49 protein-coding genes and 1 pseudogene (2 of these 50 running past the window's edge) are annotated in these 57671 nt (G+C 40.1%); 35 read left to right on the plus strand and 15 right to left on the minus strand.

Annotated features, from left to right (window positions below; genetic code table 11):
- Both VOI46_RS18475 and VOI46_RS18480 read right to left on the minus strand, forming a co-directional pair.
- A protein-coding gene (locus VOI46_RS18475; protein ID WP_324738353.1) for a cytochrome c/FTR1 family iron permease crosses the window boundary here: on the minus strand, positions 1-1058 show its 5' portion. 880 nt of this gene lie to the left of the window's left edge; 1058 of the gene's 1938 nt are visible here — the first part of the coding sequence; its start codon is at positions 1056-1058; its stop codon lies off the left edge, out of view.
- A gap of 133 nt (positions 1059-1191) precedes the next feature.
- The gene (locus VOI46_RS18480) at positions 1192-2475 is read right to left on the minus strand and encodes a sodium:proton antiporter (protein WP_004586375.1); all 1284 of its coding nucleotides are present in this window, start codon (positions 2473-2475) and stop codon (positions 1192-1194) included.
- Positions 2476-2978: 503 nt separating this feature from the next.
- Between VOI46_RS18480 and VOI46_RS18485 the strand changes: the two genes are divergently transcribed.
- From VOI46_RS18485 to VOI46_RS18505, 5 genes are all read left to right on the plus strand, one after another.
- Complete coding sequence (locus VOI46_RS18485; RefSeq protein WP_004586374.1) at positions 2979-5159, plus strand: pre-peptidase C-terminal domain-containing protein; 2181 nt, start codon at positions 2979-2981, stop codon at positions 5157-5159.
- Between the two features lie 73 nt (positions 5160-5232).
- On the plus strand, positions 5233-7086 hold the full coding sequence (locus tag VOI46_RS18490) for a M28 family metallopeptidase (protein WP_004586373.1): 1854 nt from the start codon (positions 5233-5235) through the stop codon (positions 7084-7086).
- 98 nt (positions 7087-7184) lie between these two features.
- The gene (locus VOI46_RS18495; RefSeq protein ID WP_004586372.1) at positions 7185-9101 is read left to right on the plus strand and encodes an ATP-dependent DNA helicase; all 1917 of its coding nucleotides are present in this window, start codon (positions 7185-7187) and stop codon (positions 9099-9101) included.
- Between the two features lie 9 nt (positions 9102-9110).
- Complete coding sequence (gene tsaB, locus VOI46_RS18500) at positions 9111-9815, plus strand: tRNA (adenosine(37)-N6)-threonylcarbamoyltransferase complex dimerization subunit type 1 TsaB (RefSeq protein WP_282337407.1); 705 nt, start codon at positions 9111-9113, stop codon at positions 9813-9815.
- 68 nt (positions 9816-9883) lie between these two features.
- Entirely contained in the window at positions 9884-10213 is a 330-nt protein-coding gene (locus VOI46_RS18505) for a hypothetical protein (protein WP_004586370.1), read from the plus strand.
- A 64-nt stretch (positions 10214-10277) separates the two neighbouring features.
- Here the strand turns inward: VOI46_RS18505 and VOI46_RS18510 are convergent, their stop codons facing one another.
- Complete coding sequence (locus VOI46_RS18510) at positions 10278-11567, minus strand: alkaline phosphatase (protein ID WP_039972153.1); 1290 nt, start codon at positions 11565-11567, stop codon at positions 10278-10280.
- A gap of 580 nt (positions 11568-12147) precedes the next feature.
- Between VOI46_RS18510 and VOI46_RS18515 the strand changes: the two genes are divergently transcribed.
- The 3 genes from VOI46_RS18515 to rnd all read left to right on the plus strand — a co-directional run bounded on the left by VOI46_RS18515 (position 12148) and on the right by rnd (position 15949).
- Positions 12148-12999, plus strand: coding sequence for an alpha/beta fold hydrolase (locus VOI46_RS18515; RefSeq protein ID WP_004586368.1), 852 nt, complete (start codon positions 12148-12150; stop codon positions 12997-12999).
- Positions 13000-13114: 115 nt separating this feature from the next.
- A complete protein-coding gene (gene fadD, locus VOI46_RS18520; RefSeq protein ID WP_004586367.1) occupies positions 13115-14767 on the plus strand; it encodes a long-chain-fatty-acid--CoA ligase FadD in 1653 nt (550 codons plus the stop codon).
- Between the two features lie 51 nt (positions 14768-14818).
- Positions 14819-15949 carry a ribonuclease D gene (gene rnd, locus VOI46_RS18525; protein WP_004586366.1) on the plus strand — a complete coding sequence of 377 codons (1131 nt, stop codon included), beginning with the start codon at positions 14819-14821 and terminating at the stop codon, positions 15947-15949.
- A gap of 190 nt (positions 15950-16139) precedes the next feature.
- Here the strand turns inward: rnd and VOI46_RS18530 are convergent, their stop codons facing one another.
- Positions 16140-17825, minus strand: a complete 1686-nt coding sequence (locus VOI46_RS18530) for a pseudouridine synthase (RefSeq protein WP_039972152.1) — start codon at positions 17823-17825, stop codon at positions 16140-16142.
- Positions 17826-17895: 70 nt separating this feature from the next.
- On the minus strand, positions 17896-18792 hold the full coding sequence (locus VOI46_RS18535; protein ID WP_282337408.1) for a LysR family transcriptional regulator: 897 nt from the start codon (positions 18790-18792) through the stop codon (positions 17896-17898).
- A gap of 278 nt (positions 18793-19070) precedes the next feature.
- Here VOI46_RS18535 and VOI46_RS18540 point away from each other — a divergent pair, with 278 nt between their 5' ends.
- Complete coding sequence (locus VOI46_RS18540) at positions 19071-19649, plus strand: outer membrane beta-barrel protein (protein WP_269745352.1); 579 nt, start codon at positions 19071-19073, stop codon at positions 19647-19649.
- Between the two features lie 85 nt (positions 19650-19734).
- Here the strand turns inward: VOI46_RS18540 and minE are convergent, their stop codons facing one another.
- The 3 genes from minE to minC are packed head-to-tail and all read right to left on the minus strand — an operon-like array spanning position 19735 to position 21522.
- Positions 19735-19998 (minus strand): cell division topological specificity factor MinE, encoded by a 264-nt coding sequence (minE, locus tag VOI46_RS18545; protein ID WP_004586362.1) that lies wholly within the window; start codon positions 19996-19998, stop codon positions 19735-19737.
- 1 nt (position 19999) lies between these two features.
- Positions 20000-20809 carry a septum site-determining protein MinD gene (minD, locus tag VOI46_RS18550; protein ID WP_004586361.1) on the minus strand — a complete coding sequence of 270 codons (810 nt, stop codon included), beginning with the start codon at positions 20807-20809 and terminating at the stop codon, positions 20000-20002.
- A 5-nt stretch (positions 20810-20814) separates the two neighbouring features.
- Complete coding sequence (gene minC / locus VOI46_RS18555; protein WP_004586360.1) at positions 20815-21522, minus strand: septum site-determining protein MinC; 708 nt, start codon at positions 21520-21522, stop codon at positions 20815-20817.
- 155 nt (positions 21523-21677) lie between these two features.
- Between minC and VOI46_RS18560 the strand changes: the two genes are divergently transcribed.
- Entirely contained in the window at positions 21678-21965 is a 288-nt protein-coding gene (locus VOI46_RS18560; RefSeq protein WP_004586359.1) for a YcgL domain-containing protein, read from the plus strand.
- Complete coding sequence (locus tag VOI46_RS18565) at positions 21958-22974, plus strand: lytic murein transglycosylase (RefSeq protein ID WP_282337409.1); 1017 nt, start codon at positions 21958-21960, stop codon at positions 22972-22974. The genes VOI46_RS18560 and VOI46_RS18565 overlap by 8 nt, the downstream gene beginning before the upstream one ends.
- Before the next feature lie 52 nt (positions 22975-23026).
- On the opposite strand, the gene VOI46_RS18570 is transcribed toward VOI46_RS18565, so the two are convergent.
- Positions 23027-23578, minus strand: coding sequence for a MarR family transcriptional regulator (locus tag VOI46_RS18570; RefSeq protein ID WP_004586357.1), 552 nt, complete (start codon positions 23576-23578; stop codon positions 23027-23029).
- A gap of 204 nt (positions 23579-23782) precedes the next feature.
- Here VOI46_RS18570 and adhP point away from each other — a divergent pair, with 204 nt between their 5' ends.
- The gene (adhP, locus tag VOI46_RS18575; RefSeq protein WP_004586356.1) at positions 23783-24793 is read left to right on the plus strand and encodes an alcohol dehydrogenase AdhP; all 1011 of its coding nucleotides are present in this window, start codon (positions 23783-23785) and stop codon (positions 24791-24793) included.
- A gap of 68 nt (positions 24794-24861) precedes the next feature.
- On the opposite strand, the pseudogene VOI46_RS18580 reads toward adhP, so the two are convergent.
- Positions 24862-27278: pseudogene (locus VOI46_RS18580) on the minus strand (TonB-dependent receptor).
- A 210-nt stretch (positions 27279-27488) separates the two neighbouring features.
- Positions 27489-28760 carry an amidohydrolase family protein gene (locus VOI46_RS18585; protein ID WP_282337410.1) on the minus strand — a complete coding sequence of 424 codons (1272 nt, stop codon included), beginning with the start codon at positions 28758-28760 and terminating at the stop codon, positions 27489-27491.
- Between the two features lie 152 nt (positions 28761-28912).
- Between VOI46_RS18585 and VOI46_RS18590 the strand changes: the two genes are divergently transcribed.
- From VOI46_RS18590 to asd, 17 genes are all read left to right on the plus strand, one after another.
- Complete coding sequence (locus VOI46_RS18590; protein ID WP_282337411.1) at positions 28913-30754, plus strand: DUF885 domain-containing protein; 1842 nt, start codon at positions 28913-28915, stop codon at positions 30752-30754.
- 95 nt (positions 30755-30849) lie between these two features.
- Positions 30850-31362 (plus strand): YcgN family cysteine cluster protein, encoded by a 513-nt coding sequence (locus VOI46_RS18595; protein ID WP_024031710.1) that lies wholly within the window; start codon positions 30850-30852, stop codon positions 31360-31362.
- The gene (locus tag VOI46_RS18600; RefSeq protein WP_154945688.1) at positions 31362-31874 is read left to right on the plus strand and encodes an RNA methyltransferase; all 513 of its coding nucleotides are present in this window, start codon (positions 31362-31364) and stop codon (positions 31872-31874) included. The genes VOI46_RS18595 and VOI46_RS18600 overlap by 1 nt, the downstream gene beginning before the upstream one ends.
- A 90-nt stretch (positions 31875-31964) precedes the next feature.
- Entirely contained in the window at positions 31965-32852 is an 888-nt protein-coding gene (locus VOI46_RS18605; protein WP_273603512.1) for a transporter substrate-binding domain-containing protein, read from the plus strand.
- A gap of 84 nt (positions 32853-32936) precedes the next feature.
- Positions 32937-34190 (plus strand): sugar MFS transporter, encoded by a 1254-nt coding sequence (locus VOI46_RS18610; RefSeq protein WP_324738363.1) that lies wholly within the window; start codon positions 32937-32939, stop codon positions 34188-34190.
- A gap of 245 nt (positions 34191-34435) precedes the next feature.
- Positions 34436-36325: a methyl-accepting chemotaxis protein gene (locus VOI46_RS18615; protein ID WP_324738364.1), complete on the plus strand. Its 1890-nt coding sequence runs from the start codon at positions 34436-34438 to the stop codon at positions 36323-36325.
- 59 nt (positions 36326-36384) lie between these two features.
- Positions 36385-37425, plus strand: coding sequence for a GGDEF domain-containing protein (locus VOI46_RS18620; protein ID WP_324738365.1), 1041 nt, complete (start codon positions 36385-36387; stop codon positions 37423-37425).
- A complete protein-coding gene (locus tag VOI46_RS18625) occupies positions 37422-38036 on the plus strand; it encodes a DsbA family protein (RefSeq protein ID WP_054981957.1) in 615 nt (204 codons plus the stop codon). Before VOI46_RS18620 ends, VOI46_RS18625 begins: the two co-directional genes overlap by 4 nt.
- Positions 38037-38268: 232 nt before the next feature.
- Entirely contained in the window at positions 38269-39021 is a 753-nt protein-coding gene (locus tag VOI46_RS18630; RefSeq protein WP_004586345.1) for a DUF3450 domain-containing protein, read from the plus strand.
- A gap of 10 nt (positions 39022-39031) precedes the next feature.
- Positions 39032-40399 (plus strand): MotA/TolQ/ExbB proton channel family protein, encoded by a 1368-nt coding sequence (locus VOI46_RS18635; RefSeq protein ID WP_064387264.1) that lies wholly within the window; start codon positions 39032-39034, stop codon positions 40397-40399.
- A gap of 3 nt (positions 40400-40402) precedes the next feature.
- A complete protein-coding gene (locus tag VOI46_RS18640) occupies positions 40403-40930 on the plus strand; it encodes a MotA/TolQ/ExbB proton channel family protein (RefSeq protein ID WP_031289407.1) in 528 nt (175 codons plus the stop codon).
- A gap of 51 nt (positions 40931-40981) precedes the next feature.
- Entirely contained in the window at positions 40982-41395 is a 414-nt protein-coding gene (locus tag VOI46_RS18645) for a biopolymer transporter ExbD (RefSeq protein WP_004586342.1), read from the plus strand.
- 12 nt (positions 41396-41407) lie between these two features.
- On the plus strand, positions 41408-42013 hold the full coding sequence (locus VOI46_RS18650) for an energy transducer TonB (RefSeq protein WP_029772986.1): 606 nt from the start codon (positions 41408-41410) through the stop codon (positions 42011-42013).
- A gap of 33 nt (positions 42014-42046) precedes the next feature.
- Positions 42047-43375 (plus strand): CDC27 family protein, encoded by a 1329-nt coding sequence (locus VOI46_RS18655; RefSeq protein WP_282337419.1) that lies wholly within the window; start codon positions 42047-42049, stop codon positions 43373-43375.
- Between the two features lie 297 nt (positions 43376-43672).
- Positions 43673-47761 (plus strand): hypothetical protein, encoded by a 4089-nt coding sequence (locus VOI46_RS18660; RefSeq protein WP_282337420.1) that lies wholly within the window; start codon positions 43673-43675, stop codon positions 47759-47761.
- A gap of 63 nt (positions 47762-47824) precedes the next feature.
- A complete protein-coding gene (locus tag VOI46_RS18665; protein ID WP_282337421.1) occupies positions 47825-50527 on the plus strand; it encodes a TonB-dependent receptor in 2703 nt (900 codons plus the stop codon).
- Between the two features lie 203 nt (positions 50528-50730).
- A complete protein-coding gene (gene asd / locus VOI46_RS18670; RefSeq protein WP_039972138.1) occupies positions 50731-51870 on the plus strand; it encodes an aspartate-semialdehyde dehydrogenase in 1140 nt (379 codons plus the stop codon).
- A gap of 56 nt (positions 51871-51926) precedes the next feature.
- Here the strand turns inward: asd and VOI46_RS18675 are convergent, their stop codons facing one another.
- Positions 51927-52070: a hypothetical protein gene (locus VOI46_RS18675; RefSeq protein WP_157211878.1), complete on the minus strand. Its 144-nt coding sequence runs from the start codon at positions 52068-52070 to the stop codon at positions 51927-51929.
- A 261-nt stretch (positions 52071-52331) separates the two neighbouring features.
- On the opposite strand from VOI46_RS18675, the gene VOI46_RS18680 reads away from it, so the two are divergent.
- Positions 52332-53447, plus strand: a complete 1116-nt coding sequence (locus tag VOI46_RS18680) for a DUF748 domain-containing protein (RefSeq protein WP_282337423.1) — start codon at positions 52332-52334, stop codon at positions 53445-53447.
- Positions 53448-53513: 66 nt separating this feature from the next.
- Here the strand turns inward: VOI46_RS18680 and VOI46_RS18685 are convergent, their stop codons facing one another.
- Entirely contained in the window at positions 53514-54341 is an 828-nt protein-coding gene (locus tag VOI46_RS18685; RefSeq protein ID WP_004586335.1) for an ion transporter, read from the minus strand.
- 89 nt (positions 54342-54430) lie between these two features.
- On the opposite strand from VOI46_RS18685, the gene VOI46_RS18690 reads away from it, so the two are divergent.
- The 5 genes from VOI46_RS18690 to VOI46_RS18710 all read left to right on the plus strand — a co-directional run bounded on the left by VOI46_RS18690 (position 54431) and on the right by VOI46_RS18710 (position 56330).
- Positions 54431-54643: a hypothetical protein gene (locus VOI46_RS18690; RefSeq protein WP_004586334.1), complete on the plus strand. Its 213-nt coding sequence runs from the start codon at positions 54431-54433 to the stop codon at positions 54641-54643.
- A gap of 3 nt (positions 54644-54646) precedes the next feature.
- A complete protein-coding gene (locus tag VOI46_RS18695; protein ID WP_004586333.1) occupies positions 54647-54928 on the plus strand; it encodes a hypothetical protein in 282 nt (93 codons plus the stop codon).
- A 59-nt stretch (positions 54929-54987) separates the two neighbouring features.
- Positions 54988-55179, plus strand: coding sequence for a YwbE family protein (locus VOI46_RS18700; RefSeq protein WP_004586332.1), 192 nt, complete (start codon positions 54988-54990; stop codon positions 55177-55179).
- On the plus strand, positions 55179-55694 hold the full coding sequence (locus VOI46_RS18705) for a DUF4240 domain-containing protein (RefSeq protein ID WP_004586331.1): 516 nt from the start codon (positions 55179-55181) through the stop codon (positions 55692-55694). Before VOI46_RS18700 ends, VOI46_RS18705 begins: the two co-directional genes overlap by 1 nt.
- A 180-nt stretch (positions 55695-55874) precedes the next feature.
- Positions 55875-56330 (plus strand): hypothetical protein, encoded by a 456-nt coding sequence (locus tag VOI46_RS18710; RefSeq protein WP_282337424.1) that lies wholly within the window; start codon positions 55875-55877, stop codon positions 56328-56330.
- Position 56331: 1 nt separating this feature from the next.
- Here the strand turns inward: VOI46_RS18710 and VOI46_RS18715 are convergent, their stop codons facing one another.
- Positions 56332-57591 (minus strand): Y-family DNA polymerase, encoded by a 1260-nt coding sequence (locus VOI46_RS18715; protein ID WP_004586328.1) that lies wholly within the window; start codon positions 57589-57591, stop codon positions 56332-56334.
- On the minus strand, positions 57579-57671 hold the final stretch of the coding sequence (locus tag VOI46_RS18720) for a S24 family peptidase (RefSeq protein ID WP_004586327.1). 321 nt of this gene lie beyond the right edge of the window; only the last 93 of its 414 coding nucleotides appear in the window; its start codon lies beyond the right edge, outside the window; it ends in the stop codon at positions 57579-57581. The genes VOI46_RS18715 and VOI46_RS18720 overlap by 13 nt, the downstream gene beginning before the upstream one ends.

Genomic DNA, 57671 nt, shown 5'->3' on the forward strand with positions numbered 1-57671 from the left:
GTGTTACGTAAGTTCATCAATTGTACTTCAATGCTTTTACGCAAGCTTTCATCGTATGCATTTAAGTTATTTTCTATCAGCTCAAAGCCATCTAAATAGGCACTGATAGCCAGTTCGCTGGCTTTTTCATATTCATCATTAGCATGTGCGTTTTGTGCAGCAATAAGTTGCGAGCGTGCAACGCTAAGTGGCTCAGCTTTGTTTTTAAATAAGTGTTCTGGATTACCGCGCAGCCACTTAATAAATTGAACTTGGGCAGGGGATTTATTTTGTGAGAGCTGCGCAGGATTAAGATTAATGATGTCTGAAGTGCTGATTGTCTGGTTAATGTGTTGCGGCTTAGTTATATCTTGAAAAGCTAAACTGCCTACATAAAAGGCGAGTGACCAACGTTGTTGCTCATTAAATTGGCTAAAAGCAACCATTGGCGTATCGTCTATGCCGTTGGATACAGCATCATATAATCCCATAATTGTGCGATTTGTGGCTCGCTCTTTATCCATAAAGTTGGTGGGCTGTGGTGTTAAACCTTTAGCAAGTGGACCATCACCTTGTCCATTTATGCCATGACACATAGAGCAGTTTTCTGAAAAAAGTGCCTTTGTTTGTTTTAGGGGTAATAAAGATGAAGGCAAAGAAAGCTGTGGCATAAATTCAAGCAAAGACTCCCTAAGCTTTGAGCTGGCAGCACGAACACTTTGTACGCTTTGTTTATTTATAATGGCGTTATGTAAGGCGCCAGCTTGTATTTTTATATGACTGTATTGATTATTAGCACTGCTTAACTGTGTGGCTAGCGTGCTTATTAAATTTGCAAACTCAGACATTTCTTGAAATTCGTCTTTACTGACTACCTCGCCTTTTTGCACCGCGCCAACGTAATCAACCCCTACGTACTCTGCAAGTTGTGATATTTGTTTAATCTTAGCTTGCACAGCAGGCGTTGAGGCAAAAGCAGAAAAACATAAAAAAGTGAGTAAGAACAAAGGAAAGAGAAAAACGTGGCGACGTGTAATGCCATAAAATAACGAAAAAACACTTGTATACTTACTGGACATAATTAGCCCTATAAAAAACATTTAAAATTAAAACTATTTTTATTACGCTTAAAATAAATAAAACCGTGCTAAAAATAATCCCCCATAAATAACTAACCCGCAGTGAATAGACTGCGGGTTTAATAAAGAAAACTTAGTGACTTTGCTCGGCAGATTTAATACTACTTTGAATGAGAGGAGAGATAGTTAAACCTTGCACAATAATAGAAAATATAACCACAACATAGGTCACAATAACGATTAAATCATGCAGATCACTGCCTGATATAAATACTTGATCACGAGGAATAGCTGCAGCCATAGCTAATGCTAAACCGCCACGTAAACCACCCCAAGTTAAAATTTTAACGCTGTGTTTGTCGTAGTTTTTAAAGCGCTTAAATATTACAAATGGTGCACCAACACTAATAAAACGTGCTAATAAAATAGCAGGGATCATAACAAGGCCTAAGCCAATTTCACCCATTGTTACTGGCATAGTGACAATCAGCATACCAATAATCAAAAACAACAAAGCGTTTAAAAAGCTGTCGGTGGCGTGCCAAAAGTCTTTAATATAGCGCGTGTTTTCAGGCCCTGTGCGCTCGGTTGCTTTTGCGCGAGTAATATTACCTAAAATAATACCACTGGTTACCATGGCAAGCGCACCTGATATTTCCCATACATTGGCAGCGGCAAAACCCGCAGTTGGAATGGTTAAGGTTATTAATAGGCGTATATTTACATCTTTACAGTTAATAATTAAAAAGTGACCCACAAGGGCCATTGCTAAGCCAAACACGATCCCGCCTATGGCATCAACAAAAAACAGCTCTGCAATGTCGGCTGGGTTGGCATCGGTGCCAAAAAATGCAACAGAAAACAGCGTAGTAAAAATTACCAAACCAATACCATCGTTAAATAAAGACTCGCCTTCTACCTGTACCGAAATACCTTCAGGGGCGCGTAATTGTTTAATAATTGCCAGTACAGCAATTGGATCGGTTGGGCTTATTAAGGCGCCAAAAAGTAAACAATAAATAAAAGGGACGGGCCAGCCAAGAGCGGCAAAAATATAAAAACTTAAATAGCCAATTAAAAAAGTAGAGACTACGGTAGAGAACAAAACTAAAGCGGTTATTTCCCATCGTTGTTTACGCAGTGCCAACAGGTTAATTTCTAAAGCACCTGCAAATAACAAAAATCCAAGCATGCCTTTTAAAAGCAATTCATTAAAATTAATACTGGCTACAATTTGCGTCATTTCTAATGCAGTTGTATCGCCTAATAACTTAACTGAAATAATTAATAACAACGATATAACAACCGAGCCCGTTGTTATAGCAATCGTTGTTTGCATTTTAAGAACATACTGGTTTGCATAAGCAATAAAAATTGCGATAGCAGAGAGAAAACAAATGAGATACCAAGCATTCATTGGCTAACCTTAGATTTATTTTAGAGAAAAAAAAAGAGCGAATTAAACGAGCCGTATATTACTCTTGTGACTAGGCTGTGTCACAGTATTTATGGGGCTTTTAGCACTTTTTTTATGTCTTTAGGAGACATATAGTTAATGCAAATTTACTGGTGTTATTGCTTGTAATGAAGAGATTAACATAAGGTTGCCTAGGCAACTTAGTGGCTGATTACTGCCGTTAATTGAATAAAGTAAACGCGGCTATTTTGCGGGTCTAATAGTGTAATTTAGTGTAAATATATGTATACAATTTGTATCTGTTTAAGGTTTTACTGATTTTGTGTGTTTTTTAACCTACTGTAATTTCTGTGGTTCTTACGTTTCCTAATACTTTACTTGTAAATTAAATGTTTAATTTTCATAACTCAAATTTGTAACATAAGCTTGATCCTTAATCGGGTACAAGTAGTTCCGGTTAATACAAATCCACTACAAACTAAATATTTTGACGGAGCGTAAACGTGAATTTATCAAAAATCACATTAGCAACTTTTGCTGCTTTAACCTTGGTTCAAGCAACAGATGCAGTAGCTGCGAACAAGAAATACCTAAATCAACAAACGGCTTTAAATAACATGATGCAATCAAATTCGGCATCCATTTTATCTACTAGCCCTAAAGACTTGATTGGGTTAAGTGTAAGGAACGAGTTAGTTGTATTAAAAGAGTTTATAAGTAATAACGGTGAAGTAACTCGCCGATATCAGCAAACATATCAAGGTTTACCAGTAATTGGTGACACTTTAAGCCTTACATTTAAAAATGGCATGCTTAAAAAAGCCCATGGTGCTGCGGTGTACGATATTGAAGGCGATATAAACGATGTAAGTGCTAAATTATCTGTAAAACAAGCCATGCTTCAAAGCCAAAATTTAGGCATAGCTGCAAAAACTATAGGCTTAAAAAAACACAATGAGAAATCAAGATTAGCGATTTGGGTTGATCAACAAAGTAAGGCGCATTTGGTGTACGAAGTATCGTATGTAACCTACGGCAAATCGCCATCACGCCCTTATCAAATAATCGATGCTAATACCGGTGAGGTTTTGCTCAGCTACGATAACTTACAACATGCTGATGCTACGGGACCAGGGGGGAATCTCAAAACAGGTAAATACATTTACGGTACTGACTTTAGCAACCTAGATGTGTCTCAATCTGGTAACACCTGTGTTATGGATAATGCCAATGTAAGAACTATAAATCTCAATGGCGGCACAAGTGGCTCTGCTGCCCATTCATTTACTTGCCCAGAGAATACAGTAAAAGAGATAAATGGGGCTTATTCGCCGCTTAACGATGCTCATTATTTTGGTAACGTTATTTTTAATATGTATAACGACTGGGTGGGATCGCCACCGCTAGGTTTTCAGTTAAAAATGCGCGTACATTATTCAAGTAATTATGAAAATGCATTTTGGGATGGCAGCGCAATGACCTTTGGCGACGGGCAAAGCACTTTTTACCCACTCGTAAGCCTTGATGTATCGGCGCATGAGGTAAGCCATGGCTTTACCGAACAGAATTCTGGCTTAATTTACAGCGGTAAGTCGGGTGGCTTAAATGAAGCTTTTTCTGATATGGCTGGTGAAGCGGCTGAGTATTACATGAAAGGCACTAACGATTGGTTAGTCGGGCAAGATATTTTTAAAGGCAATGGCGCGCTTCGCTATATGAATAACCCAGCACAGGATGGACGCTCTATAGATAATCAAAGTAGTTATACCTCTGGCATGGATGTGCACTATAGCTCGGGTGTATTTAACAAAGCATTTTATAACCTTGCTACTACATCCGGCTGGGATACTAAAAAAGCATTTGTAGTTATGGCACGTGCGAATCAGCTTTATTGGAGTGCGAGTACAAATTGGGATTTAGCTGGTAACGGCGTTATGGACGCTGCGTGTGACTTAAATTACAACCCAAGCGATGTACAAGCTGCTTTGGCGGCAGTGGGAGTTAGTTCAAACCTAAGTGCAGGGAGCGATTGCTCGAGCACACCTGTGCCTACGGATGAGGTGTTAACAAATAAAGTAGCACGTATGGGGATCAGCGGCTCTGCAAAAGCGCAGATGTTTTTTACACTCGATGTACCAGCGGGGGCAACAGATCTTGAGTTTAATACCGCTGGTGGCTCGGGCGATGCAGATTTATATGTAATGTTTGGAAGTAAACCCACACTGAATACGTATGACTGTAAAAGTACCACCTCTTCAAGCACCGAAAATTGCAGTATTTCGAACGTCCAAGCAGGCACCTACTATGTAATGGTAGAAGCATGGAATGCTATAGCTGATGTATCGCTTACTGGGAGTTTTAACAATTCAACAGGAGGTGTCACACCGATTAACAGAACCGAGTCTAATATTAGTGTTTCAACTAATAGCTGGGCTCGATTTACTCAAGACTTAGGAGCGGGCTATAGTAATTTAACCGTTACTATTTCTGGTGGAAGTGGCGATGCCGATCTTTATATAAATTATGGTTCGGCGTCGAGTACGTCAACTTATTTGTGTAGACCGTATAAAAATGGCAACAGTGAAACGTGTTCGTTTGATAACCCACAGTCAGGTACATGGTACCTAGATTTAAGAGGGTACAGTAATGCAAGCGGAGTAACACTGAGTGTGTCTGCTAATTAAACATTGATACCAGGGGCCTAGTGCCCCTTTTTAATTTTATGGATACCAGTATTGCCAATTATAAGGAATACCAATGAAACCTTTTAAACTACTAAGTGCGCTGAGCTTATTTACTACAATGGGCGTTGTAGCACAAAGTGAAACAAACAAAGTGTGGGTAAGCATAGATTCAACTGCAGCGGAACATTATGAGTATACCCAGCATGGGTTAGTGCAAAGATTGCCCTTTGCACAGCGCTCAACAAGTGCGCTTGAAAATATAGATTTGGTGAATATACCAGCTGATCAGGTAAATAATCTAAGCGAATTTATGCACCACAATTATAATCGGTGCGGTGGGTTTGTGGCACATGATTCATGGCAAGAGGCGAGCAGTTACGCAACACAATTAGCCACGGCGCATACTATACAAAATACATTAGCATTTAGTTATTCTATTGATAACGAACAAACAGTACAAAATTTAATGTCATCAATTAGCACCGTTAACCTCGATAGTACTGTTAACTCTTTAACCAGTTTTAATAATCGTTATTACACCTCACAAACAGGGATAGATGCTGCAAATTGGTTAAAAACACATTGGCAACAAATAGCGCAAAGTCGAAGTGATATTAGCATTGCAACATACCCGCATAATTGGGCGCAATCGTCGGTTATAGTGACAATTGAAGGCAATGAAAAAGCAGATGAAATTGTTATTATTGGTGGCCACCTTGATTCGATAAATCAGTCAAACCCCAGCAATGGACGTTCACCCGGTGCTGATGATAACGCCTCAGGCATTGCTGTGCTATCAGAGGCGCTGCGCGCTATTGTACAAACTAATTACAAACCACAGCGTACGATTCAAATTATGGCGTTTGCAGCGGAAGAAGTTGGCCTTAGAGGTTCAAGTGATATTGCAAGCAGCTACCAATCGCAGGGTAAAAATGTAGTGGGCATGGTGCAGTTTGATATGACAGGCAATAATGGCAGCCTTGAAGATATAGTCATGATGACTGATTATACTAACAATGCACAAAATCAGTTTTTAGCAGCGCTTTTAGATACCTACTTACCGCAATTAAATTATGGATTTGACCAGTGTGGTTATGGGTGTTCTGATCATGCGTCATGGTATCAGCAAGGGTTTGCAGCCTCTATGCCTTTTGAATCAAAAATGGGCGATATAAACCCGCTTATTCACACCCAAAGCGATAACCAGTTTGATGCTCAACATGCCAGTAAATTCGCCAAGCTGGCAGTAAGTTATGTTGCCGAAATGGCTAAAAATGCCGGCGATACCGCGCCCCCTACTAATAACCAATTAACCAATGGGCAAACACTCAGTGGGATCACAGGGGTTGCAAAAGAGCAGTTTATTTACACTTTAGCTGTGCCACAAAGTGCGAGCAATTTAAAATTTATTACGACTGGGGGCACAGGGGATGCAGACTTATACGTACGCTACAATCAAGCACCTACGCTGAACGATTATGATTGTAAAAGCACTACCTCAAGTAGTAATGAACGTTGCGATATTAATCCCTCTAGTGAAGGAGTTTACTATGTGATGGTACACGCATGGAATGCGATAGAAAATGTATCCATAACCGGAAGTTACAATGAAGGGGGGAGTATTGAGCCTATCAATCGGAGCATTACAAACATTAGTGTTTCTGCTGGGAGCTGGCAGCGCTTTAGCCAAAGTTTAAATACGCAGTACGCATCATTAGATATAACAATGTCCGGTGGCAGTGGCGATGCTGATTTATATGTAAACTTTGGCACTCCCTCTAGTGATTCTGAGTACTTGTGCAGACCATATAAAAATGGCAATAGCGAAACCTGTTCGTTTTCTGCGCCACAAACAGGTAATTGGTATATCGATTTAAAGGGGTATAGCAATGCCAGCAATGTCACGTTATCTATAAATGCACAATAACGTGTAAAGGGGTGTAAGCCCCTTTACAAAATTCTAATTTCAATTGGCTTGCCCTTATAGCCAGGCTTACGTAAAATCTCGCTATTATTTTTTGTAAAGTGACTGGTATTATCAAACAGCTGTTTAGTGCAACCGGGCCGTTAGCGTTATCTTTAGATGGATACACGCCTCGCCAACCTCAAATTGATATGGCCGTTGCCGTTAACGATGCATTAAAAAATAGCACGCAGTTAGTGGTTGAAGCGGGGACTGGTACAGGTAAAACGTTTGCCTATTTAGCGCCTGCCCTTAAATCTAAGGGTAAAACAATTATCTCAACAGGCTCTAAGGCCTTGCAAGAGCAGTTATACCACCGCGATTTACCTCAGCTAGTAAAAGCACTTAATGCATCTAAAAAAACCGCATTGTTAAAAGGGCGCGCTAATTATCTGTGTACTTATAGGCTAAACCAACATGTAGCCCATGTACCAACAGACGATCCTGATGTAATGCATCAACTTGCTATGGTTGCAAAATTTGCCAGTGAAACACACTCGGGTGATTTAGCCGATTGTATTGGTATTGAAGAAGACGCCAAGGTACTGCCCTATGTTAATTCGACAGCCGATAATTGTTTAGGCAAAGAGTGTCCAGACTTTCAATCATGTTATATACGCAAAGCGCGTTTAAATGCAGCCGAAGCGGATGTAGTGGTTATAAACCATCATTTATTTTTTGCTGATATGGCAGTAAAAGACTCCGGTTTTGCCGAACTTATGCCTACTGCCGACGCTTATATTTTTGACGAAGCACACCAGCTTAGCGAAATTGCCAGTGACTACTTTGGTGAAAGTATTAGCACTAAAAAGCTGGTGGATTTAATTAACGATTTACGCGCTATTTACCGTGCAGAAATTCCCGATATGCTGCAGCTTGGGAAAAGCCTTAATAAGCTTGAAACCAGTGTGGCTGATTTACGTTTACAGTTTGGTGTAGATGGAAGCCGAGGAGATTGGCGCGAAAAGCTCAGTGATAAATTAATTTGCGCAGCGCTGCATCGGGTAATTAGCGATTTAGACTTTGTTTATCAGGTATTAAAACTGTGTCTAGAGCGAAGTGATAAAATAGAGCACCCGTTTGAGCGCACTTTAGCGTTTAAAGGTCAGTTAGAGCGTGTTTTTGATACTGCACAAACGGGCTTTAGCTATTGGTACGAAACCACGCGGCGCTATTTAACGGTTAATATTACGCCCCTTAATGTCTCTGCTAAATTTGCTCAAATGATGAAAGACACCGGCGCAGGGTTTGTATTTACCTCAGCCACGTTATCGGTTGATAATAAGCTCGATCACTTTAATGCAAGCTTAGGTATTACTCCTGCGCAAAGTATGATGGTTGATAGCCCCTTTGATTATCCTAATCAGGCGCTTTTATGCTTACCACGATATTTGCCAGAATCGCATGCAGAGAATATGCCTCATGCAATTATAAAATTAACCCTAGAGCTGATTAAATCGGCTAAAGGGCGTTGCTTTGTGCTGTTTACAAGTTACCGAATGATGCATTTGGTGGCAGAGGGGTTAACCACACAAATGGACTACCCAGTTTATATGCAAGGGCAAATGTCTAAGCGTATAATACTGGAAAAATTTACGCGCCATGGTAATGCGGTATTGTTAGGTACTGGCTCGTTCTGGGAAGGGGTTGATGTACGTGGTAGCACGCTAAGCTGTGTTATTATTGACAAGTTACCTTTTGCAGCACCGGATGACCCATTACTGCAAGCCAAAATGCAAGATTGCCAAATGCAAGGCAAAGACCCGTTTGCTCATATACAGTTACCGCAAGCTGTTATTGCGCTCAAGCAGGGCGTGGGGCGTTTAATACGAGATAACAAAGATAAAGGCGTGCTGGTTATTTGCGACAACCGATTAGTAACGCGCCAATATGGCCAAGTATTTTTAAAAAGCTTACCGCCGATGCGCCGCACGCGAAGCTTAGAAGATGCAAACACATTTTTAAAACACATTAACTAGAGTACTAAAATGATTAAAAGTAATATTCTTGCCCTAGACGCCTCAACCGAAGCGTTATCTATAGTTTTACACTTTGAGGGGCAAACATTTCATCATTTTGAAGAATGCCCACAGCAACATAGTCAAAAAATACTCCCTTTAGTTGATGAGCTTCTTAATAAAGCACAGTGTAAATTAAAAGACTTAGACGTTATTGGCTTTGGCCAAGGGCCAGGTAGCTTTACCGGTGTACGCATTAGTGTTGCTATTGCACAAGGGTTAGCTTATTCAGCCAATTTACCATTAGTGGGTGTATCAACCTTGGCAATTATGGCCCAGCAAGTGTACGAGCAAACGCAGGCGCCAGTAGTGTATTCAGCTATAGATGCGCGTATGGGAGAAATTTATTTTGCCCAATACCAGGTAAATAACGCACGCATGGAGTTGGTAAATGAAGAGTGTGTTATAAAACCTGATTTATTAAGCAAAGAGCACATAAACAGTGAAGAGTTACACGCGATTGCCGTTGGCACGGGATTTAAAAGTTACCCTGATGTACTTAAAAACGTTAGCAATATAACCATAAATACAGCCATTACATTGCCAGATGCTCGCTATATGCTTAGCCATGTAGACACGGCCTTTTTAAAGGGCGAGGTTGTTAAAGCAAGTGATGCGCAACCTAAATATGTGCGCGATACAGTAACATGGAAAAAACTACCGGGTCGCGAATAAGCACAAGAGTTGCAAATTGGGTGTTTTTAAATCATAATTTTTAATATGTTTATTGTTGGAAGTTATCTATGACTTTGCCAATTGGCGCTGGTTTTTTTACTGGGGATATTCCTGCAAAGGTTACCTCTACAAAAATTATACCCTCTAAACCACAAGGTTTAGCGGATGATAGCGCCAGTCAAAAAACAAACACAGATTATGTAAAAAGTAGTAAAGTGGGTGTAGAGCTTGCTAATCAATACTTTAGTCAAAACACTAGTAACGCAAAGTACAGCCAAACTATTTATGACCAACCAAGCCCAACGGTGAGTAAAGCAATTTCAACATATACTGAATTTGCAAATTTAGAGCGTCGCGCCGAAGTACAAGATTTAATAGGCGTCGATATATACGCTTAGCCCCAGTAACAGTAAAAAATAAAAAGCCCGAACACTGGTTCGGGCTTTTTGCGTAAGCTTATGGCTACTGTTTAATAAAGCCAATTAGTTTATCGGCAATATCTGTATTATTTTGAGCACCGTTAAAGTGTTCACTGCCTTTACCGTAGGCAAATACTTGTACATCTACAGCGGTGTGTCCGCCTGTTGTCCAACCAGTAAAGCTGGCGTCACTAATAATACTTTTAATGGCTAAATTAAGCGCTGTTTCGCCCATTTTTTTCGCTTGTTCAAGTTTTACTTTATTAGCCGGTGTATATTCAATACCTGTGTTGGCGCGCCAAATAGGCTCTAGATCATCAGCAGCGAGTAATTGCTTTGTTAGCTCAACGGCTGTTGCTTTAACACCTTTAATAACTTCTGTATCCCACTTATATTGTCCGTGCGCACCGAGGGTTAACCCACCAGTTGAATGATCTGCAGTAACCACTAATAAAGTATCAGGGTTTTTATCAATATAGGCTTTTGCTTTTTTAATCGACTGTGCAAAGTCATCCATTTCGGCCATGGCACAGGCTACATCGTTAGCATGTCCACACCAATCAATTTGGCTGCCTTCAATCATGACAAAAAAGCCGTCTTCATTTTGGCCGTCGAGTAAATCAAATGCTTTAGCTGTTAGTTGCGTTAAGTGGTTTGAATTAGCATCAAGCGCAAATGGCAGGCCCATTGGGGCGTATAAGCCAAGTGACGGTACTTGTGTGATCTGACCAAGGCTTTTTATATCATCGCTATATTGATAACCAGCTGCTTTAAATTCATCAACGAGGTTACGGTCTTCTCTAATAAAATACTGCGTACCGCCGCCTAGCATTAAATCAACAGGGAGTTTACCGGCAATTTTGTTATCTATGTATTCATTAGCAATGGCATCGTAATTTCGACGTGATTCGTTATGTGTAGCAAAACTAGCTGGGGTGGCATGGTTAATTTGCGAGGTAGCTACTAATGCCGTTGTCATACCACGTTCTTTTGCTATTTCTAGCATGGTTTTAACGGGCTTTTTGTCTGTATCGACTGCAATAGCACCATTATAACTTTTGTGGCCGCTACTCAGTGCGGTTGCACCTGCAGCACTGTCGGTAACATAAGTGTGATCGTCAGGGTAAGTACGCGCCATGCCTGCTAAAATAGTATCAAATACGGTTGTTTCAATCTGCTTAGTGGTTGGATCATCTTTAAAATAACGATAAGCGGTTGTATAGGCAGGACCCATCCCGTCACCAATCATATAAATTACATTTTTAGGTGCATCGCTTGCATAAACACTGGTAGATGCACATAAAAGCGCTAATAAGCTAAGTTGGTTTTTCATTTTTATCCCTATGAATGTGCTGTTTAAATAGCACCACAATTGTATATGGTTACGGCGTGTTGAATTTGCAGCATAAATACCAAACATGCGCTGCCCAAAAATTCTTTCTAAGGCGATTAAATTTTTTGCTAGGTTTTTACTCAGCCCACAAGGTTCCAAACCTCGTAACAGGATTTAACCGCCCGTAGATTGAACAAGTTTCAATCCACAAAGTTCAATTCGCCCTCGTATAATAATGAAATGAAGTAAGAATAAAAAGCAAAGTATATAAACAGGTTTGGCTAATTGTCACTAAAACAATACAGCCATTTTTTTAGCTTATGTTAATTATAGTGTAATGAATATAGTGGTATACATTACCTACCTGAAGAGTATTTGAGCTCTGTTTGTAATTATTTATTGAATTAATGAAACTTAAAATATTTTAAGTTGTTGAAATTAAATACATAATTAAAATTCAAAAGTTAACCTTACAAATAAAGTGGTCTTTATAAATATAAAAAATATAAAAACTTTTGGTATTAGAGGTCTGACAACTAGTATGTTATAAATAATGTCGCACGTTAAAAAGAGGTGTCTGTTGCAGCCATTTGAAATAAAAACAAGAAATATAACATTGCGTGGCTTACAAAAAGGCACTGGCGATGAGCTGGTTATAGCCTTGCATGGGTGGCTAGATAACAGTAATAGTTTTACACCTATGCTAGATAAAGTTAACCCGCAGCATACTTGGTATTGTGTTGAGTTTGCTGGGCATGGGCTATCTGATTGGCGCGCACAGGACGCTCATTATTATTTTGTTGATTATATTGACGATGTGTACCAACTTATAAAGAGCTTAGGGGCAAAAAAGGTACATTTAGTCGGCCATTCAATGGGCGCAATGGTGGCTGGTTTATTTGCTAGTTGTTTTAGTGAGTATGTGCATTCAGTTACCTTTATTGAAGGGATTGGCTGTGTTACAACCCCCAGTGATGAAGTATGTGAGCAATTAAAAGGGGCGATACTGAACAGAGAGCGCGCCTACAATAAAAAAAAGCGCGTTTATAAATCGCAATCAGCGATTATCGATGCGCGTGCAAATACAACAGATTTAAATAACGAACTGATCACCTTATTGATGAGTCGTAATATTAAGCAAAGTGAACTAGGGTATGAGTTAACAACAGACCCTAAGCTTAAAAATCACTCAGGTTTTAGGTTTGATGAAGCGCAATGTATTGGTGCAATAAAACAATTAATTGCACCAAGCCAATTAATTTTAGGTAACCAAGGTTATTCGTTTGTAAAACAAAATTTGGCCAAGTATATTAGCTATTACAACAACTTGAAGGTAATTAATGTAGATGGCGGGCATCATTGCCATATGCAAAGCAGTGGGTTATGTTTTGAGCATATTCAAGCCTTTATGCTGCAAAATGGTGCATGTTAATTGTAAATTAGCGCCAAATGTGGGATTATTCCTGCATTAGAGTATTTGCTCAATTGTTAAAGTGCCTTACTTAGATTAAGGTTAATAAAAATATAATTATAAACAGGGGCTAAGAGTGGAAAAAATCTGGCTTAAGCGCTACCCAGAAGGTATGCCTGAAACAATCGATCCTGAGCATTACAACTCGTTACTCGAAGTGTTCGAAAAAAGTTTTACCGATTACAAAGATTTACCTGCATTTACGAATATGGGTAAAACATTATCGTATGATGAAATAGATACAGCGACACAACGTGTTGCCTCGTATATTCAAAATGATTTAGGTCTTAAAAAAGGCGACAAAGTTGCCGTAATGATGCCTAACTTGTTACAAACGCCTATCGCTATTTTAGGTATTTTACGTGCAGGGTGTGTGGTGGTTAACGTAAACCCACTTTACACAGTACGAGAGCTTGAGCATCAATTAAAAGACTCTGACGCGTCAGCTATTTTTATATTGGCTAACTTTGCAGACACGCTTGAAAAAGCACTTGCAAAAACGGATGTAAAACACATTGTTGTTACCCAAGTGGGCGACATGGTGGGTGGTATTAAAAAGCATATCGTTAATTTTGTGGTTAAATACATAAAAAAAATGGTACCCAGCTACAGCCTACCAAATACAATTAAGTTTTCAGATGTGTTAGCAGGTGACCCTGCAAAGTATACGCGTCCAGAAATGAGCTTATCTGATCTGGCCTTTTTACAATACACAGGTGGTACAACCGGCGTATCTAAAGGGGCGATGTTAAGTCATGGCAACATGGTTGGTAACCTTGAGCAAGTATCGGGCTGTCTAGATAAAGTATTAGACCGTGGTACTGAAGTTGTTGTTACTGCATTACCGCTTTATCATATATTTGCGTTAACGGCTAACTGCTTAACGTTTATGAAATACGGTGGCTTGAATGTATTAATTACAAACCCACGTGACATGCCAGCATTTGTTAAAGAGCTTAATCAGCATAAATTTACTGCTATTACCGGTGTAAATACCCTGTTTAACGGGCTACTTAATACACCAGGGTTTGCAGAGCTTGATTTTAGTCATTTAAAAATGTCATTAGGTGGCGGCATGGCGGTACAACGTCCTGTAGCCGAAAAATGGCAAAAAGTGACTAATTCTAAATTAATGGAAGGTTACGGTTTAACTGAGTGTGCACCGCTTGTAACTGTAAGCCCGTACGATTTAGAAGCTTATAATGGATCTATTGGTTTACCTGCTCCTAATACCGAAATTAAGCTAATGCTTGAAAACGGAGAAGAAGCGGCAAAAGGTGAACCCGGTGAGCTATGGGTTAAAGGCCCACAAGTTATGCTAGGTTACTATAACCGCCCAGATGCAACTGCAGAATGTTTGCAAGATGGTTGGTTTGCTACCGGCGATATTGCCACATACGACGACGAAGGTTTCTTCTATATTGTTGACCGCAAAAAAGACATGATCATTGTATCGGGCTTTAATGTGTTCCCAAATGAGATAGAAGAAGTGGTTGCCATGCACGACGGCGTACTAGAAGTCGCGGCTATTGGTATTCCGCACGATGTAAGTGGCGAACAAGTTAAAGTTTTTGTTGTTAAAAAAGACCCTTCTTTAACTGAAAAAGATATAATAAATCACTGTCGTGATAATTTAACTAATTATAAAGTGCCTAAACTCGTTGAGTTTAAGGATGAGTTACCTAAAACAAATGTAGGTAAAATTCTCAGAAGAGCCCTAAAAGACTAGTAAACTATAAAAAAGCCGGCATTAGCCGGCTTTTTTATTGTAGGAGATTAAGTGCAATACCAATTGATCGAAACACAAAATCAACTCAACACCTTTGTTGAGCAAATAAAAAACAAGCCTATTTTAGCCATAGACACAGAGTTTATGCGCCGCCGTACTTTGTACCCTGAAGTTGCACTTATTCAAGTATATGATGGTGAGCATCTCGCCCTTATAGATCCACTTGCCGAACTCTCGTTATTTGAATTTTGGCAAATATTACAAGATCCATCAGTACTGAAAGTGTTGCATTCACCCTCAGAAGATATTGAAGTATTTCAAAAACATGCAGGCTTTGTACCTGCTCCATTGTTTGATACACAATTTGCTCTTCAGCTTTTAGGCGAAGGCAACTGTATGGGCTTTGCGCTAATGGTAAAAGAGCTATTAGGCATAGAAATAGACAAAAGTGAATCGCGAACTAATTGGCTACAGCGCCCATTAACTAAAAAGCAGCTCGATTATGCAGCCGCTGATACGTTTCATTTACTGCCTTGTTTTGAACTAATAATTGAGCGTATAAATAAAGCTGAGTTATTTGATATTGTAATAAATGAGAGCGAGTTAATTGCAAATAAACGCGCCTTTCAAACCCCAGATGAGCTGCTTTACAAAGATATAAAAAACGCATGGCAACTAAAACCGCACGAGCTCGCGGTATTAAAAGAATTAGCTGTATGGCGTCGTAATAAAGCTATTCGTAAAAATTTAGCGCTTAACTTTGTGCTTAAAGAGCACAACATGACGGAAATTGCTAAACGTGGGCCTTCGAGCTTAAATACGCTAAGACAAATTCCGGGTGTGGAGTCGATGGAAGTAAACCGCTCTGGAGTCGAAATACTAAAGTGTATTGAAAAGGCCAAAGCACTTGCGGTTGATGAGCATCCGCCAGTGCTTAAACGTTTAATTGATTTTCCGGCTTATAAAAAAGTAGCTAAAGATATTAAGCAAAAAATTACGAAAGTGGCAAAAGAGCAGGGTATACCAGAGGATGTAATGGCCTCTAAAAAGCAAATTAATCAGCTTATTAGCTGGAATTGGAAACTCACCGATGAGCAAAAGGTAAATCATATTAAACCTGATTTACTTAATTCTTGGCGCTACAGTTTTGTTAAAGACGCACTTAAAGAGTGGGATAATTAAACCCACTTTTTAAGCTAACAGGCTATGTTATACCAATTCGCAATAATATTTAATCATTTTTAGGGGCTAAACGTGTCGCTATCTGCGTTAAAAAATTCTCATTTAGAACAACTAAATAGCGATTTTTTTGCCTTGCTATCAACACGTTTTTTCATCCTCAAAATAGATCACTTAATTATGCGAATTGGTATTAAAAATCGGGCGCTACGCTGAACGTTAAACGCTTATGTGTAATGGGGTGATCTAGCGCCAAATACTCGGCATGTAAGTGTAACCTGTTGGCTTTTTTACCGTAATGTGTGTCACCAATAATAGGCACATTAAGCCCTAAGTGATGAGCGCAGTGTACCCTTAATTGGTGAGTGCGGCCCGTTTTAGGGTAGAGCTGTAGGCGTGTAATATTGTTTTTACGTTCAAGCACCTGCCATGTAGTAAGTGCGGGTTTGCCGTTTTTATAACAAACAAGCTGGCGTGGCTTATCGTCAAAATCAAGTCGCAATGGCAGCTCTATCTTGCCACTGTCCTTGGGCACAATACCATCAACCAGCGCAATGTAACGTTTATCAATAGTGCGGGCAATAAATTGCTTTTGTAGTGCTTTGTGGGCTCGTTTATTGAGCGCCACCACTAATAAACCTGATGTAGACATATCTAGTCTGTGCACAATTAACGGGCCTGTAGCGTGCGGAAATTGCGTTTGAATACGTAAATACACAGAATCTTCAATATTGACACCTGGTACAGATAAAAACTCGCTGGGCTTGTTTACAATAACAATATCATCGTCTTGATAGACAATCGGCAGCGTTTTACCTTCAGCAGGGTTAACGAGTAGCGGGTTATCTTCTATGGTGAGGCCTTTTAACATGTGCGATAAAATAGGTTGGCACTTACTGTAGCAAGAAGGGTAGTAGTTTTTATGTTGGCGTATTGCCGATTTAGGTGCGGCCCCCCACCAAAATTCAGCCATAGCCACTGGCTTTAAGTTATTAAGATAAGCGTATTGTAATAGCTTGGGCGCAGCGCAATCTCCCGCACCTGATGGCGGAGTATGCTCTGGCAATGCTGCAAATATGGCATTGAGATCTTTAACTTCATGCTCTGCATTTAAAAACTGGTACTGCGCAAACACTCGCTTTTGTAGGTTTTTAGATAAAACTTTACGGCGCTTTTTTAACTGTTTTATTTCGTCGTGTAGGGCATTAAGCGCCTTCTGTTGCTGAGTTATTTTATCATGCCAGTGATCTTTTATACTTTGATAGTATTTTTTATCTTCTATGCTTTGTTTGGCCAGTTCATTCAAGCTTGCTTGTTGCTCAGGCGTTATTGCTTGGCTGTGCTCAATTACAAGTGCACTGCGCGCCTTTTTACGTGTTTTTCTATTGGCTTGCATTACGCTTTGTTGAGCGTGTAACTGTTGCACAAACGCGGCTTTATCGGCATTTAATGACGCTGTTAATTTATTCAATGTACTTGCATTTTCTAGGGCATGTATTTGCGCATTTATCTCGTTAATTATTTTACTTTCTTTTAAATAACCCACATCTTCAAGTGCCATTGTAGATACATTAGGCACGCATTTTATATCTGTATTTAAATTTTCGAGCTGGCCTGAATACGCCGCTAAAAAGCCAAGTTGTTGTTGCTGGTTTTTTACAACCAGTACACCAAACATTTTGCCATCATTCGTTGCTGTATTGCTGCTGTCATTTTCGTTATACGGTAAATGCGTTTCAAGTTGCTGCTGCAATTGTGTTGCGGCTAAAACAGATAACGGATGAGGCTGGTAGTAAAACGGAAACGTAAATTTATCTGGAAGCGGTATAGAATCTACAGAGCAATCAAATAAAGTAAAACAAGAAGCGTGATTTAACATAGCAAAGTAATAGCAGGCATAAAGCAAAGTAATGGGCCCATAATAACATATTCACTTAAGGGGTACTTGCTTAATCCTCTGCGGTTATTAAACCGCGCTTAGCTAAAAAGCGCACTAATAATAGTGTTAGGTTTTCTCTGCGTGCATTATTTGGCCATACAGCATAGTAACCAAGCGGCTTGAGTTGCCAGTTAGGTAAAATGTGAATGAACTCTTCTCGTGCTAATTGTTTTTTTACTAGGTTTTCGGGCAATATGCCTAGACCCAAGTTTTCAGATACAAAGTGACTTATTGCAAGCGCACTATTTACATTTACGCGCGACTTTTCACAAATACACACCCCTTCGCCATTTGGAGAGGTAAAATCTACAGTGCTGCCGCGCATACTAAAATGAACCCAATCCCATTGTTTTAAATCGTTTGGATGCGTAGGGGGTTGATGTTTACTCGCGTACTTACTTGAGGCAACTAAAAAGCGTTTACTCTCTCCAATTTTACGCGCCATGAGTGAGCTGTCTTCAAGCCAGCCAACTCGAATACTTAAATCGAGTCCTTCATCCATTATATTTATTACTTGGTCTGTGTAATTAAGAGACAAGTTCACTTTTGGGTAGGTTTGCACAAATTCTGCTATCGCGGCTGAAATTTCGGAGCTTGCTAAAAAGGCGGGCAGCGATATTTTTAAAGACCCTATAGGCTCATCACCCACAGAGTTAATTTCGTTCAAACCTGCCTCTGCGTGTTTTGTTATGTTTTCTACGTGGGCGTAAAATTTTTCACCTTCAGGGGTAAGCGACAATTTACGGGTTGTTCTATGTAATAAAGTGACGCCTAAAAACTGTTCTAAGTCAGAAACACTATGGCTAACACGTGAAGGTGCTATGCCAAGCTCCTTAGCTGCAATACGAAATGAACCGCCAGCAACCACTTTGGCAAAAATAGCCATGTGTCGTAAATAGTTAATCATTGTTCTGAAAGTCGGAATTGTATTGTGCCGTTATTGTATCTATTCGCTTGTGAATCGAAAAGTTATATTAGCTGCGAATTCAACATTAGCCTTACAGCCCAATAATTTGGTTGTTAAAAAAAACAGGAATAACAATGAACACATTACAAAAAACTATAGTTGCCGCAATTGCTTTAGCGTGTACCACACCTACTTTAGCTAGTGCAGAGGGGTTTTATTGAACTGCACATGTAGGCTATAGTTCGCAAGCAAATGACTCTCAAGCTATTGGTAACAATATTGCCGTAGATAGTGATTTTCCATCTGAATTTGATGCCGGTGAGGGCAGTGTAGGCAGTATTGGTTTAGGTTATCAGTTCAATCCTCAGTTTAGAGTAGAGGCGCGTATTAGCTATCATGATACCGATTATAGCGATACAAAAGTAGGTGTGGGTGCACGTGAAGGTGAGCAGTATGTATTAAAGGGGGATTTAAAAACCACCACTTATACAATTGAAGGCTTTTACGGTTTTGATAACAGCACCGCGTTTACGCCTTATATTAAAGCGGGTTTGGGGCTTGCCGATAACAGCTATTCTGCAAAATTAGGTGGTGCAGGCATTAGCGCTTTTGACGCATTCGATGGAAATGTTGATGGCTATTACGATGCGTATGCTGATAACGATTCAACTGAATTTACATGGAATATTGGTGCAGGGGTTAACTATCAAATAACTAAAACTATGTCGTTATACACTGAGTATCAATACATTGAATTTGGTGATGTGCAAACCGGACAAGATGCATTTACCGATGGCTTTAAAATTGACAGTGCAGCAAGCCATGAGTTTTTACTTGGTTTACGTGTAAACTTTTAAATTTAAAACACAACACAATGCACCACATACGTGTAGTGAGTGTGCAAAGCAAAAAGCGGCATTTAAAATGCCGCTTTTAGTTGTGCTACTTTTTTTCTTCGTCAGGTAATGTCACGTTGAGCTCAAGTACCGCTAAATCATCTTCGTTTTGATCAAACTGTACCTGCACTGCATCAGTGTTTACATTTACGTACTTACGGATCACATCTAAAATATCTTGTTTTAATTGTGGTAAGTAATCCGGTGTTCCGCGTTGCGAACGCTCGTGCGCGACAATGATCTGCAATCGCTCTTTTGCTAATGACGCGCTATTTTTCTTTTCTGAGCGGAAGTAGTCAAGTAAAGACACATTAACCTCCAAAAATCCGTTTAAATAAGCCTTTTTTCTCAACATCTAAGAAGCGAAAATCGACTGTTTCACCGAGTAAGCGATTGATTGCATCAGCGTATGCTTGCCCTGCATCTGAATCACCATCAAGTATTACTGGCTGGCCTGAATTAGACGCACTTAATACCGCTTGCGACTCAGGAATAACACCAAGTAAAGGAATCGATAGAATATCTTTAACATCTTCTACCGATAACATTTCACCTTTTTCAACTCGATCAGGGTTGTAGCGTGTTAATAATAGGTGCTCTTTAATATTTTCTAGGCCTTCTTCAGCACGTTTTGATTTGCTGTGTAAAATACCTAAAATTCTGTCTGAATCTCGCACCGAAGATACTTCAGGGTTTGTTGTTACAATTGCTTCATCAGCAAAGTACATCGCCATCATTGCACCGGCTTCAATACCTGCAGGTGAATCACACACAATGTAGTCAAAGTCTTCTTTTAGTTCGTTTAAAACGCGCTCTACGCCTTCACGGGTAAGGGCGTCTTTATCACGTGTTTGTGATGCGGGTAGTAAAAATAATTTTTCAACGCGTTTATCTTTAATAAGCGCTTGATTTAGGTTGGCTTCGCCGTTTATTACGTTTACAAAATCGTATACTACGCGGCGCTCACACCCCATAATTAAATCTAGATTACGTAAGCCAATATCAAAATCGATAATAACTGTTTTATAGCCTTTTAAAGCTAAACCGGTGCCTATTGCAGCACTTGATGTTGTTTTACCAACACCGCCTTTACCAGAGGTAACGACAATTACTTTTGCCATGAGATTTATCCTTTAACCAAAGCTGAAATTTCTAATGATTCGTTTTTTTGTTGTATTTGTACTGCATTGCCCCAGTGCTCACCTTGTAATGAGTCGCTGATCCAGTAATTGCCATCAATTGAAACCAATTCGGCTTCGAGCTTTTGGCAATAAATGCAGGCGTCTTTAATCCCTTTTGCACCTGCAATAGCACGCCCGCGTAAGGTGCCATAAATATGCACATTACCATCGGCTATTACTTCTGCACCATGGCTAACTGCACCAAGTACAATTAAGTCTCTGTCTTTTGCATAAACTTGCTGCCCTGAGCGTACCGTGCCATTAATTACTTGCGCAGGTAAGTACACGTTTTTTTCAACAATAGAGGTATTTGGCGCCTCTTGTTTAACGGGTGCACTTTTAGCATCTTGCGAGTAATTTAGTACAGAAAGGCCAGCGGCTTTAGCTTGCGTGTGTTGCTCATCTGAGCCATTACAAACACCTACAGCATTAAAGCTCATACGCTCAATGAGAGATTTTAAATGTACAAAATCAAGTGAGCTGTTTTTAATTTCTTCTAAATTAACAACAATAGGCGCTCCTTCAAAAAAACGAGGAGCTTGGGCTATTTTTACATACAACTGTTCTGCTAGAAGGGCGATATCAGTGCTATAAAGATGCAATACTGACAACGTGAAAAGGTTCCCTTTTAGCTCAAAAATTTGTTCCGACATACACGCTCAATTGATTTGTCTGATTAGAAATTAATTTTAGATAAACGTAGGCTGAATAAGGCCTTTAATGAAATTTCTAATCTAATTTTTCTAACTTATTATTACTCTCATGTTATAGTGTGCGGCAATGTTAAGCAAGATTAAATAGGGCCATTATGCTCACTGCGGTATATAAAAGTAAGAAAAAAGCGGATACCTTCTTATTTGTTGAAAAAAGAGATGATTTTAGTAAAGTGCCTGAACCTTTACTGGCTATGTTTGGTCAACCTATTTATGTAATGATTATCAATTTAGCAAAGCGTGATCATTTAGGCGGTGCCGACCTTGAAACAGTAAAAGCAGCGTTAGCTGACCCAGACAAGGGTTACTATTTGCAAATTCCACCGCCGGAAGAAAATTTACTTAGCCAATTACGAAAAGAAAACGGAGTTGATAGTGATTAAAAAGTTAGCCGTAATTTTATGCTCAGTGTGTTTAAGTGGCTCTGTAGTTGCTAAAACGCAGGCCGAATTTCAAACTTATTTAAGTGACTTAAAACAAGAGGCCATTGCAAAAGGGTACGATAGCAAGTTAATTGACGATGCATTTGCGACTGCCTCATACAAAGAAAAAGTAGTATCGGCTGATAAAAACCAGCCAGAGGTTAAAGAAACCCTCGAAACCTACTTACCAAAACGTGTACCGCAATGGAAAATTGATCGTGCACGTAAACTCTACGCAGAAAATAAAGATGTACTTGAACAAGTTGCAAAAGAGTTTGGCGTACAAGCACGCTTTATAGTGGCACTATGGGGCCTTGAAAGTAACTTTGGCACAATACAAGGTGGCCATAATGTTATTTCATCGCTAGTGACGCTTGCCTTTGATGGTCGTCGTGAAGCACTTTATAAGCGCCAGCTTTGGGCAGCATTAGATATTTTAAAGTCAGGCCATATTACGCTTGATAAATTTAAAGGCTCTTGGGCTGGAGCAATGGGGCAAACTCAGTTTATGCCTACCTCTTTTAACGCCTACGCTGTTGATTACAATAACGACGGCCGTAAAGATATTTGGACCACAAAAGAGGATGCATTTGCATCGATTGCCAATTATTTAAAACAAGAAGGTTGGAATGACTCACTAACTTGGGGTCGCCAGGTAAAATTACCTGAAAATTTTGACAGTAAATACGTGCTAAAACGTGGCACTAAAACACGTAAGCAATGGTTAGAATATTGGAACGACTCAGAGCGCTCGCTTGCAGACTGGCAGGCTCTGGGTGTTCGCAAAGCTGACGGCTCTGACTTACCTAATGTTGATGTACGCGCTGCACTGGTAATGCCTGATGACATTAATAGGCGTATGTACTTAGCGTACGATAACTACAAAGTGTTTATGCACTGGAACCGCTCATATTACTTTGCCACCAGCGTGGGCTATCTATCAGATAGAATTGGTTATCCAAAAATATAATTTATACGCTGTTGTGTAATAAAAAAGCCGCTATGCGGCTTTTTTTATTTGTTTAATCATGTTCTTTTTTAAATATTTTATCTTTTAAATCGATAACCTTGCCAATTCCTGAACCAAGCTTCATTAGCTTATTAAGCTGCTCTGGGCTTAAGCGTTGTAACTCTGAAGACCATTTAGTAACCGTTTCGAGTAGGTTGTGGATTTCGCCCATTTGCTTTTGTGCATAGCGCTCTTCTTCGTTGTTTGCTTCGTCTAAAAGGTTATCACGCAGCAAACTTAGGGTAGGGTCTATTTCACGCTTTTTACGCTCTTCAAATACGCGATTAGCCATATCCCAAATTTCACCCGCTGGGGCGTAATATTCTTTACGATCACCAGGGATATGATGCACTTTAATTAATTGCCATGACTGGAGCTCTTTAATTCCCATGCTTACATTGCCACGCGAGATACTTAGCGCATCGGCAATCTCATTTGCGGTCATGGGCTCTTTGGTGATGATCAGCAAACCGCACATTTGGCCAATCGTACGATTGAAACCCCAACGGCTGCCCATTTCACCACAGTGCATAACAAAGGCTAAGTTTTTTTCAGATAGACTCATAGCTTTTTAAGTTTCAGTAAATTCAGAAAGTAATGCTAGCATGCTGATTTTGGATAGCAAGATTTTAGCTACTTTATAAATCGATTATAAAGACTAAAGTATGATTTAGATTAATATTTGCACATCTATATTGGGATATGTTGTACACACAACAATACATAAATAAATCCTTTTTTTATTTTTTTCAATTACGATGGAATGACTATGAAAGCTGCAATAAATACTCAGTATAAAGGTAAATTACAAATAACAGACCTTCCTAAACCAGAGGTGGGTATTAATGATGTGTTAGTTAAAATAGCGGCTTGTGGTGTTTGCCACACCGATTTACACGCATGTCATGGCGACTGGCCTGAAAAACCCAAAATGCCGTTAGTACCCGGGCACGAAGGTGTGGGTATTATTGAAGAAGTCGGCAGTAACATAAAGCATTTATCAGTTGGTGATAGAGTAGGTGTACCATGGCTTTATAGTGCCTGCGGACATTGTGAATTTTGTTTAGAAGGTAAAGAAACCCTCTGTTTATCTCAACATAATACAGGCTACTCAATTGACGGTGGTTATGCAGAGTATTGTTTAGCTCATGGCGATTACGTTATAAAAATTCCTGATGGTTTAGGTTTTGCTGAGGCTGCACCATTATTTTGTGCAGGTGTTACTACGTATAAAGCATTAAAAGTTTCAGGCGCAAAACCGGGCAATTGGGTCGCTATTGTGGGTGTAGGTGGGCTTGGTCATTTAGCCGTGCAATACGCAAAAGCTATGGGCTTTAATGTTATAGCTGTTGATACGGGAGAGTCTAAATTGGCTCTAGCAAAAGAGTTGGGAGCCGATATAACACTTGATTTTAAACATGTTATACCGAGTGAAGCAATATTTGAGCAAGTAGGTGGTGCACACGCGGTTGTGTGTACCGCTGTATCTAAACCAGGTTTTGAACAAGCTTATAAAAGTGTACGCCGTGGTGGTAAGTGTGTATTAGTCGGTTTACCTCCAGAGGATATGCCGCTACCTATTTTTGATACCGTACTTAATGGCGTCTCGGTAGTCGGTTCCATTGTTGGTACACGTAAGGATTTACAAGAATGTTTAGAGTTTGCAGCTCAAGGTAAAGTAAAAGCCATTATTGAAGAAAAACGGTTAGAGGATATTAACGAAATTTTTGATGATATGCTTAAAGGTGAAATTAACGGCCGAATTGTTGTTACTATTTAATTAAATAGCTACAGCAAAAAAGCACGGTTTGGAAAAAACAAAACCGTGCTTTTTAAACATCTAAACTATTAAAGTGTGTAGCTAAAACTTAGTTTTGCATTACGCTCTTCGCCTGGCATACCACCTAAAAACATGGCTTTAGAGTAGTACTTTTTATTAAACAAATTGTTTAAATTAAGCTGCATGTGCCACTTATCAGTGGTGTACGAAACTGCTGCGTCGTACACCGTATAGCTTGGTACATAGCCATCAGGAATACTAAACGAGCTAGAGTTTGTGCTTCTGTTATCTACAAAAGTAATACCGCCACTTATGTTAACAGCCTCAGGTAGGTTAAACATATCGGCGTAGTAGGTAACCCACGTACTTGCCGTTACATACGGTACGCCTTTTTGGCGTGTATCGTAACTGCTGCTATTTGGGTTAGATTTATCGCGGGCATCTTGGTATACGCCGTTTACATTTACTTTCCATTGCTCGTTTAAGTGCGCATTTAAATCGAGTTCAACGCCTTTGGTTTGCTCTTCACCATCGTAGTAGCTCTCTACTACATCAGGTCCAGACACACCGGCTTCATACAGTGGGTTTGTGTATTCAAGGTTTGTACGCGCGCTTTCAAATACCACCAGTGATGCTAAAAGCTGATCATCAAATGCTTTAAATCTAAAGCCTAAATCGTTACTGATAGACTCAGAGTCTTCACGGTCAGCCTCCGTACCTGCTACTGAGCCTAATACACTGTAGGCAGTACGGCCTTTAGCGTGATTAATAAACACGGAAAAGTTTTCAGTAGGCTGATACGTTGCGCCTAAGTTATAAGTTAAGCCACTGTCTGATGTGTTTGCTTCAGGCGTTGGCTCAGCGCGGCTTGAGCTATAACGCTCATCTACACCATAGTGCTCATATGTTTGCTTAATGCGATTATAAGCAACACCAACTCGAGTTGTAAGCTGCTCAGTAATATAGCCTACGTGCTGAATACCTAAGCCCCACGCTTGTACTTTTTTATTGTAGTCACTGGTTTTTAGCGGGTCGTAGTCATCAAAACTACCTGTTGGCCAATTTGGCGAGCGCATATCATAAATATATGGCAGCGTGCCTTGATAAAGTACATTTCCTTCGCTGTCGTAAATAACTTTGTCTGCATCGTAAATAGAATACTGTTTAAAGCGAATGTCTCTGTCTTCGTAGTTTGCATTAACCAGTAATTCGTTATCCACGTCGCCTAACATAAAGTCATAGCGTAAATCTAAGAAATACTGCCATGACTTTTCATCAGCTTCTACTTGGCGGTATTCTTGGCGTCGCGCTGCAAACGGGTAAAGCACACCGTCTTCAACTAACGGGGCACGCGGGTCGTTATTTATAATGCCATCGCGTGTTGAATACACATAATTAAACGCACCAGTTTGACGAGCAAAGCTTGATGTGTAGTTACGGTACTGTAACTGCTGATTTAAAAATAAATCATCTGTAATAAAGTAATTATGGGTTAGCTTAAAGCGAAGCTCTTCACCTTCATTATCATCCGCCATAGGAGAGATAATACCGTTAGTACCAAAATCGTACGGGGTAAGGCCATCGGTTGATGAAAGCGAATCTGCCAATTGTGTTTGTTGATCCGCAGTTAATTGAACACCATTACCAGATGGGTCATTTACTAAATCTGCGCCAGTTACTTCACCTGCAGTTAAACCATTGGCGGTTTCTGCATTATAAATTCGAATAGGGTGGCCAATAGAATCGACTGCAATTGAGTCTTTAATATAGGCAGCAGAGAGCATGATATCTTGCTTGTCACTTAGTATGTATTTAAGCAGGTATAAATTTCGTCGCGGTCTTCTTTTAAATCACGAAAGCCATCGCTTGAGGCCGTTTTAGCCATTACGCGATACGCTAGGTCATCGGTAATCGCATTGGTGCTATCAAAGGCAAGTGAATAACTATCCCATTGGCCAAGTTCGGCAGATATTTTATGTTTTTCTTCAAACTCAGGCTTTTTTTCAATCAGATTTATAACACCACCAGCACTGCCTATACCATATAAACCGGTAGCAGGGCCTTTAAGTACTTCAACCGACTCAACATTAGTGAGTGAACGAGTTGGGTTAAATGTATTACCTAAGCCTGCACCGCCATACATACCATCGTAAGTGTAATTAGCATCAAGACCACGAATGACTAAATTGTCGCCTATACCGTAGTTATTACCAGCTTGAGTTAAACCACTTACATTACGTACAAGCTCTTGTAGGCTGTCTACACCTTGTGACTCTATAAGTTCACGGTCAATAATAACAACCGGTGCCGGTGTTTCCATTAACGACATGTCTGATTTAGTTGCAAGGCCTGAGCTCATTACAACTTGGTTTTGCTTTTCGTAAACGCTGATGCGCTCAATGTCTTTTTCAGCCGTTGTTGCAGCAACCGCTAATGATGCGTTTAAACACGCAAGTGTAACAAGAGAGTATTTGAATTTTTTAATATTGATAATTATTCGCATTCCACAAAGTGTGCGAATAGTAATAGTTATTATTCGTTAAGTGAATAAAAAATTCTAAAAAAGTGAAATTAATTGCGTGGTAGGTGAGTTATTGTTCTGAAAAGTAAATTTAAGGTTAAATTAATGCGGTAAATAAAAAAGCATGAAAGTGTAAGCTTTCATGCTTTTGTAAAATAATACATTAATTAATGACTATTTTTTATAAACAACGCCTGCTTTCATAACAAAAGGAATGCGCTCAAGCACAGAGATATTTTTAAGTGGATTACCTTTTACGGCAATAATGTCGGCTGCAAACCCTGATTTTAGCTGACCCAGTTTATTATCCATTTTTAATAGCTTTGCACTGTTAATGGTGGCAGCCTGTATTGCTTGTAGTTCGCTCATGCCAAATTTAACCATACGGCTAAATTGTTTGGCGTTATCGCCATGAGGGTAAATAGCAGCATCGGTACCAAATACCATATTTACACCGGCTTTTACTGCGCGGTTAAAGCTGTCGCGCTGCTTTTTAGACACTTGACGTTCTTTATTGAGGTTTTCTTCATCTACCCCATTTTGCTCACCATAGCTCAGTGTGTATTCTGTATTATAAATGTCCATTGATAACCACGTGCCATGTTTTTTAGCAAGTGCGATGGCTTCATCATCTAAAAAGCTGGCATGTTCAATACTATCTACGCCGGCTTTTATAGCTGTTTTAATACCACTTGTGCCATGTGCGTGAGCGGCTACAGGTAAATCACGCATGTGGGCTTCATCTACAATTGCTTTCATTTCTTCAAATGAATACTGCTGTACACCCACTTTTGTACCTTTAGAAAAAACGCCCCCCGTGGCGCAAAACTTAATGGCATTAGCGCCATACTTTATGTTTTCTCGTACTTTTACACGTGCAGCCCATGGACCATCGGCTACCCCTGTTGAAGTGTATTTTAGCTCTGGTGGTAAACGGTTATTATCGCAATGTCCGCCTGTGATCCCAAGCGAAGGGCCAGCTGCCCAAATACGCGGGCCTACAATATCTCCGGCGTTAATACCATCACGCACTGCAATCACGCTATAGCCCTCGGCTCCTACATTTCTGAGGGTAGTAAAACCAGCAAGCAATGTTTTTTTAGCAAAGTGCGCGGCTTTAATGGCCATGCGCGGTACCGACTGACTTAAACGCTCACTTCGAGATACCGTAGGGTCGCTGGTCAAATGTACATGCATATCCATAAGGCCCGGCATTAAAGTGAGCTCGGGTAAATCAATATGCTGATCGTTTTTGGTCATGCTCGGCTTTTTGTTTTGTGCGACGTTAGTGATCACCCCATTATCAATGGTGATCAGCGGCGATTGAATAACCTCGCCTGTGTGTACATCTACCATGGCTTTAGCAGATATATAAGTAAGGGCTTGCGCGTTAAAGCTTCCTAAACACATAAGTGCAACGGAGGCGCTGAGTAGCTTTTTATTCATTGTTTTTTCTTCTGGTGGCGTTTTAATTAATTGAAATGTAACAACCTAATATAAAAGTGTAAATATAATAGGTTAATCGCCACTTATCGTAATTTCTTTATTAACGCAGGTTAAATGCGCATAATCGACTGACGATACTAAAAAGGATTACCATGAAATCAATTAAATTAGCCTTAGTTGCCAGTGGCGTTATGTTTGCTTTAAGTGGCTGTATGAACACACAAACCAGTAATAACACTGGCAATAGTGCACAGCTAAACACGTCAAGCGCACCTGCAGCTATTGTTTCAGAGCTCTCTTATGAGCAGCAATTAGATGTACTTGTAGCACAGTACTACAACGAGTTACTCAGCTTTAAACCTATTAATGCAACTTATAGTGGTCGCAGTGAATTTAATGATAAGTTTACCCCCGCTATTACCCAAAAAAATAGGGCAAAAAAAGCCGCGTTTTACAAAAAGTATCAACAACGTTTAACACTTATTGATAAGTCGCAGTTAACAGGGCAAGCGTTACTCAGCTATGAAATATTACAAAGAGACCTAGCACTTAATTTAGAGGGAATGCAATTTCCAAGCTATATGCTGCCTATTAACCAAATGGCGGGAGCGCATAATACCTTTGCAGGTTTTGGCTCGGGGCAAAGTGCGCAGCCATTTAATACCGCAGAAGATTACAATAATTTTATAAAACGAAGCGAAGGCTTTATTTCCTGGCTCAGCAGTGTAGAGCGCGCGATGGCGAAGGGGATCAAAGCGGGCATTACCTTACCAAAACCATTAGCTAAAAAGCTTCAGCCACAATTTGCCGCGCATGTAGTTAAAAATGCTGAGGATTCGTTATTTTGGGGGCCAATTAAAAACTTACCAGCCTCATTTACCGCACAGCAAAAGCAGCAAATAACGGCGCAATATAAAGCACTTATTATGCAGCAATTAGTGCCTGCATATAAAAGTATGAGCGACTTTTTAGCCAATCAATACATTCCTCAAAGCCGAGAAACGGTAGGCTATAGCGACTTGCCTAATGGTAAAGCTTGGTATGAATATCAAATTAAAAAAAATACCACGTTGAGCCTTTCTGCAGATGAAATACATGAGATTGGTTTAAGTGAAGTTTCGCGTATTTTAAGTCAGATGAAAAAAGTAAAACACGAGGTAGGTTTTAACGGCACCTTAGATGAATTTTTTCAGCACTTACGTGATTCGGACCAATTTTATTACGATACGCCAGAGGCATTAATTGCAGCGTATGAAGATATAAAACAAAAAATAGATGCGCGCGTCCCTTTACTGTTCGATGTTGCGCCTAAAGCCCCTTATGTTGTAAAAGCGGTTGAACCTTACCGAGCCCAATCTGCAGCGGGTGCATCTTATGCAGCGCCGGCACCTGATGGCTCTCGCCCAGGTATTTTTTACATCAATACTTATAACCTAAAAGCGCAGCCAAAATTTTTATTAGAAACACTCTCTATACACGAAGCCGCGCCAGGCCATCACTTTCAAATTGCTTTACAGCAAGAAATAGATGGCCTACCAGATTTTAGAAAATTTGGTGGCTACACGGTATTTGCAGAGGGCTGGGCGTTGTACGCAGAAAGCTTAGGAAAAGAGCTGGGCTTATTTACAAACCCTTATATGTGGTACGGGCGTTTGGCCGATGAGCAACTTAGAGCAATGCGCTTAGTGCTTGATACAGGCTTTCATGCAAAAGGCTGGACTCGACAGCAAGGTATCGATTACATGCTGGCAAATTCGTCAATGGCTAAAAGCGATGTGATAGCAGAAGTTGAGCGTTATATTGCATGGCCTGGCCAAGCACTGTCGTACAAATTGGGGCAATTTAAAATTCAACAATTACGTGACTACTCTAAAAAAGAGTTAGCTGATAAGTTTGATATTAAAGCGTTTCATACGCAAATATTGATTGATGGTGCCTTGCCTATGCCTATTTTAGAGGAAAAAATTAAACGTTGGGTTGCTGCCAGTAAATAGCAAAATGCACAAAGCCCGTACAAATAAAGGCACGGGCTTTGCGCACGCTGTAGCAATACGTTAGAATGCGCGCTCTTTAGGGGCGCGAGTAAATTATGTTTGATCAAGAGTTAGCAAATACACAGTTTTGGCTTAAAAAAAGCTTAGCCGATATGAACCAAAACGAATGGGAAGCGATTTGTGATGGTTGCGGAAAATGCTGTTTAAATACCTTTATTGACAGTGAAGATGAAGACGAATTTACCGCCACCGATCAACTACGTGAAGGCGAAGAGCTTATTTTCACCAACATTGTTTGCCAATACCTTGATAACAATACCTGTGGTTGTAGCGAATACGAAAACCGCCAAACGCTTGTCCCTTCTTGCGTTAAACTGACCAAAGCCAACCTTAAAGATATCTTTTTTATGCCGCAAAGCTGTAGTTATCGCCGTCTCCACGAGGGGCGAGGTTTAGCCTCTTGGCATCCGCTATTAAATCAGGGTGACAAAACCCAAATGCATGCGCTTGGTATTTCTGTTAAAGATAAAACCGTAAAAGACTGTGACGTAAAGCTCGATGACTTTGATTTATACATTGCTGAGTGGCCAACAAAGGATTGCGATTAATGAGCGAGTTTAAGGCTGTAATAGGTTTAATTAACCCAAAAAGCCCGACAAATGTTGGCGGCGTTTTACGTGCCGCGGGTTGCTATGACGCTAAACAAGTATTTTTTACCGGTAGTCGCTACTTAAATGCTAAAAAGTTTCATACCGATACTAAAAATGTTGTTGAACGTATTGCACTTACTGGCACTGATAACTTACTCAGTGTAAAACCTGAAGGCGCAAAGGTTGTGGTTATTGAGCTGATTGAAGGCGCCACGGCGTTACCTGATTTTAAACACCCTGAAAACGCATTTTATGTATTTGGGCCAGAAGACGGCTCAGTACCAAAAGAGATTTTAAAATGGTGCGATGAAGTGGTTTACGTGCCTACAATTGGTTGTATGAACCTTGCGGCCACCTGCAATGTGGTACTTTACGACCGTTTAGCCAAACTTGGTGGGGTAGAGAGCAGCGACTCAACTATTATTAATTCTCGCGATACCAATAATAAAATGAAGTGGGTAAAAGCTTAAGCACCCACTGCTGTAATTTTAATTAAAATTTCTTTTACTTTATGTACTAAGTTCTACACTTTACGAACATATTGTAAATGAAATTTAATTATGCGTTTATTTTTAATCCTCATACTCTTTTCATCTTATTGTTTTGCTGAGGTTCCTGTGACCTACATGCAAGATGATACTCGTCACACTGTAATAGGTGAGCGCTATAAATCGGGTTACCTATTTAGCACGCCAAACAGCAATCAAACAATTCATGTGGTTACATTAGACTGGCCGCCTTACATAGGTAATAAGCTGTGTAACAAAGGCTGGGTATATCAATTTAGTACGGCGATTCTACATAGCGCTGGTTATAGTGCTTATATAGAGTTTGTTCCTTGGGCGAGAGCTGTTCGTTCTGTGGAGCTAGGTAAAGCCGATGTGTTAATGCCAGAGTATTATATTGAAGACACCGCGCCATCTGATTACATAGAAGGTAAAACACGCCGTAAGCTTTTAGGGCTTTCTAATTCGTTTGAAGGCGGTAACATAGGTTTTTTAAAACGCAAAGGCGAGCCCGACAGGTTTAATGGCAATTTAAAGTCGCTTAAAGGCTCGCGTATTGGTGTTGTAAGAGGGTATCAAAATACCCCTGAGTTTGATGCCATGATGGATAACAACGAATTTATCATCATTAATGCCGTTGATGATTTACAGCTGGTAAAGTTACTTGCGGCAAAGCGTGTAGATTTAATTATAGGCGACCCCGCTGTGTTACTTTACTCGGTAAAATATGCAGCTTTACCCGATAGCGAAAAACAGACCCTACTTAGTGCTATTGAACCAGAAAGCAAGGCAATTCAATATAACCCTTTATATTTTGCGATTAGTAAAAAAACACCAAACTGGCTCACTGTATTAGAAGATATTAATACTGCTTTATATAAATTTAAAAATAGCGGCGAAACCCAAAGGATGAAACAGGCTTTATTAAATGAATGTGATTAATTGTAACGTTCCAATTATTTTGTACTTATAATGTGTCGCAAACGTGTAAAATCATTTTCAACTTGTTAATGGAGTGAAAATGACGTGAGTGAAATAAATACCAATCAATCATTTGCGGTCAAAGAGCAACAAAATAAAAATTACCTGTTACCGCTGACTGCAATGACCACACTGTTTTTTTTATGGGGTTTTATTACCGTTTTAAACGACGTACTAATCCCTCGTCTGAAAGGCGTTTTTGACCTAACTTACTTTGAAGCAATGCTCGTACAGTTTTGCTTTTTTGGCGCCTATTTTATTGTCTCTATTCCAGCTGGAATTTTGGTTAAACAATTAGGTTATAAAAAAGGCATACTAACCGGCCTAGTAGTTGCCTCAATTGGCTGTATGTTGTTCTACCCTGCGGTAGTGGTGCATGAATACTGGTTGTTTTTAGGTGCTTTATTTGTACTGGCTGCTGGTGTAACTGTTTTGCAGGTTTCTGCGAACCCGTATGTTGCTGCTTTAGGGCCAGAAAAAACCGCCTCATCTAGGCTAAATTTAGCGCAAGCACTTAATGCCTTAGGGACAACAGTAGGCCCGTATGTTGGAGGTATCCTGTTTTTTGGTACCGCAGGTACATTAGCGGCAAGCGCTGCTTCTGCTGAATCTGTAAAAGTACCTTATTTAATGTTAGCAGCGGCCTTACTTATTATTGCTATCGTATTTGCCTTTATTAAACTTCCTGAAATAGAAGGCCATAAAGAAGAAAATAACCCGGTTAATGAAACTCGTTCACTAACACAGGCACCTCATTTAACAATGGGCGTATTTGCTATATTTTGTTATGTCGGTGGTGAAGTGGCTATAGGTAGTTTTTTAGTTAACTTTTTTGGCGAAGCACATATAGCTGGGCTGGAAGAGCACGCTGCTGCTGCACTGATCAGCTACTATTGGGGCGGAGCAATGGTTGGGCGCTTTATTGGCTCTGCTGCGCTACAAAAAATAGCGCCATCTAAAGCATTGGCATTTAATGCCTGCATGGTAATTGCCTTATTACTTGTGACTATATTTACGCAAGGCAATGTAGCCCTGTACACAGTACTGGCCATTGGTTTATTTAACTCAATTATGTTCCCGACTATATTTTCTGTAGCGATAGAGCGCTTAGGCTCATTAACTAGTAAAGGTTCTGGTTGGTTGTGTTTGGCAATAGTAGGGGGTGCCTTAGTGCCGTTATTACAAGGTTACATTGCTGATGTTGTTAATATTCAGCAAAGCTTTTTTGTTCCGCTAATATGTTATGTATTTATTGCTTGGTATGGCTTAAACGTGGTTCGTTTAGCTAAAAAGTGGTAAATACTCCCCGATGAAAGAGCGACTGAATACGTATTCAGTCGCTTTTTTATTACCATTTTATAGGAACGTTCCAAACAATGGTTTGTTTTTTAAAAAAATAGAGTCGTTACAACTATATACCGAACAGAGCTGGTTCTTTATTCTTATTTTAAGTACATAACCTGCTTATCTACCTCATTAACGACGACATACCTTTAAATTTTTGCTAAAAATATAATTAATAACAAAAAATAAAAAGGGCAGTCATGCTTAACTCACTTAAATTCACCTCAAAAGTGACTATTGCAGCATCTATGGTACTGGTTATTGTACTGGGTTTATTTGCTATAAATAATTACATCGCCATGCGAAACCAAACGCAACAGCAGCTCGATTTAGTCCTTAAGCAAAATTCAGAATCTACCTCACAAAACATTGCAAGCTGGCTTAACGCCAAACTCACCATAGTAAAATCGATTGCGCAAACTCACAAAAATAGTGATCCAAAACAGTTAACCCTTGCCCAGCTTAATACTGCTAAATACGCTGGTGGCTTTAAAAATACGTATATAGGTAAACCAAGTGGTTTATTTATACTTAACGATCAAAGCATTGTATTGCCCTCTGATTTTGATGCCACCTCGCGCCCTTGGTATAAGTTAGTTGAAAATAAAAGCTATACCGCATTTACCACCCCGTATATTGATGTAACCACCAACGAGCTGACTATATCTGCCGTTGTGCCCATTCAAAGCAATGGCCGCTTTAGTGGTGTAGCGGGTGCAGATATAGACATGCACGCAGTGACTGAAATAATTAACGATATTGATTTTTTAGGGTTAGGGTATGCTTTTTTAGTAGATAAAAATGGCCAAGTGCTGAGCCATCCTAATAGCGAACTTAATTTAAAAAACACCGCCGAATTATTTGGCCAACCTACCGTGCTTAATAGCGAATTTACACAATATGATATGGCGGGTGAGCCGCAGTTGATATCGTTTACTAAAATACGTGGCATAGACAATGTTGACTGGTATTTAGGTGTCGTTATTAATAAAAACCAAGCCTATGCAGAGGTGTCTCGTTTTGGTATTAACGCGCTTATTTATATGTTAGTGGGAATTGTGGCCATTATTGTGTTTATGCAATTTTTACTGCGTTACTTAATGCAACCTATGGCGCGCCTAAATGATGCACTAGAAGATATTGCAAAAGGCGAAGGCGATTTAACCAAACGTTTAAAGGTTGAAAACAATGATGAATTTGGCCAAATTAGTCACTCGTTTAACATTTTTATTGAAAAAATTCAGCACTCTATTGAACACGTTAAATTAACGACTGAACAACTCGATAGCGTAATAGCCAGCGTGGTGTCGCAAACACATTCTTCATTAGCCATGCACCATGACCAAACAAAACGTACTGATAGTGTGGCCATGGCGGTTAATAATTTTTCGCAATCGGCTATGGCTATTGCTAATAACGCCAGTGACGCTTCTGTAATAGCTAAAAATGCAGATGAGCATTCAACACAAAACCAGCAAACCTTATTGCACAGCGTTAATAGTATTCATCAGTTATCAGCCAATATGGAACAAGCGCAACACACTATTAATAGCCTTAACGCGCATACAATTAGTATTGGGCAAGTGCTTGAGGTGATAAAAGGTGTGAGCGAGCAAACCAACTTACTTGCATTAAATGCGGCAATTGAAGCTGCAAGAGCAGGCGAAGCTGGGCGCGGTTTTGCTGTTGTTGCTGATGAGGTACGCCAGTTAGCTCATCGTACTCAGCAATCTACCCAAGAGATTGAAGATACCGTAGGGCAACTACAAAGAGGCTCAAACCAAGCGGTAGAGCTGATGAAAACAAGCATTCAAGACAGTGAAAAAAGCGTAGAGCACGCTGAAGGTGTGAGCGTGTTAATGGGCCAAATAATAGAGTCAATAAAACAAATTAGCAGTGCTAATCATAGTGTTGCCAATGCCACTGTTGAGCAAAACGACCTTGTTAAAGTGCTCGACGCAGACATTACAAGCATGAGTGAGTTATCGGTACAAAGCCAAGAAAATTTAAAAAACACCCTCAATGAATGTACTAAACTTAAACAACAATTTAGTGATTTAGAGCAAATGGTTCAAAAGTTTAGAGTTTAAAATATGCCAAAAAATCGGTTACAGGACAAAGTTGGTTAAGCCTTATTAACATAGATAAGGTGTATAGCTCGGATAAACAGCGCCAAGCATTTTCACTATTCACCATGATAGCCATTGCTATTATTGTTATCTCTATGTTGGTGGTGTTTAACTACACGGTGTATTCGCCTATTCTTACCACGTCGTTAATAGCGGTAAATATTACGCTTATTAGCGGCACTTTTTATTTTATAAAAACAGCCAAGCTGGAAATGGTTGCACTTATAAGTATGTGTATAGTGTTTATTATGTGTGTGGCCCTTACGTATACAGGCGGAAAAGAAAATACCGCGCTTTATTGGCTAATGTTTTACCCTGTAGTGTGTTTTGCCTCTTTAGGTGTAAAGCATGGCTGCAGGCTTGGCTTAGGCTTATTATTGTGCTGCAGTGTTATTTTATACGGGCCTGATTTTGGCCAAGTTAACTATGGCGGTATTGAAAAGTCTCGTTTTTTAGCCTCTTTTACACTGGTGTTTATTTTTTCGTTTATAGGTGAATATTTCAGGCATAAAAGTCACCTTGCAATTGCTGATATAACCCTTGCGCAAACGCAAGATGCCTATACAGATCAGTTAACGGGTGGCGCGAACAGGCGTTTCATCACCGCTCACTTTTTAAAATTAGCTGCTAAAACGCCCGAAAACTACCTGCCGTTTTCTATTTTATTACTTGATTTAGATTATTTTAAACGACTAAACGATACCTATGGTCATGACTTTGGCGATACAGTGTTGATAGAATTTACCAAATTACTTGATTCACAATTTCCAAACTCCGCAGTTAAAGCCCGTTATGGAGGCGAAGAGTTTGTGGTGATTTTACCTAAAGAAACAGCCCCAGTGGCTACAAAATTAGCCGATGATTTTAGACAATGTGTCGCAAAACAAGCTATTTTAACCAGCGATAATAAACGGGTATTTATTACCTGTAGTATTGGGGTGGCACAGGTTGATAATGTGGATCATTACAGCCGTGCACTGAAACAAGCAGATGAATACCTGTACCTAGCTAAAGAGCAAGGGCGTAACAAAGTTGTATCAAATCACACAGGAACACTATGACTCAAACTAAACTTATATATGTACACGACCCTATGTGCAGTTGGTGCTGGGGATATAAACCGACGTGGTTAAAACTAAAAGCCGCATTAGCTTCGCAGCTGACTATAGAATACAAAGTAGGGGGGCTTGCTCCAGATAGCCAAGAACCCATGCCAGAAAATATGCGCGCTATGCTCCAAAGCACGTGGCATAAAATTAGTGCGATGTTGGGCACACAGTTTAATTTTGATTTTTGGCAGGTTTGTCAGCCAAGGCGCTCTACTTACCCAGCCTGCAGAGCGGCGATTATTGCCAGAGCGCATAATAAAGAGCCACAAATGATAGAGGCAATTCAACATGCATATTATCTACATGCCCAAAACCCATCTGATGAAAGTACTCTAATTACCTTAGCTGAAAAAATAGGGCTAGATAAACAACAGTTTAGCGAGGAACTTTGCTCAGAGGCTTTGAATCAAAAATTACACGAGGAGTTAGCATTTAGTGCAAGTTTGCCAATACAAGGCTTTCCTTCGTTAGTATTAATAACTGATAATAAAGCCATTGCAATTAAAATAAATTACACCGATCACCAGCAAACACTAAACACAATTAACGCTTTATTAGCTTAACAACTAGCCAAAATGCGTGTATTTGCTGCTTTAATACACGCTTTGCATATAAACACTCCGATATAAGACGCAAATGTTACAGCTGTAACAAAATAGACTTTTTTGCGCAACATGCCTGTCATTATTCATCTATACAATTTCATTCATTGAAAATCTTTAGCCTAAAACAAGTCAGTTTAGGCTAAAACAACAAACTAGCAAATCCGCTAATTAACGAGTAAAGGTGTATGCGATGAAAGGCGTTAAACCATTGATCTTAGCTGGTATTGTAGCAGCAAGTGCTGCAGTACATGCCAATGATTTAGAAAAGGTTATCGATAAAAGCAGTGAAATAAATAAATCAGCTGCGCAATCACAAACAAAAATAGACAAGATTGCTGATTCAATGCAAGGACGTCTTCAACAGTTTAAAACCCTTAATAAAGAAATTGATGGTTTAACTGTTTATAACGCGCAATTAACTAAACAGTTAAATAACCAAATTGAAGAAATGGAGTCACTTAACCTTTCAATGGATCAGGTCTCTATTATTGAGCGTCAGATCACACCACTAATGCTGCGCATGATTGAAGGGCTTGAGCAATTTGTAGCACTTGATGTGCCATTTTTGCAAGAAGAGCGCACTAAGCGTATTAGCTCTCTAAACGCCATGATGGACCGTGCAGATATTAACTCAAGCGAAAAATTCCGCCGCGTATTAGAAGCATACCAAGTAGAAGTTGATTACGGACGCACTATTGAAGCCTACACCTCACTGCTAACGGTAGACGGTAAAGAGCGTGAAGTAGACTTTTTACGCATTGGCCGCTTAGAGCTTATTTATTTAACACGTGATGGTAAGCAAGCTGGTAGCTGGGATGAAGAAACAAAATCGTTTGTTACTTTACCAGACTCAACAATTAGCCAAATCAACAAAGGTTTACGTATCGCACGTAAGCAACTTGCCCCAGATATGTTAACTCTGCCAGTACACGCAGCAGAATAAGAGGTTGAAGATGAAACTGTTTACTCAAATGACAAAAATGGCCCTTTTTGCTGCAAGCCTAAGCTTTGCAGGCGCAAGTGTGGCAGCTGAGCCTATGGACTTAGACTCACTATTAAAAACACTTGAAGAAGGCAAATCGGCTCAAAGCGCGCAAAACAAGCAACGCGAACAAGAATTTATGGCGCGCCAAAACGAACAAGTGCAAATGCTTAACAACACACAAGCAAAACGTAATCAAATGCTTGCTGAGTCTGAGCGCTTAGAAACACAGTTTGAAGAAAACGAAATTAAACTTGCTAACTTAACAGATACACTGTCTAAACGAATGGGTTCTCTAAAAGAGCTATTTGGTGTGCTTCAGCAAGTTGCAGGTGATTCTAGCAATAAGTTTGCTACCTCTGTGGTATCAGCTGAAATTGCGGGTCGTAGCACATTTATGGATGAGCTAGCACAAAAAATGGGCTCTACTTCAAAGCTTGCCTCTATCGAAGATATTGAAAAAGTATGGTTTGAGCTACAACGCGAAATGACAGAGCAAGGTAAAGTAAGCCGCTTTACTACCGATGTAATTGTACAAGGTGGTGAAAAAGCACAGCAAGAAGTGGTACGTGTAGGTGCTTTTAACTTAATCTCTAACGGTAAATACCTAGAATTTAACCCAGTAACAAATACCTTAAGCGAGTTAAATCGCCAGCCTGTAGCACGTTTTACTGCAACTGCTGAGGAGTTACAAAATGCAAAAAATGGTGTTGTGCAGTTTGCACTTGACCCAACGGGTGGCTCAATTTTAGGTTTATTAGTGCAAGCACCAGATACCGAAGAGCGTGTACACCAAGGTGGCACAGTGGGTTACGTTATTTTAGGTGTAGGTGTTATTGCTTTACTTATCTCACTTGAACGTTTTTTCTCATTACTGATTATGGGCGGTAAAATTCGTCGTCAACTTAAAGATGATGTAGCACGCGATGACAACCCACTTGGCCGCGTAATGAAAGTTAAAGATCAATTCCCTGATGTTGCCCACGACACATTAGAGCTTAAATTAAGCGAAGCTATTTTACGTGAAATGCCAAAAGTAACGCGTAATTTAACGCTTATTAAAATCATCTCGGTGGTGGCGCCACTGCTAGGTTTACTAGGTACAGTAACCGGTATGATCAACACCTTCCAAGCAATCACATTATTTGGTACAGGTGACCCTAAACTAATGGCTGGTGGTATTTCGCAAGCATTGGTAACAACGGTGCTAGGCTTAGTTGTGGCAATTCCTACGGTATTTTTATACACCCTACTTAATACACGCGCTAAAAACATTTTGCTTACTATTCAAGAGCAAAGCGCAGGTATTATCGCACAGCGAAGCGAGAAGGGAGCATAAACCATGGTGCTATTGATTGACTCAATCAATGCTATCCGTGATTTTCTCGACACTGGTGGCCAAGTCCTCTTGGTCATCGGGGTGTTAATCTTCGCGATGTGGTTATTGATACTCGAGCGATTTATTTATTTTTTCAAAGGTTTTCGTAGTTACAAACAAAACGTAAAAGCGCAGTGGAAAAGCCGTGCAGAGCGCAATAGCTGGAATGCTGAGCAAATACGCCAGGCGATGATTTCACGTGCTTCAATGCGTTTAGACACTAACTTAGCACTGATAAATGTAATGGTTGCATTGTGTCCGCTACTTGGCCTGTTAGGCACAGTAACGGGAATGATTGAAGTATTTGATGTAATGGCAATTACCGGTACGGGTAGTGCGCGCTCTATGGCATCAGGTGTTTCTAAAGCAACTATTCCAACCATGGCAGGTATGGTTGGCGCACTTTCGGGTGTATTTGCCTCTACGTTTTTACAGCGCAGAGCCAAGCGCGAAGTTGAACTACTTGAAGACAGCATGGTTTTAGACCATTAAGTAACATTTTGATAAGCGGCTTATAGAGTCGCTCATCCTAGGAGAATAAAAATGAGAGCCCCGTTAGGAAACCTATTACAAGAAGACGAAGCTGAAGAAATTAACATGACCCCAATGTTAGACGTTGTATTTATCATGCTTATTTTCTTCATCGTTACCGCCTCGTTTGTTAAAGAAGCCGGTATTGATGTAAACCGCCCAGAAGCCGCAACAGCGGTTAAAAAAGAACGCGCTAATATTTTAGTGGCTATTTCTGATACAGGCGAGATTTGGATTAATAAACGTCAAATCGATGTACGTGCAGTGCAAGCCAATATCGAACGCTTAAAAGCAGAAAACCCACAAGGGAGCGTGGTTATTCAAGCTGATAAAAAAGCCACCACTGATATGTTAATCAAAGTAATGGATGCGTCGCGTGCTGCAGGTGCGTTTGATGTTTCGATTGCTGCACAAGATGCGTCTTAAGGGTTAGCCATGTTGCGATATTTAGTAGCATTAATAGTAGCGGGTGTAGTGACCTTTATGCTGTTTTTAGGCATGCAGGCACTGATCACCGGTGGTGAAGGTGCCATGTCGGAGCCAGTAAAAGGAAACGTTTTAGACTTTGTACGTTTGAAAAAAGAAGAAACGGTACAAAAGAAAGAGCGTAAACCGCAAAAGCCACCTACACCAAAAGAGCCACCACCGCCTATGGAGTCGCCGCAAATGCAAAATAATGATGCAAACGCGGCCAGTAATAATTTTGATTTTGGTGCGGATGTAGGCAGCGACGTTGACCTAGCGGGTGGCTTAGCGCTTGAAACAAGTGATGGTGAATACTTACCTATTGTAAAAGTAGCTCCAGTGTATCCGCGTCGTGCTTTGTCGCGTGGTATTGAAGGCTATGTAATTGTTGAATTTACAGTAACTAAGCAAGGTACTGTACGTGACCCGCAAGTAGTAAAAGCGGTCCCTGAGTCACTGTTTGATAGAGCAGCGATGGATGCCGCACTTAAATTTAAATATAAACCGCGCGTAGTAAATGGTGAAGCCGTTGAAGTAGCGGGTGTTCAAAACAAAATATCTTTCCAAATTAATGGTTAACTTATCTTAATTGGATGAAATAGCGAGGCGATTATGAAATTACTACCTACAGCTAAAAATTTAAAACTGGCATTATTTTGCACTGCCGCGATCGGTGCAAGTATTGTTGTGCCAAGTACGCTAAGCTTTGTGCCGGGGCTAAACGTAGCAACTGCCCATGCAGAGCAAGAACAAAAAACAAAGCGTGTACCTGCACTGCGCGAAAAGGTTTATAGCCAGCTTGCTCGTGCGCAAAAGCTCGCTGACGATGGCGATGTTAAGGGTGGACTTGAAGCACTTAATAGCATTCAAGAGCGAGCTTCAAGTATGAACTCGTACGAAATTGCAATGATGCATAATTTTTACGGCTTTATTTATTACAACGAAAACGACTTACCAAAAGCGATTGCCTCGTTTGAAAAAGTGGTAGCAGAAGAAGCCATTCCTGAATCACTTCGTTTAAGTACTACATTTAGCTTGGCGCAATTGGCAATGGCCAACGGCGAGTATAAAAAAGTTATCGCGTTTTTAGATAAATGGGATGCAATAAATACTAAACCTAAAACAGAAGGTTACTATTTATTAAGAGCACAAACGTATTATCAGTTAAAGGATTACCAAAAAGGACTTGAGTATATTACTCAAGTTATTTCACTAAGTGACAGTGAGGGTAAAACCCCTAAAGAAAACTGGCTGGTGTTACAACGTGCAATGTATTACTCACTTAATCAAACAGATAAAGTGGTTGATGTACTTGAGCGTATGGTAAAGCTATACAATAAGCCTGAATATTGGGTTCAGCTCTCTGGAATGTATGGCGAAACGGGCAAAGAAAAACAACAGTTAGCAGTGATTGAATCAGCTTATCAACAAGGTTTTTTAACTTCTAAGTCTGATTTACGCCAGCTTGCTCAAGTTTATTTATACAATGGCTTGGCGTTTAAAGCTGCAGTCGTTATGAGTGAAGCTATTGATAAAGGTATTGCTGAAAAAACAGCAAAAAACTACGCTTTTGTAGCCGAGGCAATGATTCAAGCTAAAGAAGATGAAAAATCTATTACCTACTTTGTAAAAGCGGCTGATTTATCAGAGCACGGTAAATACGAACAACGTTTAGCTGAGGTTTACGTTAACACAGAGCAATATGAAGAAGCTGCCGATGCTGCGCGTAAAGCACTTGATAAAGGTGGCCTTGATTTTGAATCAAATGCATTTGTTGCCTTAGGTATGGCTCAGTACAACATGCAAAATTTTGATGCGTCAATTTTAGCTTTTGAGCAGGCAGAAAAACATAAAAAATCTCAGCGTTTAGCGCAGCAGTGGATCAAATATGTAAAGCGTGAAAAAGTGCATGCAGAAACACTCAAAACAGCTTTATTATAAATTTTGAAGCGCTTTACTAATTTAAAAAGTAACGCGCTTAAAACTATTTCATAATCGCAACACCAAAACCGCCTTAGGGCGGTTTTTTTCGTCGCTTTAAGTAGCCAATTATTTGATTTTTAATAAGTTATCATTGTCATCTTATGGTTATCAAACTGTAACTACTTTGTCATAAGTCTCCCGTATTGTTACCGCAGCTAAACTCAAGTGACCTTAAAGCATTGTTTAAGTGTTTTAAGGTGACTTGAGTTTATTTAAGCACCTAAAAAATAATTAAATACTTTAATGGAGTGAACAATGAAATTATCTGACTTATTCAAAGTAAGTTTGATTGCAACTGCAGTATCTTTAGCAGGTTGTGGTGGAGACTTAGTAGTATCTGAAGGCGACACGACTATCAATGAAGGTGATACAGTAACTAACGTTGTTGAAGGCGGTGACGATACAAGTGATGAAACGTCATCACGTGATGATTCACAAAATGCGACTACTGGCTTTCCTACTAATATCGATAATGCACTTACTCAAGGTTTAGCAACTGATGTTTCTAGTGAGTTTTCATCTATTACAGATAAGCCAGTTTATCGCTTAGCTGCAGATACCGTGTTCACTACTGATGTATCGTTAACAAACGATGCACACTGGATATTAAATGGACGAACTGCCGTTGGTAATGATCGCGCAGATAACGCCAAACTTTATATTCAACAAGGTACAACGATTATTGGCGAAACAGGAGATGACTTCCTAGTTGTTCGTCGCGGTTCACAAATTGAATCGGTAGGGACTGTAAGTCAGCCCATTACAATGACCTCAATTCAAGATGTTACAGCTCAAGAAACAACGATTGGCCAGTGGGGCGGTTTAGTACTATTAGGTAACGCGCCAGCAAATTCTTGCGGCGACCAAGAAGGTGAAGCGACAGCTGATGAACTTGCTAATTGTGGTGTGTCGGCTGAAGGTGACGCAGGCCAATTTGGTGGCGATATCAGTGATGATAATTCAGGTACTTTAAAGTATGTACTTGTTAAGCAAGCCGGTAAAACGTTAGGTAATGGTGATGAGTTAAATGGTATTACGTTTGCCGGTGTTGGCTCTGCAACTACAGTTGATTATATTCAAGTACATGAAAATCTTGATGATGGCATCGAGTTTTTTGGTGGCACCGTTAATGTAAGCAATGTTGTACTTACCAATATTGGTGACGATTCGCTAGATTGGTCTTTTGGTTGGACGGGCTCAGCTACAAACGTTTATATTCAGCAAGCGGCTAATGTTGGTGACAACGCTATCGAAGCTGATAACTCTGAATTTGATTCAAGTGCAACACCATTAACTTTACCTACTATTTCAAACGTTACAATTGTGGGTGCTGAGGGAAATAACGGCATTCGTTTACGTGCGGGTACTGCGGGCGCTCTTAAAAATGTATTTGTAACGGGCCCAGCTACTTATGAAAACTGTTTACGTGTAGGTTCAGATTCAGTACCACGTGCTGAGGATGGCACGCTTACGATTACAAACTCTATCGTTGCTTGTCAAACTGCAGCGAATAATTTTGGCAGCGAAGTTATTAACGGTGGCGATGTACAATCTTGGTTTGAAGGCCAAGACGCTAACCAAACACTTACTCCAGCTGATTTAATGCTAGATGACAACGGTTATACACCTCTTGCAGGCTCGCCGCTTATCGCAAATGGCCAAGTTGGTGCTTTTGATGGGTCAACTAACTGGATGGAAGGTTGGACCGTTGGTATTAATGGTGGCTTCCCTACTGATATTGATAATGCGCTTGCACAAGGCTTAGCATCAGATGTTTCTAGCGAATTTCCAGCAATTACAGATAAACCAGTATATCGCTTAGCTGAAGATACAACGTTCACAGCAGATGTAACGTTTACTAACGATGCACATTGGATTTTAAATGGTCGTACTGCAGTTGGTAATGACCGCGCAGATGCAACTACATTATATGTTCAAGCGGGTACAACGCTAATTGGTGAATCAGGCGATGACTTTTTAGTTGTACGTCGTGGTTCACAAATTAATGCCAATGGTAATGCAACTGCACCTATTACAATGACATCTATTGAAGATGTAACAGGCGCTGAAACAACAATTGGGCAGTGGGGCGGTTTGGTACTTTTAGGTAATGCGCCTGCTAACTCGTGTGGCGATCAAACTGGTGAAACAACTGCAGAAGAATTAGCTAACTGTGGTGTATCAGCTGAAGGTGACGCGGGTCAGTTTGGTGGTGATATCAGTGATGATAACTCAGGTGTTCTTCGTTATATTGTTGTTAAGCATGCAGGTAAAACACTGGGTAATGGTGATGAACTAAACGGTATCTCATTTGCAGGTGTTGGTTCACAAACAAAAGTAGAATATATCCAAGTTCACCAAAACCTCGATGATGGCGTTGAGTTTTTTGGTGGTACTGTAAATGTACGTAACATAGTACTTACTGACATTGGTGACGATGCATTTGATTGGTCGTTTGGTTGGACAGGTCGTGCACAAAATATTTATATTCAACAAAGTGCTGTTGGTGGCGATAACGCTATTGAAGCTGATAACTCAGAGTTTGATTCAAATGCTACACCTTTAACTAAACCATTTATCTCTAACATTACAATTGTGGGGGCTGATGGTACAAATGGTGTTCGTTTACGAGCCGGTACTGCTGGCGTTCTTCGCAATGTTGTAATTACAGGACCAGAAGATTACTCAAACTGTTTACGTGTGGGGTCTGACTCTGTAGCCAATGCAGAATCTGGCGAGCTTTCTATTGAAAACTCTGTAGTGGCATGTAGTGAAGATAATAATTTTGGTAGTGAAGCAATCGCTGGTGGTAACGTTCAATCTTGGTTTGAAGGCCAAACAGGTAATCAAACGCTTACATCTGCTGGTCTTAGTTTAGCAACCGATGGCTTTACACCTAAATCGAGCTCTCCATTATTAGGTTCGGGTGTTGATTCGTCAGACCTTGATTCATTCTTTACTAAAACAGATTATATTGGTGCGTTTGATGGCGATAATAACTGGATGGATGGTTGGACAGTCGCTATAACACCAAGTTTTCCTGATGATATTCAAAATGCCTTAGAGCAGGGTTTTGCTACTGATGTATCAGCGAGCTTCCCTGCAATCACAGACAAGCCTGTTTATCAGTTAACTTCTGATGTTGTATTCACTTCAGACGTAACATTAACTAACGATGCACATTGGATTCTAAAAGGCCGTACAGCGGTAGGTAATGACCGCGCTGATGAAACGACTTTATATGTTCAATTTGGTACTACGCTTATTGGCGAGTCGGGTGATGACTTCTTAGTTGTTCGTCGTGGTTCTAAAATAGAGGCCGTGGGTAGTGCAACTCAGCCAATTACTATGACGTCTATTGAAGATGTTACTGGTGGCGAAACGACTATTGGTCAATGGGGCGGTTTAGTGCTTTTAGGTAATGCACCGGCGAACTCGTGTGGCGATCAAGAAGGCGAAGCTACCGCTGATGAACTTGCTAACTGTGGTGTATCTGCTGAGGGTGACGCTGGCCAATTTGGTGGTAATGACCCAGAAGATAACTCAGGTACTTTAAAATACGTGGCAGTTAAACAAGCAGGAAAAACGCTAGGTAACGGAGATGAGTTAAACGGCATTACACTTGCGGGTGTTGGTAGCCAAACAGAGCTTGATTACATTCATGTTCATGAAAACCTGGACGATGGTGTTGAATTCTTTGGTGGTACTGCAAACATCAGTCACCTTGTTTTAACTAACATTGGTGATGACTCACTAGATTGGTCATTTGGTTGGACAGGTAAAGCGCAATACGTACTTATCAAACAAGCTGATTCAACAGGTGATAATGCGATTGAGGCGGATAACTCTGAGTTTGATTCAAATGCTACACCACTTACAATGCCTACAATTTCTAATGTTACTATTATTGGTAATGTAGGGGTTAACGGTATACGTCTACGTGCAGGCACTGCAGGTATTCTTAAAAACGTGGTTGTAACAGGCGGGGCAGATTATTCAAATTGTTTACGTGTGGGTTCAGATTCAGCGCCTCGCGCCGAGGATGGTACATTAACTGTTACTCACTCAGTTGTTGCATGTGAAACGGCAAATAACTTTGGTACGCAAGCTATTGGTACTGGTAATGTTGAATCTTGGTTCTTAGGCCAAACAGGTAACTCTGTGCAAGCAGCCACAGACCTTAATCTAGCAGATAACGGATATATGCCTTCGGCTGAGTCATTACTGCTAGGTAATGGTTTTGATTCTTCAAGCCTAGATAGTTACTTTGATTCAGTAGATTACATTGGTGCAATGGATGCACAAACAGACTGGACAGCAGGTTGGGTTAAGGTAGGTCTTTAATCCCCTCTACTAAAAGCCGGACGTAAGTCCGGCTAATGTCTTGTTTTGTTTCGGAGTATAAAAATGAAATCTTTTAAACCCTCTTCTCTTGTTCTTTCTAAACTAAATTGCGCAGTTATGGCTGCAATTATGGGGCTATCAGTAAACACAGCTATAGCAGCCGAAGCCGAAGCCGAAGCTCAAGAAATAGAAGAAGTAGTTGCTGTTGGCCAGCGACTAAAAGGTAGTGCAGGCGCAGTACTACAAGAGCGCCAAAATCAGGCATTTGTTGCTGATATTATGGGCGCTGATCAAATATCACGCACAGGTGATGGCGATGCAGCTTCAGCGCTTCGTCGTGTGACTGGTTTAACCTTAGTCGATGGTAAATATATTTATGTTCGTGGTTTGGGTGAGCGTTATTCAAGTACCCAACTTAATAGCATGTATGTTCCGAGCCCCGATCCCACTCGATCAGTTGTTCCACTGGATTTATTTCCATCGGATATTATTGAAAGTTTAAGTGTTCAGAAATCGTTTTCTCCTGACATGCCAGCGCACTTTGGTGGTGGTAATGTAAATATTCGCACCAAATCTATTCCTTCTGATTTTTTGTTTAAAATACAGTTAGGTACTTCATATAACACTTCTAACAGTGACACAGGTTATTTTTACAGTGGTGGTGATGATGATTGGATGGGGCGCGATGATGGTACACGTTCATTACCTTCATTAATTTCTACAGCGCTTAAAAGTGATGCAGGACTTGAAGGTGACAGCAGTACTACGCTTGAGCAGCGTCAAGTGCTCCTACAATCACTTGACTGGCAAGTTGGACCTACTGAGAAAGACGTTGATCCAGGCATGAATTTTTCAGTAGCACTAGGTGATAGGTTTGAGTCTGATGTGGGTACATTTGGTGTTCTTGCCGCTGTTTCCTATGACAATGAATGGGAAGTAGTTAAAGAGCAAAGCGGTACAAACTTAGGTAGTTTAGGCTGTGAAGATAAATGTTTTGCACAAACTTATGATGGCATATCTACTGAACAAACCGTTCGCTGGAGTGGCACATTAAATTTGGGTTATGAATTTAATAATAATCATAAGTTTGAACTAACGAATATTGCCCTTCATGATATGAGTGACCGAGTTCGTAACCGTGATTTTTTCGATGCTAACGAATCAGAAGAAGGTGTTACTGAATTACGCCGTGTTGATGTTATGTATGAAGAGCGGGAAATGTTCTCCACGCAACTCAAAGGGACGCATAACTTTCCTGAATTAGAAAATTTATTTTTTGATTGGTATGCCGGTACAAGCCGCGCCAACAGAGATGCTCCTGGCGCATTGGATGTTGTTTTTCAAACTAACTTAAATGATGGTGTATTTGAATCGGAGCAGTTACAAGATGTTGCTGCAACAAACGTTACTCGTGATTATCAAACGTTGCATGATGATGTAGATACGTATGGTTGGAATATGGGTATCCCATTTTATGGTGATGGCTATGAGTTAGAGCTTAAGGTGGGTGGCGATTTTTCTGAAAAAATACGTGATGCAAGCAATATTCAATTTGGTATTACGCACCGTGGTATAGCTGATGACTTTACATTTGGCTCAAACATAGACCAAATCTTTTCTGACGATAATTTAGCTAATAGTGAGTTTTATACAAGTGTTACTGGTTCTGGCATTTTTGATGATGGTACTGCTGATGGTGATAAATATAGCGCTGCACATAAGTTAGACGCTTATTATTTTATGGCCGACTTTTTCTACGAAAACACTTGGCGCATAACAGGTGGTATTCGTTGGGAAGACTTTTCTCAAATATCAGTCCCTTTTCAAGCACATACGAATTTCTTTGATGGAACAATTGATGAAGTGAGTGAAGTTGCAATAAAAGAAGATGATTTTTTTCCATCTTTAGCAATTACTTACATTATGGATGAAGAAATGCAGTTTCGTTTAAACTTGAGTGAAACAACGATTCGCCCAGATATGCGGGATGTAAGCTCAACCTATTACGTTGATCCATTGACAGAGTTTTTAGTGCGAGGCTCACCTACGCTTCAAAGCTCTAAGCTAAAAAATGCTGACTTTAGGTTTGAGTGGTACATGCCTTCAGGCAACAATTTATCAGTTGCTTTGTTTTATAAAGATATTGAAAACCCAATTGAGATGGTTGAGTTAGCGGGTGTTGGTGGAGCTGCTCCGCAGTTACTTACAGCAAATGCACAGTCGGGTGAACTAACGGGTATTGAGGTAGACTTTTTAACTGACTTTAGTTTTATTCATAATGACCTATCTGCCATTTTTTTATCAGGTAACGTTACTTTATCTGATTCAAGTGTAGAGCTTGGTATAAATGATGCCGATGGGGTTGATTCTTTATTTGAACAACAACTAAAAGAGGCGTTGGAAGCTGACTCTGTCTCTAACATTGTTACAAATAATAAACGTCGCTTAGTTGGTCACTCTGAATGGGTAGCAAACTTACAAATGGGTTATGACTCTACTGATGGTTTTCATTCAACTTCAGTTGTTTATAACGTGTTTGGGCCGCGCATAATAGTACCAGGTACGCGTGGTAACGAAGACGCAGAAGAAAAGTCATTTCATTCTCTTGATTTAGTTTATTCTTACTTCCCTAACTTTAATACTAAAGTTAATTTTAAAGTTAAAAATATACTTGGCCAAGAAAAAGAAATTGAACAAGAAAACTTAACACTTTGGCGTCAAGAAGAAGGCACTGAGTTTAGTTTAAGTTTTAGCTACGAGTTTTAATTTTATACCCAAGGAAGGGGATATAATAAAACCTAACTACCGATTAGCCCTGTATTTAATACAGGGCTTTTTTATGACTATGAAAAATATTTAAGTTTCGATTTATTCACTAGTTTTAGTGCGCTTAGGGTGTTATTTTGACGTTAATAAAAATTAATTCTCACGCAATGAATTTTAATTTTTAATGTATTAAGGCATCTTTTATGAATCAAACAGTGGAAAAAACAATGAAAAAAGTAGGATTAGTCGGTTGGCGTGGCATGGTTGGCTCTGTGTTATTAGAACGTATGCAGCAGCAAAGTGATTTTGCACATATCGACACCACCTTTTTCACCACCTCACAAGCTGGGCAACTCGGCCCTGATATTGCTGGCGACGCAAAACCGTTATTAGATGCAAGTGATGTAAATGAACTTGCTAAAATGGATATTATTGTTACCTGTCAAGGTGGTGATTATACCAAAGCGGTTTACCCTAAATTACGCGAATCGGGTTGGGATGGTTACTGGATTGATGCAGCTTCTGCACTTCGTATGGTTGATGACAGCATTATTGTACTTGACCCTGTAAATAAAGATGTCATTGAACAAGGTTTAGAGCAAGGCGTAAAAACTTTTGTAGGCGGTAACTGTACCGTATCGTTAATGCTACTTGCTTTAGGTGGCTTGTTTGAGCAAGACCTAATTGAGTGGGTAAGCCCAATGACTTACCAAGCGGCCTCTGGTGCCGGCGCTCGTAATATGAAAGAGCTTATAGCACAAATGGGTGCTATTCATTCAAGCGTTGCCGAGCAACTAGATAACCCAAGTTCAGCTATTTTAGAAATTGATAAAATAGTGAGCGAAAAAATGGCTTCAAGCGATTTACCACAAGACCAATTTGGCGTGCCGCTAGCCGGTAGCTTAATTCCTTGGATTGACGTACCAATGCCAAGTGGCCAGTCTAAAGAAGAGTGGAAAGCTCAGGTTGAAGCGAACAAAATTTTAGGCTCTTCTAAACAGCCTGTGCCAATTGATGGTTTATGTGTACGTATTGGTGCAATGCGTTGTCATAGCCAAGCGATGACCATTAAATTACGTGAAGACATTAGCGTAGAAAAAATTGAAGAAATTTTAGCTTCGCATAACGAGTGGGTTAAAGTTATCCCTAATGAGCGCGAAATTAGTGCGACTGACTTAACCCCAGTTAAAGTAACAGGTACGTTAAGTATTCCTGTTGGTCGTATTCGTAAATTAGCCATGGGTCCAAAATACATTAGCGCATTTACCGTGGGCGATCAGCTGTTATGGGGCGCAGCAGAGCCTCTTCGTCGTATGCTTCGCATCATTGTAGACGGTGAATAATTTCTGCATTTGAAAGTGTATATTAAATAGGGGTTAGCGTATTGCTAACCCCTTTTTTAGTTAAGCGTCACTGCATACGCTACTTTATTTTTTCCTTCGTGTTTTGCTTTCGTTTTGCTATTTACAACGCTTGCGCAATGGTGCTGTAACGCGCTGTATATAAACACACTGTATATAAAGCGCATAAGTTTGTGCTTCATTAATACCTAGGAAAAACGTAATAAATATTAATATTGCCACCCCCTATGCTCTGTTGGAGCAGTCATAAAATTTATGAGTATATGAAAGGCTAAGTAAGCTTGGTTAACTCGGCTCATTGCATTTTTTGGTATAGCTTTTGCTCGTAATAATCTATTACAGCTTTATTTGCTCGGTTTTAGCTGCTTTGTGGGTACTTAATTCACTTATGCAGGTATTTTTTACTTATGCCGAGATGCTAAGCCTTCAAATAAGGATAGATAATGGCTTCTACTTTTAAAAATACACGCAAAAAATGGTTTTATGCTTTAGTGGTGATAGCCTTGGGGTTAATTTTACTCAGAGCTTTAGCCCCTTATGCGGTTCAATATTATGTAAATCAGCAGCTTGAACAAACCCAAGGCATAACAGGGCATGTGGGTGATGTTGATTTGTACTTATACCGAGGCGCTTACGCTGTTGATGAGGTAGAAATTTACGCGGTAGATGCCACGCAGGTGCCTAAGCCGTTACTGTCTATTGATACACTTGATTTTTCGCTTGCGTGGTCTGCTTTATTAAACGGTAATTTTGTCACCAACATGGCTTTTACCCGCCCAGAAATTGTTATTTACGACAAAGACCCAACTACCGCTGAACAAAACCAACAGGTGAAAGATGAAACCACGTGGGTAGGCCTTGCTAATGATCTCGTGCCTTTTGCAATCGATACGCTACGTATAGACAATGGTAAAGTAACCTTGGTTAACGCCACCAGCGAAGGAGAGCAGCCTACTTACGTATCAAATATAAACGCTAACATTAACAATATTACCAATGCACAAAACCTCTCTAAAACCTTAGTCACGAGTTTAAAAGTAGAAGGGCAGCTTATGGGCGAAGCTAAGCTGTCTTTAAATGGTAAATTAGACCCTTTTAGTGATGAAGCTAATTTTGATTTTAATGTTGAAGTGCAGCGTTTTTCGGTTAAAAATCTCGAAACTGTTTTTAAAGTGTATACCCCATTTGACATTGAAGCCGGCGGAATAGATGGCGCAATGGAATTGGCCGCTAACAATAATAACTTAAATGGATATGTAAAAGCGGGTGTGCACGATTTAAGTGTTTTTTCGTGGCGCGAAGATATAGAAAAAGATGATGACGGTCTATTTACCGCTATTTTTGAAGGCAGTATTGATTTACTCAGCTCGTTATTAGAAAACGACGAGTCAAAGCTGGTGGCTGCTCGGGTGCCCATAGACGGGCAGTTAGATAACGCTGATGTATCTACTTTTGAAGCCGTGGTTTCGGTGTTAAAAAATGCGTTTTTTGAAGCATTTAAAATGAAGGTTGATAATGTAATTTCGTTTGAAAGCACGCAAGAACAACAAGGTGAGTAACTAAAAGCCCTTTGTATTAACTCAATACAAAGGGCTTTTTAAGTTTTAGCAAGTAAAATAGATCAGCTATTTATTGGAGTTGGTAATATCTGAGGTTTTACTTAATAACGTTTTTAGCTCAGCTATTTGCGCTTGTAGTTCAACCACTTGTCCTTGCGTTGCAGGAAGTGAGTTATTATCCGCTTTTAGCTCACGGGCATTTCGGTGCTCCTCGCTCATTACTTCTAAAATGGCACCTACCATCATGTTTAAAAACACAAACGCGGTTAAAAAGATAAACGTGAGGTAGTAAATCCAGCTCAGCTCGTATACCGCCATGGTTTCGTACATAATGTCGGTCCAATCTTCAAAGGTAGCTATCCTAAATAGCGTTAACATTGAAATGGATACATCTTGCCAAAGCACCGGGTTAATATCGGCAAACATCATACTGCCCATGGCTGCGTAAATATAAAAAATAACAAACATAAGCAGTGCTATATAGCCCATTTGCGGAATGGCTTTAAGCAACGAATTTACAAGCAAGCGCAGCTCTGGGATCATAGATACTAAACGCAGTACCCTAAATATACGCAGCAATCGGGCAAGTAACATAGTTGAGCCTGCAGCTGGGTATAGGCTGCCAAGTACAATAATGGTATCGAATATATTCCAGCCCTTTGAAAAGAAGTCTTTTATTCCTTTACTTGCAATAAATCGAATAATGAGCTCGATTAAAAAGAAAGCTGTGATCCCTACATCCATCCAATTTAGAATAAATTCTACGGTGGGGTGAAGAGAATATGTATGAGCACCTACGGTGAGGGCAGAAACAACAATGACAGCTATAACAAATGATTGAAATATCTTGCTTTTGTCTATACGCTGAAACAGCTTTTGTAACTGCGACATCATAATTATGGGTCCTATGCAAAGTCAGGTTTTTATGACGCTAATATACAATAATATTGTTGCTTTCGATAACGAAAGTGTAAGGAATTCTAATGTTAATCAGTCAAATAACTAAAAGCGCATTGCTGTTTGTGGGATTTTCGGTACTTGCAGGGTGCAGCTCCGACGCTCGCTTTCACGAAATTCAATCAGCGCGTTTAGATGAATGTAATTATAAAGCCGATAAAGAGTATTACGAGTGCCTTGAAAATCAAGATAAAAATTTTGAAGAGTATAAAAAACAGCAAAGTGAACAAACACAATAATTTATGACTAAAACACAAAAATTGCGTGATAAACAAATACGCCAAGCCCTCACCAACGCCTGTGAACAAATAAAAACGATTCATTATGGTTTTGCTTATTTAACACACACCATTGATTTAAAAAATGAAGCAAAGTCACTAAAAATAAGCTGCTATTTTGAGGATGATATAGCCTATAACGACACCGAAGCGCATTTTTGTCAGTTAGTCGATATTATTCACGCTGAGCTTAGCAAAATAAGCTTACCGGTAGCGGCTAAGCAAATAGCGTTTTTAGTTGATTAACATTGGTTTGCCTAGCTATGGACGTTATAATTACCAAAATTATTTTTAGGATGTAAAGCATGGCTGTTCCATCGCGCTCGCAAATCACACCAGGTACAACCGTAAATATTGTATTAAAAGAAGATCAACGCAGCGGCACATTAACTCAAGGTGTAGTTGAGCGTTTATTAACTAAATCACCTAATCACCCGCATGGTATTAAAGTACGCCTAGAAGATGGTCAAGTCGGCCGAGTAAAAGAGATTTTATAATGACAGCGTTAACAGAGCAGGAATTTTGGGATTTAGTGACCACGCCTGAGTTAGGGCTCGACCCACAAAGCGTAAGCGACAACTTAAAAGCTAAATTGAGCGAGTTAACCGACGAGCAGCTCATTGCTTTTGATAAATTTTTTGGTATTCACATGCGCAAATGTTTTACCTGGGATTTATTTGGTGCCGCATTTGTTATGGCTGGCTGTAACGACGAGTACGGTTTTAGCGAATTTAGGTGCTGGCTAATCTCCCGCGGGGAGACCGTATTTAATAACGCATTAAGCAATGCCGACTCACTTGCACAGTGCTCCCCTGTGTATTATTTAAATGAGCAACCTTACCCTTATATTGATGAATACGACTTAATAGCCGGTTTATTATTCGAAGAGCGTAACGACGACGAATTACCTTTTGTACCCTCAGGCGAGCAACCTGCAGGTAAACGCTTTAAAGACAAACCCAAGTTTTTAAAACAAAGCTATCCGCAATTATTTGCAAAATACTGGCAGTAAAGTCACTCTTAGTGGTTTATTTATTTAGTAAATAAACCACTTTGTTTTATTACTCGTAAAACATAACTACAACACTGCATTACATAATGCTAAGTGCTGCGTCCTTTTTTTAGATTAAATCTCTGTTATAGTTATAAAAATTAGCGCGCACGTTACTTACTACGAGGATACGCCCACTTAATGAAAACCTTACTTTGTTTTTTAATTTCGACAACCTTTATTAGTTCATCTGCATTGGCTGCGCCGAGTAATAAAAGCCGTTTTATACCGTTATTAAAAACAATGCTTGGCGATTACCAGGTGGTAACTGCTAACTCCCCACTGTGTGTGGATAGTCAGTTGAGTTTAATTAACCCAGTTTACCCAGACGCGGGTTTTAAATTAGGCGAGCATATTGCGTTTGAAAGTTTACACAACGGCACCCGTACAACTAAAAAGCCAAATTTTTGTTTTGTAACTAGCTCGTATAAATACAAAAGTGATGGTGTTGATAACAGCTTAAAAATGAGCCGCTGTATTGACCCCAATAACGAAAAAACCATCAGACAAAGCATTAAGTTTACCAGTGTTACAACGCTCAAATATACGCAGAATACCCCTGCAGTAGAGTGCACATTTGCAAGGCAAGTTGATTAACTTACTTGCAATGAATTTGCGGTATATCGTGCCAGCGCGTTGTGTATTGGGGCGATAAGTAATCTCTGTTCATATGCCAGCCTTGGTTTAGTTTGCTGCTGGCTAGGGTGAGTATGCCTTTTCCGTAGCGGTTGTTTATTGTATCAAGACACTGCATTAATTTAGGGTTATCAGCACTTTGGCTAAATAAATCAGTTTGCTGATACTGCACCGAGGTAAGCTCTAAAGCGCCTACACCACATTTATAAAACCGTACACCTGGCTTGTAAATATGAGTAAATACTTCTGATACAGCATTGGCCATTACGCAGGTATCGTTAGTGGGGGTGGCAAATTTATATATAAACGACTTTTTACAATAGCGGTCTTCGTGTTTGCCAGTGGCGGCAAATATATAAAGCTGTTTTGCTAATGAGCGCTGCCCTCGTAGTTTACTGGCAACCGTGGTTACGTGGTTAATAAGGGCGGTTTTAAGTGCAGTAGGCTCACTGATCCGCTCACCAAAGCTGCGAGTAGAATATATTTCTCGCTTATCTTGGCGTACATCGTCCCATGTTAAGCACGCTATACCATTTAGCTCACTTACGGTACGCTCTACTACCACACTAAACGCGCGGCGCATGGTTTTAGGGTTTTGCTGTGCCAGATCCCACGCGGTATGTATGTTCATTATATTAAGCTTTTTAGCTAGGCGCTTACCTATGCCCCATACATCGGCGCAGCTCATTCTTTGTAAAATTGCTTGGCGGCTTTGCTCGTTATTTATAACGGCCACCCCATCAAACCCGCTTAGCTTTTTAGCTGCATGGTTAGCGGCTTTTGCCAAAGTAGGGGTTGGGCCAAAACCAACACCCACAGGGAGTTTAGTTTCGCGCCAAACGGTGCGCCTTATTATATGCCCGTACTCGTGCCAGTTTTGTATAAGGGGTGTGTAGCCAGTAAAGTGCAAAAACGACTCATCAATACTGTATATGTATTGTGTGTCGCAAAAGCGGCCAATTACGTTCATCATTTTGGCGCTTAAATCGGCGTACAACTCATAGTTACTCGAACGTACAACCACCTTGTGTTGCTCAAGCAGGTGCTTAACTTTAAAGTAAGGGCCAAATTTAGGAATGTTTAAGCGCCGAGCTATCGGGCATACCGCACATACGCAGCCATCGTTATTAGTTAAAACCACCACAGGTTTAGAGCGAATAGCGGGGTCGAACACTTTTTCGGCACTGGCATAAAATGCAACGGCATCGACTAAGGCGTACATTTTAATAGCTCAGGGCTTGGGCGGTGCATTCTAATCGATAGTGTAACCACTCCCTCTAACTGAAACTCATCAGCTGAGGT

Origin of the sequence: Pseudoalteromonas sp. CuT4-3 (genome assembly GCF_035666335.1) — a bacterium.
GTDB classification, from domain to species: domain Bacteria; phylum Pseudomonadota; class Gammaproteobacteria; order Enterobacterales; family Alteromonadaceae; genus Pseudoalteromonas; species Pseudoalteromonas atlantica.

What these genes read in the sequence shown, in the direction of transcription:
- VOI46_RS18595 (WP_024031710.1), top strand. Translation starts at nt 30,850, where the DNA reads ATGTTTGATCAAGAGTTAGCAAATACACAGTTTTGGCTTAAAAAAAGC.
- VOI46_RS18510 (WP_039972153.1), bottom strand. Translation starts at nt 11,567, where the DNA reads ATGAAAAACCAACTTAGCTTATTAGCGCTTTTATGTGCATCTACCAGT.
- VOI46_RS18605 (WP_273603512.1), top strand. Translation starts at nt 31,965, where the DNA reads ATGCGTTTATTTTTAATCCTCATACTCTTTTCATCTTATTGTTTTGCT.
- minD (WP_004586361.1), bottom strand. Translation starts at nt 20,809, where the DNA reads ATGGCAAAAGTAATTGTCGTTACCTCTGGTAAAGGCGGTGTTGGTAAA.
- VOI46_RS18680 (WP_282337423.1), top strand. Translation starts at nt 52,332, where the DNA reads ATGGCTTCTACTTTTAAAAATACACGCAAAAAATGGTTTTATGCTTTA.
- VOI46_RS18530 (WP_039972152.1), bottom strand. Translation starts at nt 17,825, where the DNA reads ATGTTAAATCACGCTTCTTGTTTTACTTTATTTGATTGCTCTGTAGAT.
- VOI46_RS18665 (WP_282337421.1), top strand. Translation starts at nt 47,825, where the DNA reads ATGAAATCTTTTAAACCCTCTTCTCTTGTTCTTTCTAAACTAAATTGC.
- VOI46_RS18685 (WP_004586335.1), bottom strand. Translation starts at nt 54,341, where the DNA reads ATGATGTCGCAGTTACAAAAGCTGTTTCAGCGTATAGACAAAAGCAAG.
- VOI46_RS18655 (WP_282337419.1), top strand. Translation starts at nt 42,047, where the DNA reads ATGAAATTACTACCTACAGCTAAAAATTTAAAACTGGCATTATTTTGC.
- VOI46_RS18690 (WP_004586334.1), top strand. Translation starts at nt 54,431, where the DNA reads ATGTTAATCAGTCAAATAACTAAAAGCGCATTGCTGTTTGTGGGATTT.
- VOI46_RS18570 (WP_004586357.1), bottom strand. Translation starts at nt 23,578, where the DNA reads ATGAGTCTATCTGAAAAAAACTTAGCCTTTGTTATGCACTGTGGTGAA.
- VOI46_RS18625 (WP_054981957.1), top strand. Translation starts at nt 37,422, where the DNA reads ATGACTCAAACTAAACTTATATATGTACACGACCCTATGTGCAGTTGG.
- VOI46_RS18645 (WP_004586342.1), top strand. Translation starts at nt 40,982, where the DNA reads ATGAGAGCCCCGTTAGGAAACCTATTACAAGAAGACGAAGCTGAAGAA.
- VOI46_RS18630 (WP_004586345.1), top strand. Translation starts at nt 38,269, where the DNA reads ATGAAAGGCGTTAAACCATTGATCTTAGCTGGTATTGTAGCAGCAAGT.
- tsaB (WP_282337407.1), top strand. Translation starts at nt 9,111, where the DNA reads ATGATTAAAAGTAATATTCTTGCCCTAGACGCCTCAACCGAAGCGTTA.
- VOI46_RS18615 (WP_324738364.1), top strand. Translation starts at nt 34,436, where the DNA reads ATGCTTAACTCACTTAAATTCACCTCAAAAGTGACTATTGCAGCATCT.
- VOI46_RS18715 (WP_004586328.1), bottom strand. Translation starts at nt 57,591, where the DNA reads ATGTACGCCTTAGTCGATGCCGTTGCATTTTATGCCAGTGCCGAAAAA.
- VOI46_RS18705 (WP_004586331.1), top strand. Translation starts at nt 55,179, where the DNA reads ATGACAGCGTTAACAGAGCAGGAATTTTGGGATTTAGTGACCACGCCT.
- VOI46_RS18695 (WP_004586333.1), top strand. Translation starts at nt 54,647, where the DNA reads ATGACTAAAACACAAAAATTGCGTGATAAACAAATACGCCAAGCCCTC.
- VOI46_RS18585 (WP_282337410.1), bottom strand. Translation starts at nt 28,760, where the DNA reads ATGAATAAAAAGCTACTCAGCGCCTCCGTTGCACTTATGTGTTTAGGA.
- VOI46_RS18505 (WP_004586370.1), top strand. Translation starts at nt 9,884, where the DNA reads ATGACTTTGCCAATTGGCGCTGGTTTTTTTACTGGGGATATTCCTGCA.
- VOI46_RS18480 (WP_004586375.1), bottom strand. Translation starts at nt 2,475, where the DNA reads ATGAATGCTTGGTATCTCATTTGTTTTCTCTCTGCTATCGCAATTTTT.
- adhP (WP_004586356.1), top strand. Translation starts at nt 23,783, where the DNA reads ATGAAAGCTGCAATAAATACTCAGTATAAAGGTAAATTACAAATAACA.
- VOI46_RS18675 (WP_157211878.1), bottom strand. Translation starts at nt 52,070, where the DNA reads ATGAAGCACAAACTTATGCGCTTTATATACAGTGTGTTTATATACAGC.
- VOI46_RS18590 (WP_282337411.1), top strand. Translation starts at nt 28,913, where the DNA reads ATGAAATCAATTAAATTAGCCTTAGTTGCCAGTGGCGTTATGTTTGCT.
- VOI46_RS18535 (WP_282337408.1), bottom strand. Translation starts at nt 18,792, where the DNA reads ATGATTAACTATTTACGACACATGGCTATTTTTGCCAAAGTGGTTGCT.
- minC (WP_004586360.1), bottom strand. Translation starts at nt 21,522, where the DNA reads ATGTCGGAACAAATTTTTGAGCTAAAAGGGAACCTTTTCACGTTGTCA.
- VOI46_RS18635 (WP_064387264.1), top strand. Translation starts at nt 39,032, where the DNA reads ATGAAACTGTTTACTCAAATGACAAAAATGGCCCTTTTTGCTGCAAGC.
- VOI46_RS18710 (WP_282337424.1), top strand. Translation starts at nt 55,875, where the DNA reads ATGAAAACCTTACTTTGTTTTTTAATTTCGACAACCTTTATTAGTTCA.
- VOI46_RS18600 (WP_154945688.1), top strand. Translation starts at nt 31,362, where the DNA reads ATGAGCGAGTTTAAGGCTGTAATAGGTTTAATTAACCCAAAAAGCCCG.
- VOI46_RS18490 (WP_004586373.1), top strand. Translation starts at nt 5,233, where the DNA reads ATGAAACCTTTTAAACTACTAAGTGCGCTGAGCTTATTTACTACAATG.
- asd (WP_039972138.1), top strand. Translation starts at nt 50,731, where the DNA reads ATGAATCAAACAGTGGAAAAAACAATGAAAAAAGTAGGATTAGTCGGT.
- VOI46_RS18700 (WP_004586332.1), top strand. Translation starts at nt 54,988, where the DNA reads ATGGCTGTTCCATCGCGCTCGCAAATCACACCAGGTACAACCGTAAAT.
- VOI46_RS18660 (WP_282337420.1), top strand. Translation starts at nt 43,673, where the DNA reads ATGAAATTATCTGACTTATTCAAAGTAAGTTTGATTGCAACTGCAGTA.
- VOI46_RS18560 (WP_004586359.1), top strand. Translation starts at nt 21,678, where the DNA reads ATGCTCACTGCGGTATATAAAAGTAAGAAAAAAGCGGATACCTTCTTA.
- VOI46_RS18640 (WP_031289407.1), top strand. Translation starts at nt 40,403, where the DNA reads ATGGTGCTATTGATTGACTCAATCAATGCTATCCGTGATTTTCTCGAC.